Below are 57,671 nucleotides of genomic sequence, written 5' to 3'. Positions count from 1 at the left end.
CGGAGTGCTCGCTGGGCAGCTTGGGCAGCAGTTTGATAATAAAGACCAGGGTCGCCAGGGCGAAAATGCCAATCACCAGGAAGGTGATGCGCCAGCCCAGCAACTGGCCGACAATGCGGCCCAGCGGCAGTCCCAGCACCATGGCAAGGGCGGTGCCGGTGGACAGCATGCTCAGCGCCTGGGTTTTTTTACCCATCGGCGCGACGCGGATCGCAAGCGATGCCGTAATAGACCAGAATACCGCATGCGCCAGGGCGATGCCGATTCTGGATAGCACCAGTACCGTGAAGTTCCAGGCCACGAACGAGAGGATATGGCTGGCGATAAACAGGGCAAAGATCATCACCAGCAGGCCGCGCCGCTCAATATGGCTGGTCAGCAGCATAAAGGGCAGCGACATCAGCGCCACCACCCAGGCGTAGATGGTCAGCATCAGCCCGACCTGGGCGGTCTCCATCTGAAAACTCTGGGCGATATCGGTCAGCAGGCCGACCGGCACGAACTCGGACGTGTTGAAAATAAAGGCGGCAAACGCGAGGGTAATGACTCTTAGCCAGGCGGTCGAACGGGAAACATCTGGAGTATTCATTGAAATCAGCAGGCTATTTTTTACGATCGATTGGTTAACGTTCAATCAAGGTTAGACGAGGTCCGGCGGTTCTATCTGCAAGACGACGTGCTGGCGCGGTAATGATAATAAAATGAACGGCTGCCAAATGCCTAACGTTAGTTGCCGCCAGGCCGAAAAAGTCTTTTTTACGCTTTCAATTCATTAACCATTCAATTACAGAAAGTTAATCTATCCTCTTCGGCCGCGCCGCGCGCCATTTGTCCTGACGGGAGTGGATATGATCTTGCGAAAATACATCATGACCTTTTGCGCCGCCGCGCTCTGCGTCGCCGGCACGCTGATCCCGCCGGCCATCGGCGCGGATTTGCTGGCGCGCGTTAAAGCGGAAAAAGTCCTGACCGTAGCCACCGAGGCCCGCTACGCGCCTTTTGAAATGGTGCGTGACGGCAACATTATCGGCTTCGACGTGGATCTGATGCATCATATCCTGCAAAAACATTTGCCGGGCGTGCGCGTCAGACAGCTGGATTTGCCCTTTCAGGGCATCCTGCCCGGGCTGGATGCCAAAAAATTCGATTTCATGATCACGGCGATGATGGTGGACCGGCCGCGGATGGCGCGTTTCGCGTTTACCGTGCCGGTGGGCGAATCCACGGTGGCGCTGCTAAAGCGCGAAAACGACGCCGCGCTGACGACGCTTGCGGATCTGAACGGTAAGGTGGTGGGCACCGTGGCCGGCTCGAGCCACCTGCGGGTGCTGCAGGCGGTCGACCAGCGGCTGCGGGAACAGGGCATGACGGGCGTTAAAGAGATCAGGCAATACATCGCCTTTGACGAGGCCTATGCCGACCTGGCCAATCAACGTCTCGACGGCGTGGCGCAATCCCTTGCCAATCTCGGGCCGCTTATCAAGAGCCGCCCCGGCGTGTTCGCCGTCATGCGGCCGATGCTGGGGCCCACCACCTATTTCGCCTGGGCGGGACGCAAGGATGCCGACAGCGCCAGCCTGGTGAAACTGTTTAGCGACGGCATCGCCGAGGCCAACCGCGACGGTACCCTCAAGCACCTGCAGCTGAAATGGTTCGGCGTGGAAACGCCGCTGCCGCACGATAAAATGCCGGTACCCGATGTGTGACAAGGCGCGCGGCATGGACGACTTAACCGAGTTTTGCCACCTGCTCGCCTCCTGGCTGCCGATGCTTGCCGGCGGGGCGGCAACCACTGCCTCCCTCAGCGCTGCCGCCATGCTATGCGGCTTTTTCGCCGGCACCGGCATTTATTGTTTGCAGAGCGCGCGTCGGCCTGCTTGCCGCGGCCTGGCCCGCGCTTATGTCAGCGTGTTTCGCAGTACGCCGGTGCTGGTCCTGGTGCTGCTGTGCTATTACCTGCCCGGCGAACTGGGCGTTGAGGCCGGCGCCTGGGCCGCCGCCGCCGTGGCGCTCACCCTTAACAGCGCGGCCTATCAAGCGCAAATCCTGCGCGGCGGTTTTGCGGCCGTTCCCGCCGGGCAACAGGACGCCGCCCTGGCCTGCGGCCTGGGACCCTGGCAGGCGTTCTGGCATATTCGCCTGCCGCAGGCGCTGCGGCCGACGCTGCCGGCGTTTATTTCGGAGATGATTGATGTGATCAAAGCGTCGGCGGTGGTCTCGGTCATCGCCATCACCGATGTTATGCGGGTCGGGCAGCAACTGGCGTCCGCAAGCTACCGGATGCTGCCGGCCTATCTCGCCGTCGCCCTGGTCTACCTGGTGATGACCAGCCTGCTGGCCCTGGCGGGCCGCCATCTGGAACAGCGCTGGCGCAAGGAGCCTTCGTGAGCGATATCCTGCTGTACCTGCCTGATTTTGCGCAGGCCATGGCCATGACCCTGGCCCTCAGCCTGAGCGCGGCGACGGCCGGCGCCCTGGGCGGTTTTACGCTGCAGGCGCTGTGCAGCCGCTGCCGGCTGCTGTACCCGCCGTGGCGCGTTTATGTGTGGCTGATACGCGGCACGCCCTTTGTGGCCCAGCTATCGGTGATCTATTTTGGCCTGCCGGCGCTGGGGGTGATGCTCGGCGCGCTGCCCGCCGCCATTCTTTCGCTGACGCTCTACAGCGCCGCCTATTTCGGCGAAATTTTCCGTGGCGCCTGGTTAAGCATCGGCCGCGGGCAACTGGACGCCGCCCGGGCCCACGCCATCTCCCCATGGCAAAGTTTCTGGCATATCGAGACCCCGCAGGCGCTGCGTTTCAGCCTGCCGCTGCTGGGCAACCAGGTGATTTTAACCGTGAAGGAAAGCGCGGTGGCATCGATTATCACCCTGCCCGAGCTGACCATGGCCGCCGGACGCATTGCCGCCAGCACCTATAGCTATTTTTTGCCCTATGCCCTGCTTATCGCCGGTTACTGGCTGCTGGCGCAGGGGATAAGCCTGGCCGTCGGCTGGCTTGGCCGCCACTTATTTTCCGGAGGATACCCCTATGACCGGGCAACCCATCCTTGAACTGCGCGGCGTCGGCAAGTCTTTCGGCGCCCGGAGGATACTGAACGATATCACGCTGCAGGTGCACGCCGGTGAGGTGACAACCCTGATCGGGCCGTCGGGATCGGGCAAGACCACCGCGCTGCGCTGCATGAACTTCCTGGAGGCCTATGACCGGGGGGAAATTTTGATCAAAGGCCGCCTGCTGGGCTATCGCGGCCCGGGCCGGGCGGCAGGGGATCGGGACGGCGCCGCGGGTATCGCGCGGGTGCGGCGTCCGTTGGCCATGGTGTTCCAGCAATTCAACCTGTGGCCGCATATGACGGCGCTGGAGAATGTCGCCGCGCCGCTGATCCTGGGAAAAAGGCGGCCGCGCGCCGAGGCGCGCCGCGCCGCCGCCGCCGCGCTGGCACAGGTAGGCATGGCGGAGCATGCCGGCGCCTGGCCGGCCCGGCTGTCGGGCGGCCAGCAGCAGCGTGTCGGCATTGCCCGCGCGCTGGCGCTGGAACCCGAGCTGCTGCTGCTGGATGAGCCCACCTCCGCCCTGGACCCGGAACGGGTGGAGGAGGTGCTGGAGGTTATCGGCGGGCTGGCGCGCCAGGGCATCACCATGATCATGGCGACCCATGAAATGTCCTTTGCCGCCCAGGTATCCACCCGGGTGGTGTTTATGGCCGAAGGCGCCATCGTGGAAAGCGGCGAGCCGGGGCGGTTGTTCCGCCACCCGGCGACCGGGCGCCTGACATCGTTCCTGGCGCCCTGGCTGCGGCGCCCGCTGCAATTTGGCGGCCCCGACGACGCAGAACCTAGGGCGCCGCGCGGGTGACGCGGTTTTTTTTACCGCGGCCCGCTTTAGGGCGGATCAAATCACGGTAACATAGTGGCGCGGCCTGACGGCGACGCCGGATAAAAGGAGGTTTATGCGCCGCAGGAAGGTATATTGTCACGGTATGCGTGAATGATAGCGACGAGGGCTTATGGATTATCCGCTGACCAGCAACACCCAGCAACTGAAGCTGATTAACGTTGCCCATGTCATTGAAACGATGAAAGCGCTTCGGCGCGGCACCAAAGCGACCGTGGCCCAGGCGACGGGCCTGAGCTTGGCGACCTGCGGGACGATATTGAACAGCTTATGCGCCAGCGGTGAAATATTGCACGAGGCGCTTGAGGCGTCCAGCGGCGGACGACCTGCGCAGCGTTTTATCTATAATGAGCATTTTTTTTATGTGTTCAGCCTCGCGGTGGCGGGGGAGCATGGTCATTACGTCTACGGCTATACGCTGACCACGGCTATCGGCACCCTCGTCGCCGGCGGCCGTGAAACGCTGCCCAGCGCCGATACCGCCAGCGTTATCGCCTTTATCCACGGCAAAACGGCGCAATACAACGTGCGCGCCATAGGTATCGGCCTGCCCGGCGTGATAGTGGACGGGCGGGTGCTGACCTGCGATATCTCCGCCTTCGAGGACGTGGCGCTGCGCGATATCCTGGCGGCCAGGTTCGCCGCCTTTATCCGCATCGGCAACGATATGAATTTTACCGCCTACGGTTTTTATAAAAACCAGCGCCTGAGCAAAGACCAGCCCCTCGCGTACCTGATGTTTCCGGAAAAACACTGCCCCGGCTGCGGCATTATCGTCGGCGGCAAGGCGCTCGAAGGCGCCACGCAGTTTGCCGGCGAAATTGCCCATTTGCCCTGCCTCAACCGCCCCGGCGCCGGGCGGGCACTGGCGCGCACCGTGGCCGATACGGTTATTTCACTGATTTCCATTATTAACCCCGGCACCATCGCCGTGACCGGCGCGGGACTCGGGCCGCAGATGACGGCCGATATTTTTCGCCTGTGCCGGGAAACCATCCCCAGGCAGCATGTGCCGGACATCATCTACCGCGAAAGCATGGATGACGACTATCTCCGGGGCATCGCCGAAATGACCCTGGAAAGCGCCAATTACCAGCGACTGTTCGGCGCAAGCCGGCGATAGGTCATCCACCAACGCTCGATAAGGGGATAATACGGATCGTGCCGGGCGTCAGGCTGATCCGGGGCGTATTGCCAGGGTTTGTCCAAGATAAAATGCAGGTTTTTGACCTGCGGCATCCGCCACATGGCCGCGTGGTGAACCGATAGCGTTTTCAGGGCGTTATAGCCGTACGGCAGCGCCAGCCAGCGGCCCTGGAAATACGCGTTGAGCAAATCCTGCTCGGGAAAGGGATACGCGGCGAGATCGGTAATGGCGGCCACCTGGCCGGCCAGTTCGTCATAGGTTTTTTCCCCAGGCGTCAATACGATAATACCCGAATTAAAATACGGCGTAAAATCAGCGGGCAGCGCGGCGGGGTTGGCGCTGTAGGTATAATAACAGTTTGCGGGCACCCAGCTTTTGGGATAGGTGGCAATATGGTTGGGATTGCAGCGGCAGGCGTGGCAGGCGGCGATCCCGCCCGCCGGCAGGGGGATATCGAACAGCTCGTCCATGTTTTTCAGCGCCAGCATATCGGCGTCGAGCAGCACCAGCCGGCTGAACCCGGTCAGGCGCCAGGCGCACAGCTTGCTCCATACCTCGGCGAAACGGGCGTAGGCGTAGCCGCCGGCCACCCCGTCCCGCGGGCAGAGCGGGGTAACGGCGCGCACATCGCAGCCCTCGGCCGCCAGGTCGTCACGGATCTGTTGGCCAATCCCGGCGGTCACCATGACCACCAGCGGATAACGCGTATGCGTGTCCTGTAATGATTGATGCAGCGTCCTGACCCCGGCCAGGTAAGCGGGATCGGTCAATAAGGTTATCCAGGCTTTCATCGTCGTTCCTCGGGCCATATCACGCGGTCATGACGTGAAGAGATCCGCGATAAGCGCGTTAGTGAATTTTCCGTGCGGATCGAGGGCGGCTTTCACCTGGCGGAACTGTTCCCAGCGCGGATAGCGCTCGCGCCACTGATAAAGGGCGGGATGGTAATATTTTCCCCAATGCGGCCGTCCCCCTTCGTTTGCCAGCAATTTCTCCACTTCATTGAGAAAATGCACGCCGTCCCGCGACAGGGTGCCGTCCTCGGCGTAATACACCACAAAACCAAAAAAGCAGGTGGCTTCGCCATGTGCGGGACTGAGCCATGCGCTCGAGGGACCGGTACAGCGCAGGATCACCGGGTAATGCATATGGGGGTGCGTTTGCCGGTACCAGCGTTTTATCTTCTGGATCACCTCGCCCGCGCGGCGAAACGGGATGCCGATTTCAATATTGATTTGCGGTGTAGCGATACCGCGACAAAACAGCTGGTAGACATCGCCGGTAATGTCGGAAAAATCCTTGAAACGCGCCACGGTTTTAAACGGCGTGCCGTCCCGGCCGCGGATTTTGGTATCGGTACGCATATGGCCCAGCGTGCGCTCCACCGTGGCGTTCATCGATTGATCGCCGGCGGAGAGCGACAGGGTGCGGCAGCCGTTTTCCCGGTAGCGTTTTCCCTCGGCGTCATTGGCCTCGCGGGCGGACCAGACGTGGACTTTGTCCTCCTCGGGAAACCACCACGCCTTGCTGAGCGGATAGCCTTCATTCCAATCGTACAGCAGGGATTCAAGCTCGCCGGCGCCGCAGGCGCTTTTGAAACAGGTGAACAGCGTCGCCGGTATCGTGCGCAGCGTGACTTCGGTGACCACGCCCAGGGCGCCAAGCGCCAGTTGCGCGGCGCCGAAATAAGGGTGATCGCGATCAAAGCCGGCGATGCTGCCGTCGGCCAGCACCATGCGGATATGCAGCGCCTCATCGGCGATGGAGCTTTGCCCCAGTCCTTGCCCATGGGTGCCGGTGGCCATGGCGCCGGCCAGGGTTTGCAGGGCAATAACGCCGGGGGAGGAGGGCAGCATGCGGCCCATCGCCGTCAGGGTTTGATAAACCTGCTGCAGCGTGGTGGCCGCGGCGAAAGTGACCGTATCCGCGGTCGAGTGGATAAGCCCCTGCATTTGGCCGGCATCCAGCAGCATATCCTGCGGCCCGTCGGCGCGCAGCAGGCTGCCGGTGGACAGCCGGCTGCCCATGATCCTGATTTTACCGCGCGCATCGGCGACCAGCGTCTGCAGTTCCGCTTCGCTCCCCGGCCGGCGTACGTTCGCGCGCGGGCCTAGCGTGGCGTTTTGCGCCCAGTTCCAGACCTGCCGATCGCTCGCTACCGGTTGAGTGTGTCTTGGGGGAAATTGTTCTTCGGCGTAGTCCAACATTGCACTCCTTTTGCAATAAAAATCTATTTCATTATTCAGTGTAGCCCAGACCCTCTGGCCCGGCTTGCGCCGGCGTTATTCCAGGCGGATCAGCGGCGCGCCGAACTGGATGCTGCGCTCGGTGGGCAGTCCGTCGAATTTAATGGAATAGGCGCTTTCATACCCGTCCACCGCGATAACAGTGCCGCAGCCAAAGACGCCATGGGACACCCGATCACCCGCCCGAAAGCGGGACGCGCCGGCGGCGGGCAACGCCGCGTCCGCGGTCATCACATTGTGTCCGCCGCTCATCAGCGCCTGATCCAGCGGAACATCAAACGCCACGTTCTCGCTGCCGGCATCAAAGATAAACCGCGACGGATATTTGAAAATACCGTCATTGGCCACCCCTTCCGAGTCGCTCAGATACAGCCCGTCCATGGCGCGGGTCATGGCGACATAGGCCAGGCGGCGCTCCTCCTCCATCTCTTGCGCGGAGCTTATCTTGCGCCCGGGAAATACCCCTTCGTTCAGGCCGCAGACAAACACATACGGGAATTCCATACCCTTGGCGCCGTGAATGGTCATCAGCTTTACCGTGTCGGTCTTGCTTTCATTATCCAGACTGGTAAATAGCGCAATCCGCGCCAGGAAGTCCTCGAGCGTCGCCTCTTCGTCTTCGCCTGCGGCCTGCACCGCGCGTTTAAGCTCCGCCACGTTATCCAGCCGCTCCTGATCGCCCTGCAGGCGCAGGAAAGCCTCATAGCCGCTCAGATCCAGCAGCGTCTGCAGGGTATTGCCCAGCGACCACCCCGCGCGCTGCGCCCGTACCTGTTCGATGGCGGCCACATATTGCCTGACCCCGGTGCCCGTCAACAGCGCCGCGTCCAGGTTTTCCTTCAGCGCCTGGTACAGGGACAGGCTGCGGGCCTCGGCATAGGCGGCCAGCGTTTCCAGTCGTTTTTTACCGAATTTGCGCGCCGGCACGTTTACGGTGCGCAGAAAGGCCACGTCGTCGCCGGCGGTCACCATGCGCAGATAACAGATCACATCCTTGATTTCACGCCGGCCATAAAACTCGATACCGCTGAATATTTTGTAGGGCAGGCCGCGGTCGATAAACCGTTCCTCCAGGGCGCGCGTCAGGTAATGGGCGCGGTACAGGACGGCGATATGATTTGGCGGTACGCCGGTATTGCGCAGCCGGGTAATTTCGCCGGCTATCCATTCCGCTTCGAGCTTATCGCTTTTGGCGTGAAAATACCGCGGCCGCCAGCCGCCGGGTTTCACCGCGTGCAGCGTCTTGGGAAACCTGACCTCATTCTTTTCAATCAGGCAGTTGGAGGCGGCGAGTATTTCCGGGGTGGAGCGATAATTGGTGCCGAGCGCGATGGTTTCCGCCCCCGGGTAGGCCTTGTCGAAATCCAGGAACAGGCGCAGATGGGAACCGCGCCAGGAATAGATGGTCTGGTCGGGATCGCCGACGATAAACAGGTTGCCGTGCCTGCCCGCCAGCAGCCTGGCCAGCTTGTACTGCCGTTTGCTGACGTCCTGGAACTCGTCCACCATGACGTACTGCATCCGGTTTTGCCATTTTTGCCGCACGGCGGGAAATGTCTCCAGGATCCAGGTGGCGAAATTAATCAGATCGTTAAAATCGCAGCCAAAGCATTTCTTCTGCTCATACAGGTAGCGCAGGAAGATTTCCTCGTCGCGATCCCGGGCATCGGCAAAGCGCGCCTTCAGCTGTTCGTTGTTGAGCTGATAGATATCGTCGATATAGGTGGTGGCGTACAGTTTTTTGGCTTCCAGCACCTCGTCCAGGGTGCGTTTCACGGTGGTGTCGCGCAGCGTCAGTCCCATATCGGCGAAAATCTTCAGCAGGATCTGCTTCAGGTCTTCCATGTCGAGGATAATAAAGTTGCGCGGATAGTTGAGCAGATGGATATCTTCTTTCAGCAGCTGTACGCAGAAGGCGTGGAAGGTGCAGATAGTGCCGAGATCCCGATCGCCCAGCACGGCGCGCACCCGCCGCTTCATCTCATTGGCCGCCCGGTTGGTGAAGGTCACGCACATGATATTCCTGGGCGCGATGCCAAGCGTCGAGACCAGGTAGCAGTAACGTTCCGTCAGGGTGCGGGTTTTGCCGGTGCCGGCGCCGGCGATGACCCGCAACGCGCCTTCGGTGGTGACCACCGCCTGGCGCTGTTCTGGATTCAGGGTAGCGAGGGCGCCGGCGTCAGAGTTTGGAGACAAAATCACGGCGTTCCTCACCGGTATAGACCTGGCGTGGCCGGCAGGTTTTCAGCGGTTGGCTGTGCATTTCATTCCAATGGGCAATCCAGCCGGTGGTGCGTCCTACGGCGGTAATCACCGTAAACATGGACGACGGCAGCCCCATGGCCTTGAGGATCAGGGCGGTGTAGAAATCCGCGCTGGGGTAAAGTTTGTTTTCCAGGAAAAAGGCATCGGTCAGCGCGATGTGCTCCAGCTCCATGGCTACCTGCAGCAGGTTGTCCTCCATGCCCAGCGCGTTGAGCACTTCATGGCAGGTTTTGCGCAGGATGGCGGCCCGGGGATCGAAATGGTGATAGATGGAATTGCCGAAGCCCATCAGGCGAAAGGAGTCGTGGCGATCTTTCGCCCGGTTGACAAACGCCGGGATGCGGTCGACGGTGCTTATCTCCTCGAGCATGCGCATACAGGCTTCGTTCGCGCCGCCGTGCAGCGGTCCCCACATGGACGCCAGGGCCGCGGCGATGCAGGCGAAAGGATTGGCGCCGGAGGATCCCGCCGTCCTGACCGTGGTGGTGGACGGGCACTGGCCATGGTCGGCATGCAAAATCAGGATGCGGTTCATGGCCCGCTCAAGCACGGGATTCACCTCGTACTTTTCCGCCGGGATGGCGAACAGCATATGCAGGAAGTTACCGGTGTACGACAGCGCGTTGCGCGGATAGACCGACGGCTGCTCGATGGAATATTTATAACACATGGCCGCCACGGTGGGCATTTTCGACAGCAGCCGCAGCGCCGCCAGTTCCCGGTCCTCGGGCTTGCCCACATCCAGCGCATCGTGATAGAACGCCGCCAGCGCGCCCACCACCGCGCACATCAGCGCCATGGGATGCGAATCGCGGCGAAAGCCGCTCAGCATACGGGTCATCTGCTGATGAATCATGGTATGGCGCGTGATGGACTCGGTAAAGCGGTCATATTCGTCCCTGGACGGCGCCTGGCCGTGCAGCAGGATATAACAGACCTCGGGAAACGTGCAGTGCTCAGCCAACTGGTCGACCGGAAAACCCCGGTGCAGCAGGATGCTGTTGCGCGCATCGATATAGGTGATGGCCGACTCGCAGCCGGCGGTATTCACGAAACCCGGGTCGTAGGTGTAGAGATCTTCCTGGCGAAACGGGCTGATATCCAGGGCCGCGGGGCCATACGAACCGGCATTGAAATCCAGTTCGATGGAACGTTGCGCGTCAAGCGCGAGGGTGGCTTTGTTCTCGGTCATGTTTAAATCTCCAGCCTGGATCTAATGGAAAAAAATAAATGCGATGCGCGCCCGTATACCAGCAGGGTCTAATGATTTCACATTACTCGCGTGGCGCGGACTTGACCAGAGCGGAGATAAGCGTAGCTGAATTAACGCATGGCGTCGCGTGAATGAGAAGGACGGCGCAAACCGGCGCCGACATGTTTTTATGCCGGCATAAGCCGGCATCGTGTTCAGGCGGATCCCCGTCGCTGACATGGCGGAAGATTGCCGGCCGTCAGTTGAGCCAAATCTTCTGGTCGTCTTATTGCTCCGGCACTTGCGCCTCCAGCTCCTCAATCCAAATTCGGGCGTTGCCGTCCGATGGCGCGCGCCAGTCGCCGCGCGGCGACAGGCTGCCCCCGGCGGTGACTTTCGGTCCGTTGGACGAGGCCGAGCGCTTAAACTGGCTCAGGGTGAAAAAGCGCACCAGGAATACTTTCAGCCAGCGCCGTATTTCCGCCAGCGGATAGGCGCGGCGTTTCTCCTGCGGGAAACCCGGCGGCCAATCGCCGGCGGCGGCATCCCCCCAGGCGTGCAGCGCCAGAAAGGCGATTTTTGACGGCCGGAAGCCGTAGCGCAGGGTATAAAACAGGCTGAAATCCTGCAGATCGTAAGGGCCGATAAGGGATTCAGTGCTTTGCAACCCGCCGGCGTCGTCGGCGGGCACCAGCTCCGGCGAGATTTCCGTCGCCAGAATGGCCTCAAGCGTGGCCATGACCGGCGCCTCGAACTGGCCGGACGCGATCACCCAGCGAATCAGATGCTGGATCAAAGTTTTCGGCACGCCAGCGTTGACATGGTAATGGGACATCTGGTCGCCGACGCCGTAGGTGCACCAGCCGAGCGCCATTTCGGACAGGTCGCCGGTGCCCACCACCATGCCGTTTTCGTGATTGGCCAGGCGGAACAGGTAATCGGTGCGCAAACCCGCCTGTACGTTCTCAAATGTCACATCATAGACCTTTTCGCCCCGGGCAAAGGGATGGCCCAGATCCTCAAGCATGCGCTGCGCGGCGGGGCGGATATCGATTTCACGGTGGGTGACGCCGAGCGCGTTGATAAGGCTTGCGGCGTTGTTATGCGTGCCGGCGCTGGTACCGAAGCCGGGCAGGGCGCAGGCGATGATATTTTCGCGCGGCAGCCCCAGCCGGTCCGCCGCCCTGGCGATCACAATCAGCGCCTGGGTGGAATCCAGGCCGCCGGAGACGCCGATCACCAGCCGTTTAATGCCGGTGGCGGTGATGCGCTGCGCCAGGGCGGCGACCTGGATGTTATAGGCCTCGTAACAGTCCTGGGCCAGCCGTTCCCGATCGGCGGGCACGAAGGGAAAACGCTCCACCCGCCGCTCGAAGCCGATATCGCGGGCGACGGGCGCCAGGTCGAATGAAATCCGCCGGAACGCGCCGACCCGCGCTTCGTGGGTACGGCGGTTATCGTCAAAGGTGCCCATGCGCATCCGTTCCTGGCGCAGCAAATCCAGATCGATATCCGCCACCGCGCTCTGCCCTGCCACGGCGAAGCGTTCGGTTTCCGCCAGCAGGCTGCCGTTTTCATAGATCACGCACTGGCCGTCCCACGCCACTTCGGTGGTGGATTCGCCGGTGCCCGCCGCGGCATACAAATAGGCGGCGAGACAGCGCATGGATTGTGAACGGCACAGCTGGCGGCGGGTATCCGCGCGCCCGATGGTGATCGGGCTGCCGGACAGATTGGCCAGCACGGTGGCGCCGGCCAGCGCCGCTTCGGCGCTCGGCGGGATCGGCACCCAGAAATCCTCGCAAATCTCCACGTGCAGCACGAAGCCGGGCACATCCCGCGCGCTGAATAGCAAATCGGGACCGAAAGGCACCTCCTGGCCGGCCAATGACAGGGTGCCGCGCGCCATATCCCCCGGCGCGCACTGCCGCCGTTCATAAAATTCCCGGTAGGTGGGCAGGTAGGATTTAGGCACCACCCCCAGCAGGCGGCCGCGGTGCAGCACCAGCGCGGTGTTATAGACGCGCCCGGCGTGGCGCAGCGGCGCGCCCACCACCAGCACCGGCGTCAGGCCGGCGGTAGCCGCGAGCAGTTCCGCCACCGCACGCTCCACCGCGTCCAGCAACACATCCTGCAACAGCAGGTCTTCAATGGAATAACCGCACAGTGATAATTCGGGGAAAATGGCCAGCGCCACGCCCCGGGCGTCAAGCCCATTGGCGGTCTCGGCTATGGCGCGGGCGTTGACCGACGGCTCGGTAAGGGCGCAGGGCAGGGTGCAGGCCGCCACGCGGGCAAAACCATGCTGGTAGAGGGAATGGAAGTTGTTTGACATAAGCGGCTCTTCTCACGTTGGACTGACGGTCATCGCAGAATAAACCCACTATAGCAGAAGGAGACGCCGGTTCGGCAACACCCGGCTGATTGCCCCGGCGCGCCAATTATTGTCGTCATGCGGTATCAAGGCGTCCGTCCCGTAAAGAACAGACACCCCGCGCGCGGCGCTAAAGCAACACGCGGGACGGGAGGCGTTTTAGCCGGCGGGGAATAAAAACGGATTAATGCCGCTGCGGCTAAAGCCTTTTTCTTCCAGTTTGGCATCCAGGATAACCGAGGCCAGATCGTCGGCCAGGCTTTCGGCGCAGGCCTCCTTATCCTGGCGGATCACTTTCAGGTAGCTGCGGCAATGACCGCAGCTTTCCGCGGTTACCGCCGCCTGGGTAGCGTCCAGCGACCAGTAGGCCAGGTCGTCGGTCTGCTCGCAGCTGCTGCACACCGCCCGCACCAGATGCCATTCGCTTTCGCACAATGCGCAGTGCAGGTAGCGCAGGCCGGGTACGCCGCCTTTGCCATGGATGACGCTTGCCGCCGGTGCGGTGCCGCAGAGCGGGCAATATTGCCGCCGGCCGCCGTCGGCCACGGCCTGGCCGCCGATCCGCCCGGCCAGCTGCGCCCAGTACAGCGACAGGGCCGCCCATACGAATGGCGCGCGGGCGCTGTCCGCCCGGGCAAAATCCCCGCTCAGCAGTGCCTGCGCCTCGGCCTCCAGCATACTGTCGGGCAGCGACGACAGAGTGTCCAGCGCCTGGCGCACGGCGGGCGCGGCGTCGGGCAGCAGCAGCGCGATGAGCGCCCGCAGCATGTCGCGCCACTGCGGCGTGCGCGCAAACGTCGCCGCATCCAGCGCAAGCGCGCCTTCAGCCGCAGCGGGCGGATTAACCCCGTCCGCCAGCGGCCGGGTCTCGAGCACCCGAAGCTGCGCCCGCGCCACGCCGGCGGCAAAACGCAGGTAATCACCGAACGGGTGATCCGCCGCCAACTGCAGCAGCCGATCGGCGCGCTGTTGATACAGACGCGGCAGGTCGGCCGCCAGCAGCGGCCTGATCGCCGATGTGGCGGCTATCTGGCGGGCGGATAAGCGGTGTTCGGGCACGATATGGATTGCCATCAGCGCCCCTCCTTGCGGCTGGCCGCCGCCAGGGCGTTTTTTTCCTGCAGCTCGCGATACCAGCGCGGATGGTGTTTTTTCGCCCAGGCCGCCGGCACCCAGCCCTCCACCATAGCGGTAATGGTGCCCTTGACCCACAGGGCGGCATAGATATGCACCATAATCACCATAATCAATCCCACCGCCGCCAGCGAATGCACCAGCAGGGCGGCGCGGATAAGCGGGATGGGGAAATACCCGGCAAACCAGGGCCGCCAGATCATCACGCCGCTTACCAGCAACAGCGCCAGGCTGATAATCGCCGCCCAAAACACGCATTTCTGGCCGAAATTATACCGCCCGGTGTCGCCGACTTCCTGGTTAAGGGCGATTTTATGAATGTTCTTTGCCCAGTAGATATCATCGCGATTGATCAGGTTATGCCGCCAGTAACGCAGGAACATCAGCATAAAGGCGCAAAACATCACCACCCCGGCAAACGGATGCAGGATCCTGGCCAACTGCGGCGTGCCGAAGATATTCATCAGCCAATGGAACGAGGGGAAAAAAAAGCCCAGGCCGCTGAGCGAGACCAGGACAAAGCAGAACGCCACGATCCAGTGATTGATCCGCTCCGGCGCGCTGTAGCGCACAATCCGCTGTTGCTGTTTCATTTTCGTGGCTCCTGTTCGTGATCAGGTTCGTCATGCTGATGGTTATCGTCATCTTCGGCGCGGTTCGGCCCCACCCCGACATAATGGAATACCGTGGCGGCGAAAATGGCGGCGAAGCCGACGGCGGCCAGCGGTTTCCATACCCCTTTCCAGAAGGTGACCGCGGGACTGATGGCCGGGTTGTCCGGCAGGCCGTGGTAAAGCTGCGGCCGGTCCGCGTGATGCAGCACATACATGACGTGGGTGCCGCCGACCCCGGCCGGATCATACAGGCCGGCATGATGAAAACCGCGGGTATTCAGCTCGGCCACCCGTTCCGCCGCCAGGGTGGTCATATCCTCTTTGCTGCCGAAATGGATGGCGCCGGTGGGGCAGGTCTTGACGCAGGCCGGCTCCTGGCCCACCGCCACGCGGTCAACGCACAGCGTGCATTTGTAGGCGCGGTTGTCCTGCTGATTGATACGCGGCACGTTGAACGGACAGCCGGCGATACAGTAGCCGCAGCCGATGCAGTGCTCGGACTGGAAATCCACGATGCCGTTGGCGTACTGGATGATAGCCCCTTCCGCCGGGCAGGCCTTCAGGCAGCCCGGGTCGGCGCAGTGCATGCAGCCGTCCTTGCGGATCAGCCATTCCAGCCGGCCGTCCTGTTCCACCTCGGAAAAGCGCATCACCGTCCAGGATTTTGCGCTCAGGTCGAGGGGATTGTCGTAGACGCCGACGTTGATGCCCACCTCGTCGCGCAGATCGTTCCATTCCGAACAGGCCACCTGGCAGGCTTTGCAGCCGATGCAGGTGGTGACGTCGATAAGCTTGGCCACCGGATCCTGGAAATCCCGCGCGCGCGGCGCGGGGGTTAAGCCGTTGGTGGCGGATTTACGGATAATATCCTGTGATTGCATTGCCATGTCCTATCCCCTATACCTTTTCCACATTGACCAGAAAGGCCTTATATTCCGGCGTCTGCGAATTGGCTTCGCCGACGTGGGGCGTTAGGGTATTGGCAAGGAATCCCTTTTTGGTGGTGCCCTCATAGCCCCAGTGACAGGGGATGCCGATGGTATCGATTTCCCGGCCGTCCACCAGCAGGGTGCGGATCCGTTTGGTCACCACCGCTTTGGCCTTGATAAAGCCGCGCTTGGAGGTAATCTTGACGCTGTCGCCGGCCTTGATGCCCTTGCTGGCCGCCAGCTTCTCGCCGATTTCGATAAATTGCTCCGGCTGGACGATGGCGTTGAGGCGCGCATGCTTGGTCCAGTGGCGGAACAGCTCGGTAATGGAATAGGTGGTGGCGACATACGGAAAATCGGCGGCCACGCCCAGGCGCAGGCGATCGGCGGCGAACAGGCGCGCCGCCGGGTTCATTATCACCGCGGCGTGCAGCGGATTGGTGCCGATGGGCGATTCCGCCGGTTCATAGTGTTCCGGGAAGGGGCCGTCCACCAGCTTATCGATGGCGTACAAACGGCCCATGCCCTCGGCCTGCATGATAAAAGGACCCACGCCGCTGCCCGGCGCGGCGTTGCCGTAGTCGGGAATATCAATCCCGGTCCAGCGGGCGCCGTCCCAGTGGATCAGTTCCCGTTTCGGATCCCACGGCTTGCCCTGGGCATCGGCCGAGGCGCGGTTATACAAAATGCGGCGATTTTGCGGCCATGCCCAGGCCCAGCCGGGCGTGCAGCCCAGCCCCGACGGATCGCTGTTATCGCGCCGCGCCATCTGGTTGCCCTGCTCGGTCCAGCTGCCGGCGAAAATCCAGCAGAAACTGGCGGTGGATCCGTCATCGCGCAGCTGCGAGAAATCGGCCAGCTGCTGGCCTTTTTTCAGGATAACCGTACCCTGGTCGTCCTTCAGATCCGCCAGCGCGCGGCCGTTGCTTTCGCGGGCCAGTTCCTCCGGCGTCGGGTCAGCGGGATCGTGATAATCCCAGGCCATATTCATCAGCGGCGCCGGATTGGCTCCGCCCTCGCGGGCGTACATCGCGCGCAGGCGCAGGAAAATCCCCGCCAGGATCACCCCGTCGTTACGGGCTTCTCCCGGCGGCTCGGCGCCTTTGAAATGCCATTGCAGCCAGCGCCCGGAGTTGACGATGGTGCCGTTCTCCTCGGCAAAACAGCTGGAGGGAAGCCGGAACACCTCGGTCTGGATGGCGGCCGGATCGACGTCGTTAAATTCGCCGTGGTGCTGCCAGAAACTGGAGGTTTCCGTCGCCAGGGGATCGATGATGACCAGGTATTTCAGTTTCGACAGCGCGCCGGAGGCTTTATTTTTATCGGCAAACGCCGCCACCGGATTAAAGCCCTGGGCGATATAACCGTTGACCTTGCCCTCGCTCATCATCTGCGTAAAGTTAAGGGCGTCGTAGCTTTGATCCCATTTCGGCAGCCAGTCGAAACCCCAGTCGTTGTCTTTGGTGGCGTTGGCGCCGTAAAAGCTTTTCATCAGGCTGACAAAAAACTTCGGCGTGTTTTTCCAGTAATTCACCTGATCCGGCAGCAGGGCCTTGGGCGTCGCCTGCGCCAGGTAGTCGGCGAGGGTGGTCTGTTTTTCCGAGGGCAGGTCCATATAACCGGGCAGGCGCAGGGACAGCAGGCCGAGATCGGTATACCCCTGGATATTGGAATGGCCGCGCAGCGCGTTGACGCCGCCGCCGGCCATGCCGATATTGCCCAGCAGCAGTTGAATCATGCCGGCGGTGCGGATAATCTGCGCGCCGGTGGTGTGTTGGGTCCAGCCCAGCGCGTACAGGATGGTGGCGGTTTTGTCCGGCGCGCTGGTTTCACCCAGGATGTGGCAAATCTTCAGGAAATCCGCCTGCGGAGTGCCGCAGATGCGCGCTACCATTGCGGGGGTGTAGCGGCTGACGTGCTCTTTAAGCATATTCCAGACGCAACGCGGATCGGTTAAGGTGGCGTCGCGCCGGGCAAAGCCGTTGTCATCCAGCTGGTACTGCCAGGAGGATTTATCATAGCGGTGCTTGTCGGCGTCGTAGCCGCTGAACAGGCCGTCGTCAAAACGGTACGCTTCGCCCACCAGCAGGCTGGCGTTGGTATAGGCTTTCACATACTCCATCTGCACTTTATTATTGCTCAGCAGATAGTTGATTACCCCCAGCAGGAAGGCGATATCGGCGCCGGCGCGGATGGGCGCGTAAAAATCGGCCACCGAGGCGGTGCGGTTAAAGCGCGGATCGACCACAACCACCTGGGCATGGTTCTTGGTTTTGGCTTCCATCACCCATTTAAAGCCGACCGGATGGGCCTCGGCCGGGTTGCCGCCCATCACCAGCACCACGTCGGCGTTTTTAATATCCACCCAGTTATTGGTCATGGCCCCCCGGCCGAAGGTCGGCGACAGGGCGGAGACGGTAGGGGCATGGCACAGCCGGGCCTGGGTATCAATGGCCAGCATGCCGAGCGCGCGGGTGATGCGCTGGTCAAGCATGCCGGTTTCATTGCTGGCGGCGGACGAGCACAGCATGCCGGTGGTCACCCAGCGGTTCACCGTCACCCCGGCGGCGTTTTTCTCGACGAAGTTGGCGTCCCGATCGGCCTTCATCAGGCGGGCGATGCGCTCGTAGGCGTCCTCCCAGCTGATGCGCTGCCAGGTATTCGAACCGGGCGCGCGGTATTCGGGATATTTCAGCCGCTGGTCGCTGTGGATAAAATCCACCAGGCCGGCGCCCTTGGGGCACAGCGATCCCCGGCTCACGGGATGGTCCGGGTCGCCCTCGATATGGAAAATCGCGGCTTTGGCGTTTTTGGCGCCGTCGCCCAGGCTATACATTAATATACCGCAGCCCACGGAACAGTAGGTGCAGTTATTCCGGGTCTCGTGCGCGCGCAATAACTTATATTGACGGGTCTCCGCCAGCGCGATATCCGGCGCAAAACCCAATGCGGCGGCGGCGGTGCCCGCCATTCCGCCCGCGCAGATTTTAAAGAATTGCCGTCTGCTGAATTGCATGAACGCTCCTGAATACGACATGTATCACATTATAATTCCGTGAAACAAAACCCGGATTTACAGTGACGGGCCGGGTTATGCGCTGCGCTTAGAGAGAGTGCTTTACGCCTTATTTTTTGTGTGGGTATTATCATTCAAATTAACGGGGTTGCAAATGCTTTTCACGGTTGTTAAAGGAAATATTAAATTGTTATTGGCGGGAAAATAACCACCGCGCCGGTCCTCCCGCCGGACGTCCCGCCATGACCGTCGCGGCGCCGCCGTTTTTGCCGATAAGCGCTAACCTTGGTAAAGTTATGCTAAATCGCAGACAAAAGGATCGTTAACATGAACACGCTTCCCGTCGTTGCCGTGCTCGGCCTGGGCGCCATGGGCCATGCTTTTGCGGCCAATCTGGTTAAGAAAAACTTTACCGTCCGCGGCTGGAACCGCACCCCCGGGCGCGGCGAGGATCTGGCGGCAGCGGGCATGACGCTGTGCGATTCCGCGCGGGAGGCGGCCGGGAACGCCGACGTGGTTATCGTGATGCTCACGGACGCGGCGGCCACCGAAGCGGTGATCACCGGCGGGGACGGGATACTCGCCACTCTGAAAGCGGGCGCGGTACTGGCGCAGATGGGCACCATCGGCGTCGAGTCCACCGACCAGCTTTACCGGGCCGTCACCGCGGCGCGTCCGGACGTGGTGTTTATCGACGCGCCGGTATCCGGCACCAAGGCCCCGGCCGAAAACGCGCAGATCACCGTGCTGGCCGGCGGCGATCGCGCGCGCGCCGCCGCCGTCGAGCCGGTATTCGCCGCCATCGCCAGGGGCACGCAATGGCTGGGGGCCGCCGGCGCCGGCGCGCGCATGAAACTGGTGGTCAACGCCTGGCTGATTGCCATGATGCAGGGCGTGGCGGAGAGCGTCGATCTGGCGCAGGCGCTGGGATTTTCACCGGATAATTTCTGGGATGCGCTGGAAGGCGGCCCGCTGGCGGCCCCCTATGTTAAAAACAAACTCGCGATGATCAAGGCCGACGACTATACGCCGCAAATGCAGCTGTCGCTGGCGCTCAAGGACGCCAATCTGGCCCTTGACGCCGCGGGGAACCGCGCCATGCCAGGCCTGCGCACTATCGCCGGCGTATGGCGCCAGGCGGTGGACGCGGGTCTTGGCGCCCAGGATATCGCGGTGGTGTACCGTTATCTGGGCACGAAAAAATAGCCCTTGCCGTCCTGCCGCCGGCAGGCGCCGGGACAAGGGCGCGCCGGTGGACGCGGGCGCAATCAGCTGTTTGCGGGGCACGACGGCCGCGGCATGATCCGGCTGCGCCGCCGGATGGCCAGCGCCAGCGCCATCGCCGCCAGCGATAAGGCGATGATGACCGTCCCGTAAATATTGGCCGTCGCCAGCAGGCCGGCGCGGCGCACCAGGAAGCCGGCGGCAATGGCCGGCAGGCTGTTGGCGAGATAGCATTCCACATAAAACGCGGCCATCAGTCCGGCCCGCTCGGCGGGGGCGGCCTGCGCCATCACCGTGCGCAGCGCGCCGAGAAAACCCGCGCCGAACCCCACGCCGGCGATAACCGATCCGGCCAGCAGCACCGATGCCATGCCATGGTTGGCCCCCAGCAGGATCGCCAGCACGCCCGCCACCAGCATCACGGCGCCCGCCAGCAACGAGGCGAAAGGGGTACGGCCACGGGTCGCCATAATCGCCGCGGCGCCGCTGAGCGTCAGCGCCGCCACCGCCAGTCCGCCCAACCAGACCGACGTAGAGTGGGTAACCTTGGCGATCAGAGACGGCATCAGCGACAGATAAAAACCGCCCAGCATCCAGATGGCGACATTGACCGGCGTTACCGCCAGCAGGGCGCCGCGCGCCTGCGCGGGAATAACCACGCTGGGCCACAGCGAGGCCCAGGCCCCATGACGGCGCACGGCGGTTTCAGGCGTGCCCCAGGTCAGCGCCGCTTCGGCCGCGAAGACCAGCAGCAGCAGGGCATAGACCAGATGCAGCGGCGCGGGCGCGAACTGCAGCAGCGCGCAGGCGCCCAGCGCCCCCAGGGCCATGCCGGTCATCGGCGCAATGCTATTGGTCAACGCGCCGCGCTCATGATGCAGGTCCAGCAGCGCCGCGCCCAGGGCCGCCGACGCCAGTCCGGTGGCCAATCCCTGCAACGCCCGCGCGACGATAAGCCAGACGGGGCCGGCGGCGCCGAGGAACACCCCCATGGCCGACAGCTCCAGCAGCAGCGCCAGGCTGATGACCGGACGCCGGCCGATATAGTCGGACAGGGCGCCGGCGCTCAGCAGCGACGCCAGCAGGGCCAGGGCATAGGCGCTGTAGATAGTGGTCAGCAGCATCGGCGAGAATGCCCACGAGGCCTGGTAAAGCCGGTAGAGCGGGGTAGGGGCGCTGGACGCGGCGTAAAAGGTTATCAGCGTGGCGGTATGTACCGCCGCGGCTAAATCAGGCTGGAAACGGCCCGGGACGGTGTGGTTTGACGCGGTAACGGTTGATTTGGGCATGGCGGTGCTCGTATAATAAACGCAAATTATTAGCTTTTATACATCCTAGAGGATACCCGGCACTAACGCAAATATTTTGCGTTAGTGCCGGGCGGCAGTACCCTGCGGCGCGCCTGGGACGCCGGCGGTCATCCTCTGGCAGGAACAGGAGTCATCAGCCATGGCTGACAAAAGCGGTGTCCGTCCCGGCGGCCGCAGCGCCCGCATACAGGCGGCGGTGCACCGGGCGGTACGGGAATTACAGCAACAGGAAGGGCCAGGCGAACTGACGGTGCCGGCCATCGCCGCCCGCGCCGGCGTGACGCCGTCCACCCTCTACCGGCGTTGGGGCGATCTGGCGCAATTATTATCCGATGTCGCGCTGGCGCGGGTGCGTCCCGATGGCGAGCCGCGTGATACGGGGTCGTATCGGGGAGATCTGCGCGCGTGGCTGGAACAATACATCGATGAATTGGCCTCCGAGACCGGCCGGGCCATGATGCGCGATATCCTCGGCTGCGCCGCGCCGGGCAACGCCGGGAAATGCGCGGAATTTATCCGCCAGCAGCTCGATGTTATCCGCGACCGCGCCCTGGCGCGCGGCGAGGCGATTGTGGATAGCGATACCTTGATTGACCTGGTGGTGGCGCCGGTGGTTTATCGCCTGCTGTTTTCGCTATCAGCGCCTTCCGTTGAACATGCCCTGGCGCTGCTGGACCATACGCTGGGCGCCGCCCCCAGGCGCGTCGGGTGACTTTTCGCCGGCTCCGGGCGACCGCGCCGGGGGCTAAGCCCGACCGTTCGCCGGGCTATTTAACCGTTCGCCCGCGTATATGACCGCTTAATAATAATTTGCCTCTTTTTTCATCCATTCTGGCCTAGAGTACGCGCACATGTACCCTATAACAGAAGACCGCATCAAGATGAAAAATAATATCCTCAAGCATATCCCCTGGCTTATCATCGGCATTATCGGGGCCTGCTGCCTGGCCGTCGTGGCGTTGCGCCGGGGCGAGCATGTCAGCGCCCTGTGGATCGTGGTGTCGTCCGTGGCCGTTTATCTGGTGGCTTACCGCTACTACAGCCTGTATATCGCCACCCGGGTGATGGGGCTGGATCCCACCCGTTCGACGCCGGCGGTGGTCAATAACGACGGCCTGAACTACGTGCCGACCAACAGGAACGTCCTGTTCGGCCATCATTTCGCCGCCATTGCCGGCGCCGGTCCGCTGGTCGGACCGGTACTGGCCGCCCAGGTGGGCTACCTGCCGGGCACCATGTGGCTGCTGGCCGGGGTGGTTATCGCCGGCGCCGTGCAGGACTTTATGGTGCTGTTTATGTCCTCGCGCCGCAACGGCGTGTCGCTGGGCGAGATGATCAAGGAGGAAATGGGCCCGGTCCCCGGCACCATCGCCCTGTTCGGCTGTTTCCTGATTATGATTATTATCCTGGCGGTGCTGGCCCTGATCGTGGTGAAAGCGCTGGCCGAAAGCCCGTGGGGCGTGTTTACCGTCTGCTCGACGGTGCCCATCGCCCTGTTCATGGGCATTTATATGCGCTTCCTGCGCCCCGGACGGGTGGGCGAAGTGTCGGTTATCGGCGTGGTGGGGCTGCTGCTGGCCATTTGGTTTGGCGGCGTGATTGCCCACGACCCGTACTGGGGACCGGCGCTGACCTTTAAAGACACCACCATTACCTACACTCTGATTGGCTATGCCTTTGTTTCCGCCCTGCTGCCGGTATGGCTTATCCTGGCGCCGCGCGACTACCTGGCCACCTTCCTGAAAATCGGCGTGATTATCGGCCTGGCGGTGGGGATTGTCATCATCAATCCCGACCTGAAGATGCCGGCGATGACCCAGTTTATCGACGGCACCGGCCCGGTATGGAAAGGCGCGCTGTTCCCCTTCCTGTTTATTACCATCGCCTGCGGCGCCGTATCCGGTTTCCATGCCCTGATCGCCTCCGGTACCACGCCCAAGCTGCTGGCCAGCGAAAGCGATACCCGTTTTATCGGCTATGGCGCGATGTTGATGGAATCATTTGTCGCCATCATGGCGCTGGTGGCCGCGTCGATTATCGAACCCGGCCTGTACTTCGCCATGAACACCCCGCCGGCGGCGCTGGGCATCACCATGCCCGACCTGCATCGCCTCGGCACCTCGGACGCGCCGCTGATCCTGTCCTCGCTGCGCGATGTAACCACCCATGCGGCCGCCACCGTCAGCTCCTGGGGTTTTGTTATCTCCCCAGAGCAAATCATGCAAACCGCGCAGGATATCGGCGAGCCTTCGGTGCTTAACCGCGCAGGCGGCGCCCCGACGCTGGCGGTGGGCATTGCCCATGTCTTTAATAAGATCATCCCGGGCGCCGATATGGGCTTCTGGTATCATTTCGGCATTCTGTTCGAGGCCCTGTTTATCCTGACGGCGCTGGATGCCGGCACGCGTTCCGGCCGCTTTATGCTGCAGGACCTGCTGGGCAATTTTGTCCCGTTCCTGAAAAAAACCGACTCGCTGCTGGCCGGCATGGTGGGCACCGCGGGCTGCGTGGGCCTGTGGGGCTATCTGCTGTACCAGGGCGTGGTCGATCCGCTGGGCGGGGTAAAAAGCCTGTGGCCGCTGTTCGGCATCTCCAACCAGATGCTGGCCGCCGTCGCGCTGGTATTGGGCACCGTGGTGCTTATCAAGATGAAACGCACCCGCTATATCTGGGTAACGGTGGTGCCGGCGGTTTGGTTGCTGATCTGCACCACCTGGGCGCTGGGGCTTAAGCTGTTCAGCCAGAATCCGCAGCTCGAAGGGTTCCTGTACCAGGCCAGCCTGTACAAGCGCCGCATCGCCGAGCAGGGCGCCGGGCTAACGGAACAACAGATTAGCAACATGCATCACATAGTCGTCAATAACTACACCAATGCCGGCTTAAGCGTCCTGTTCCTGATTGTTGTCTACAGCATAATCTTCTATGGTATTAAAACGGCGCTGAAAGCCCGCGGCAACGCCGCGCGCACGGATAAGGAAACGGCGTATGTCGCCGTGCCGGAAGGGGGTATCATCACCTCAAGCAGCCACTGATACGGCATCATAAGCCCTGTCCCGCATAACCGGTGGTTATGCGGGCGTTTTTACACTGGAGATACCGCATGTTTGGAAATTTGGGTCAGGCAGGTAAGTATTTGGGACAGGCTGCCCGGATGTTGGTCGGTATTCCGGATTATGATTATTATGTCCAGCATATGAAGACCAATCATCCCGATCAGCCGGTCATGGACTACGAAGCGTTTTTCCGCGATCGTCAGGAAGCGCGCTACGGCGGTAACGGCAAGGGCGGTTTTCGCTGCTGTTGACACACGAGGATTCGAGCATGGACCAGCCGCTGCCGGCAACCATACTGACCGGCTTTTTCGGCGCGGGGAAAACCACCCTGCTGCGCCATATACTGCATGCCGACCATGGCGAAAAGATCGCCGTGATAGAAAATGAATTCGGCGAAGTCCCCATCGACAATACCCTCCTGGGCGATCGCGCCACCCGCATTACCACCTTAAGCAACGGCTGTATTTGCTGCTCCAGCGCCAACGAGCTGGCGGATGCCCTGCTGGATTTACTGGCGGGCATCGATCGCGGCGAGGTCGATTTTACCCGCCTGGTGATTGAATGTACCGGCATGGCCGACCCAGGACCGGTGATCCAGACCTTTTTTTCCCATCCGGTTATCAGCGAGCGTTTCCTGCTTGACGGCGTGATCGCCCTGGTGGACGCGGTGCATGCCGACGGACAGCTGAACGAGTTCGCCCTGGCCCAGGCCCAGGTGGGATTTGCCGATCGCATCCTGCTCACCAAAACCGATATCGCCGGCGAGAGCGGCAATTTGATTGCGCGCCTGCAGCATATCAACGCCCGCGCGCCCGTGTACCGGGTGGTCAACGGCGAGATAGGGCTGGACCGGCTGTTTAACGTCGAGGGTTTTATCCTGAATGATAACCTGACCGTGGCCCGGCCGCGTTACCGGCCGCTTATCGAGCCGCAAAACGCCATCCGCTCCATCGTGGTGAACCTGGCGCGGCCGCTGGCGCTGCAGACGGTATCGGACATTATGGAAGGCCTGCTGGCGACTTATGCCGATAATCTATTACGCTATAAAGGCATTTTAGCCATCGAAGGCGACTCCCGGCGCCTGCTGTTCCAGGGGGTGCAACGCCTGTATAACGCCGATTGGGACCGGGAATGGCGCGATGACGAGCAGCCGGCCAGCGTGCTGGTGTTTATCGGCGTCGGACTGCCGGAGTCCGAGATCCGGGACGCTTTCGCCGCGTTCAGGTAAGCCGGCGTTTAACGTGCAGGGTAAGAGTATTGCCGCCTGGCCATCGCCTCAGGCCCGCCCGTGAACCGGGCGGGCCTGATTGTTATAAGGGCCAGGCCAGAACAGCCGGAGCGCCCCACGGCAGGGGGATAAAAGGCGCTGTTCAGGCTGATGCGAAGATTCACACATTGTTGTGAAAAGCGGATAAATGATTAAATATACTATTATCAAATAGTTAATTCCAATTAAGCGCTAAAATCCCGTTACGTTTTTGTGATGTCCATCATCTCAATGTGAAGCCAATACGTACAAAATTTCACACATGTTCACAACAACCCGGATGACAGGAAATGACGTTATCGTTAGGCGTTATTGCTGATGATTTTACCGGCGCCACCGACATCGCGAGTTTTATCGCGCTAGCCGGCTGGCGCGTGGTCCAGCTTAACGGTATCCCGCAGCAGCCGCTGCCGCTGGAAGACGTTGACGCGGTGGTGATTTCCCTGAAGACCCGCTCCTGCCCGGCGCCGGAAGCCATAAGCCAGTCGCTGGCGGCGTGCCGGTGGTTGCGGGTACAGGATTGCCGGAAGATCTACTTTAAATATTGCTCCACCTTTGATTCCACGCCGCACGGCAATATCGGTCCGGTTACCGATTCCCTGCTGGCCGAGACCGGGGCTGCGCTTGCCATCCTGTGCCCGGCGCTGCCGGTCAACGGCCGCACCGTGATCCACGGCTATCTGTTCGTCAACGGCCGGCTGCTGAACGAATCCGGCATGCAAAACCATCCCCTCACGCCGATGACCGACGCCAATCTGTTAAGGGTGATGGACGCCCAGGCCGCGGGTAAAACCGGGCTGCTCCCGCTCGCGACGCTGCGCCGGGGGACCCGGGCCGTGCGGGAGCGCCTGGAGGAACTGCGGCGCGAGGGGCGGCGCTATCTCGTTGCCGATGTGCTCGACGACGCTGATTTAACGCTTCTGGCGCAAAGCCTGCCGGACGACCTGCTGCTGACCGGTGGTTCGGGCCTGGCCGGCGCATTGGCCGCGCTTTCGCCCCGCGACCGCGACAGCGCGGCGGCGCAGGCCGTGCCGCCGGCCACGGGACGCGCCGTGGTGCTGTCGGGCAGTTGCTCGCGCATGACCAATGCGCAGGTTGAGCACTATCGCCGTCAGGCGCCCGCCCGGGCGATCGACGTCACACGCTGCCTGGAGAACGGCGCGCTGTATGCGCGGGAGCTGGCGCAATGGGTGATGGATCAACCCCCCCGGCCGGCGCCCATGCTGTTCGCCACCCAGGCCGCCGACGTGGTCAGGGCGGTACAGGCCCGCTACGGCGTCGCCGCCACCGGCGCCGCCATCGAACGATTATTTGCCGATATCGCGCTGTCCCTGTTTCAGCAGGGTTTTAGTAAATTTATTATTGCCGGCGGCGAGACCTCCAGCCTTATCACGCAACGGCTCGGCGTGAGCGGCTTTGCCATTGGCCGGACTATCGCCCCCGGCGTGCCCTGGGTCAGGGATATCGAGCGGCCTTTATGGCTGGCGCTGAAGTCCGGCAATTTTGGCGAGACAGATTTTTTTAACCAGGCACAGGAGCTTTATCAATGACGGAAGCCGAATTACGCGCACAAATGGCGACGCTGGCCCATTCCATGTTTATGCGCGGCTACAGTAGCGGCGGGGCGGGAAATCTCAGCTGCCGCCTGCCCGACGGCGGTTTCCTGGTGACGCCCACCAACTCCAGCTTCGGCGCCCTGGACCCGGCGACGCTCAGCAAACTCAACGCCGCGGGAGAACATATCGCGGGCGCCAGGCCGTCCAAGGAATCGGTAATGCACCTGAATTTCTACCGGCGACGCCCCGATATCGGCGGCGTGGTGCATCTGCATTCGCCCGCGCTGACCGCGCTGTCCTGTATGCCCGGCCTGAACGCCGAGAACTGCCTGCCGCCGATAACGCCCTATTACGTCATGCGCGTCGGCAAGCTGCCGCTGGTGCCGTATTTCCGCCCCGGGCATCCCGGCCTTGCCGAGGCGATTGGCGATCTCGCCCCGACGCATAACGCCATGCTGCTGGCTAACCACGGGCCGGTAATCGGCGGCGCCGGCCTGCTGGAAGCGGTGTTCAACGCGGAAGAACTTGAGGACACGGCGCGTCTGTATATTACACTGCTACCTTATGGCATGGTGACATTAACAGGTGAACAAGTTGCAGAGCTGGAACGGACCTTTAAAAAAGCCTAACGCGGGGCGTCGCGATGTTGCCCGATGAACGCCGTAATTTTATCTACAGCCACCTGCATCAATATGCCAGGGTGACCATCGGCGATCTGGCCAAATTGCTGGATGTGTCCCATATGACCATTCGCCGCGACGTGCAGTTTATGGAGAACGAGGGCAAGGTTACGGTGATAAGCGGCGGAGTTAAACTCAACGAGGCGCTGAAACAGGAACTGCCCTATGTGGAAAAAGCGTTATTGCATCACCGCAGCAAACGCCATATTGGCGCGGTGGCGGAAATACTGGTTGAGTCGGGGCAGGTTATATATCTGGACGCGGGTACCACCACCTTTGAAATTGCCCGCTGTATCGCGGCGAAATTAAAAAAGATAACCATTATTACTAATGATTTCACAATTAGTGATTTTTTAATGAAAATGCCGCACGTCAATTTATTTCATACCGGCGGCCAGGTGGATATGCGCAATCGATCCTGCGTCGGCAATAGCGCCGCGCAGTTTATTCGCGGCCTGAATATCGATATTGCGTTTATCAGCACCAGTTCCTGGGATATTGAACACGGCCTGTCCACGCCCGACGAAGGCAAAGCCCAGGTCAAGCAGGCGGTGCTGGCCTCCGCCAGGCGCAATATCCTGGTGACCGACAGCAGTAAATACGGCAAATATGGCATGTTCCATATATGCCCACTGGCGCAGCTGACCGATATTATTTATGACGATCAGCTGCCCGATGACATTGAAAACCGATTACGGCAGCTGCCGATCCGGTTACATAAAGCCATTAGTTAGGAGCATGCCGGAAAGCCTATGGGAAAACTAATACCTCGTTAAGCCAATAATTTATAACATACCGCGCCAATCATTCTTGGGCGATTAAAAAATAATAATGATCTGTACTCTATCTGTCCGGAGGGGATATGCAATTCGATATTTCGCAATTTTTTGCTTTAATCAGCGCCATTGCCTTGTTAATTGTCCTTATTACCTATTTTAAATTTCATCCTTTTTTAGCCCTGATAATCACCGCCGGATTTTTAGGACTGGCGGCGGGCCTTAGCCCGACGGCCACGATCAAAAGCTTCGAAAAAGGCTTCGGCGGCGTATTGGGATCCACCGGGCTGGTGGTCGGGCTCGGCACCATGCTGGGCGGATTATTGCTGGAATCGGGCGGGGCGGACAAAATCGCCAATACCTTTATCCGCCTGGGGCCGGTGCGCGCCATACCGGCCACTATCTGCGTCGCGGCGTTAATCATCGGCCTGCCTCATCTGTTCGACGTCAGTTTCGTGATGCTGGTGCCGCTGGTGTACGCCATTGCCCGTCGCACCCATAGCCAGCTGCTGCGCATCGGCATTCCCATGGCCGCCGGTTTGTACGTGGCGCACGGTCTGTTGTTGCCGCACCCGGCGCCGACGCTGGCCATGACCACCTATCATGCCGATGCGGGCATGGCGATGTTTTTCGGCCTGATTATCGCGGTGCCCATGGCGGCCTTGTCCGGCCCGGTATTCACCCATTTCGCCATGAAATACTTTCCGGAGCTGGGGCGCCAGAGCTTCGGCGCCGGGGACGCGCAGGAAGAGGTGCAGGCCGACAAAACCACCCGCAGCCCGTCGTTCTGGCTGGCGATGCTGACCATTCTGTTGCCGCCGCTGTTAATGATGACGCGCTCGCTGTGCCTTGGGTTTATCAGCAAGGAGAATCCGCTGTATGAAGCGGTTAACGCTATCGGCGACCCGATTGTTTCGCTGTTGATCGCGGTGCTGTTCGCCCTCTACGCCCTGGGGATACGCAGCGGTTTCACCATGGCGCAGTTGCAGAAGATGCTCGGCAAGTGCCTCGGCCCCTGCGCGGTGATTATCCTTATCCTGGGCGCCGGCGGCGGCCTGAAAGAGATGCTGCTGGCCACCCATGTCAGCACCCTGATCGCCGATTGGGCGGTACACTGGAATATTTCGCCGCTGATCCTGGCCTGGCTGGTGGCGGCGCTCATCCGCATCGCCATCGGCTCCGCGACGGTTGCGGTGGTCACCACCGCCGGGATTATCGCGCCGCTGGCCGCCAACAGCGGCGTCAACCTGGAACTGCTGGTCTTGGCCACCAGCACCGGCGGCCTGATGCTGTCGCACGTTAACGACTCCGGTTTCTGGCTGTTCAAAGAATATTTTCATCTCACCGTGGGCGAGACGCTAAAAAGCTGGACGTTGCTGGTTTCCTTCCAATCGGCGCTGGGACTGGCGTTTGTCCTGCTGCTTAACCTGATTGTCGGCTAACGCCGCCCTACATTTAATCCGAGGTAAGCGTAATGAACTACGAACTGTTATTTGACGAACTGAAAGGGCGCCGTATCCGGCTGGCCATTACCGGCGCCTGCGGCGGTTTCGGCCGCTCGCTGCTGGTCCAGTGCCGCAATATTCCGGCCATCGATATCGTGGCGCTGTGCGATATCAATACCCAGGGCACGCGGGATCTGCTCGGCGATCTGCGCTACCGCCATGATAAAAACCGGCTGTGCGGCACGCCGGCGGAAGTCGCGGCGGCCCAGGCCGCCGGGGAAACCGCCATTATCAGCGACTTCGCGCTGCTGGACGCCCTGGATCTGGATATGGTGGTCGAATCCACCGGTAAACCGGATATCAGCGTCAGCATCGCCGTCAGCGCGTTAAAACGCGGCGTCCACGTGGGTATGGTCAGCAAGGAAACCGATTCGGTCGCCGGCCCCTGGCTTAATCAACTGGCGCTTAAACACCACGCGGTCTATACCACGGTGGACGGCGATCAGCCCAGCAACCTGATTGGCCTGGTCACCTGGGCCAGGGTGCTGGGGCTTGAGATTATCGCCGCCGGCAAGTCCAGCGAATATGACTATATCTACCATCCGGCCACCGGCAGGCTGGATTATACCAGCACCCAGGTGGACGCCGCCGCGCTGGCCGATCTGTGGCAGCTGGATGAACAGGATATCAAAGGCACGCTGCGCCGGCGGGCCGAGGCCTTGGCGATGCTGCCGCAAAGCGCCACCCCCGACTATTGCGAAATGAACGTGGTGGCCAATTCCATCGGGTTCGTGCCCGCTACGCCGGCGCTGAATTATCCCCTTTGCCATATCGGCGAGCTGGCCGATATCTTTATCCCCGAGGAAGACGGCGGTATTTTGACCCGGACCGGCGTGGTGGATGTATTCAACTGTCTGCGGCGTGATGACGAGGTCAGCTTTGGCGGCGGGGTGTTTATCATCGTGCGCTGCCAGGACCCGGAGACCTGGCGCATGCTGGCGGATAAAGGTCATGTGGTCAGCAAGAATCTGAAATACGCCTGTATTTACCTGCCGTACCATATTATGGGACTGGAGTCGCCGCACAGCCTGTTTTCGGCCGTTCTGCACCGCCGGGCGTCCGGCGGCGTTAACCAGCAGGTCCATGCGGTGATGGCGGGTTTCGCCGAGCGGCCGCTGAAAAAAGGCGAAACCCTGAGCATGGGCGGCCACCATCACTCCATTGAGCATGTCAGCGCCCGCCTGCTGGCCAGGGCGGATGCCAAAGGCGTCGCGCCGTTCTACCTGCTGGCCAATAAAACCCTGACGGCGGATGTGGCCCAGGGGGAGCTTATCCCGCTGTCCGCGCTGCCGGCGGATGATTCGCTGCTATACCAGGCCTGGCAGCAAACCGGCCTGTGATTCAGCGGCCGGCAGACAAGCATGCACGCCCGGGAAACCGGGCTTTTTTGGTTATGGCGTACACCCGCCCCGGCGGCCGTCAGGGGTATAACATATCCGGACGGAACAGCCCGCGCCGGCTGATAACCTTGCCGGCCACCATAAACACGCCGTCGCCGGTATAGTGCAAGGTTTGCGGGTGCTTTGGCGTCGCCGCGGCGTGCGCCTTGACTATCTCGAAAATAAAAAAATGATACCGGTCCACCATGGCGTCGTCATGCAGGCGGCATTCAAAATGCGCGTGGCATTCGCGGATAAGCGGCGCCTTCACCCGGCGCGCGGGCGCCGCCGTCAGGCCGAAATGGCTGAATTTATCCATATCCGCCCCGCTGGTATTGCCGATGCCCACGACGGTATCGGTCAGGGCGGTGGTGGGCAGGTTGATCACGCACTCGCCGCTTTGGCGGATCAGGTCAAAGCTATGATTGCCGCCGGAAATCATGCAGCCGACCAGCGAGGGGGAGAATTCCAGCACCACGTGCCAGCCCAGGGTCATGATATTGGTTTTGCCCTGCCAGGCGGAGGTAATCAGGACAATGGGCCCTGGTTCCAGATAATATCGCGCCCGGCTGACCGGGAAATCGCTTTTACGGGGAAATGCGGTCATGTCAGCTCCTGTAGCAGTTTTGTTTGCGCCTGCTCTAAGGGTAACAGCTGATGGGCGGGAGGAAGAGATACTGTACCGCCGCTCACGGGACAGGGCATAAAAGGAGGCGATCCGGCGTGCCGATGTGATACCCTTTTATCCATTACATCGCAGGTACCGTTATGAAACTCACGCGTTATACCGATTATGCCGTCAGGGTGATTATTTATCTTGGCGCCCATCAGGGCCAATTGTCGTCCATTGCCGAAATTTCGCGCCAATACGCGATTTCGCATAATAACCTGATGAAAGTGGTGCAGGATCTGGCCCGGCTGGGTTATATCGACACCCTGCGCGGGCGCAACGGCGGCATCCGGCTGGGCCGCGCGCCGCAGGATATCAATATCGGCGCGCTGATCCGCCACACGGAGAAAGGCGACGCCCTTATCGACTGCGCCAACTGCGTTGTCGCGCCGGCTTGCGGCCTGCCGGGGGTGCTGGCCCGGGCCACCAATGCCTTTTACGCCGTGCTGGACGGCTATACCCTGGCGGACTTATTAAGCCGGCGGGGGCAAATCGAAGAACTGTTCACCCTGATCGATATCGAAGGCTAAACACGCTGCCATAATCTTATTTACCGTTAAAACAAGCGGTTGCTTCATCCCTGCGCCGTATCGTCTTTTTCCCGCGCCGCCAAATATTGCGTTATATCAAACAAGTGGTGGATAGCGGCAAAAGCCCTGTCATTCCCGTCCCTCCGCGTTTAACCTTAAACATGCATTTAAAATGAATAATATAAGGAAGCGATCATGTTTTGTGTGCAATGTGAACAAACCATCCGTACCCCGGCCGGCAACGGCTGCTCCTATAGCCAGGGTATGTGCGGCAAAACGGCGGAAACCTCGGATCTGCAGGATCTGCTGGTGGCCGCGCTGCAGGGCCTGTCCGCCTGGGCGGTCGCCGCGCGCGGGCTGGGGATTATCGACCATCGCATAGACAGTTTTGCGCCGCGCGCCTTTTTTTCCACGCTGACCAATGTCAATTTCGACTCGCCGCGCATCGTGGCCTATATCCAGCAAACCCTGGCGCTGCGTGATGAGCTGAAAGCCCGCTGCCTGCGGGTTGAACCGACGGTTAACCCCGGGCATCCGCTGGCGGAACTGCAATGCCCCTCGCTGACGCTTGCCGATTTGCAGGCGCAGGCGCAGCGTTTCGCCCTGAATACGGATAAGGACGCGGTAGGCGAGGATATTCACGGCCTGCGTTTGCTGTGCCTCTACGGGCTGAAAGGCGCGGCGGCCTATATGGAACATGCCCATGTGCTGGGCCAGTACGATGAGGATATTTACCGCCAGTATCATGACATCATGGCGTGGCTGGGTACCCGGCCGGCCGATATGGGCGAGCTGCTGGCGCAATCGATGCAGATCGGCAAAATGAACTTTGCCGTAATGGCCATTCTCGATCGCGGCGAGACGCAGGCCTACGGCAACCCCGTACCCACCCGCGTTAACGTGCGGCCTGTGGCGGGTAAAGCCATCCTGATTTCAGGCCATGATCTGAAGGATTTGCGCCTGCTGCTGGAGCAAACCGCGGGGCAGGGCATCAATATTTACACCCACGGGGAAATGCTGCCCGCCCACGGCTACCCGGAACTGAAAAAGTTCGCCCACCTGGCCGGCAATTACGGCAGCGGGTGGCAAAACCAGCAAACGGAATTCGCCCGTTTCCCGGGGCCGGTGGTGATGACGTCCAATTGTATTATCGATCCGAGCGTCGGCCACTATAACGACCGCATCTGGACGCGCAGCATTGTCGGCTGGCCGGGCGTTAAACATCTGGACGGCGAGGATTTCGCCCCGGTGATCGCCCAGGCCCAACAGATGGCCGGCTTTCCCTATGATGAAATCGAACACCTGATTACCGTCGGCTTTGGCCGCCAGACGCTGCTGGATGCGGCCGATACCGTTATCGACCTGGTGGCACGCAAAAAACTGCGTCATGTGTTCCTGGTCGGCGGATGCGACGGTAGCCGCGATGAGCGCAGCTACTATACCGATTTTGCGCGCGACGTTCCCGATGACTGCCTGATCATGACGCTGGCCTGCGGCAAGTATCGCTTCAATAAACTGGATTTCGGCACCCTTGAGGGCCTGCCGCGTCTGCTGGACGTCGGCCAGTGCAACGACGCCTACGCCGCCATTATGCTGGCGGTAAAACTGGCGGAAAAACTGGGCTGCGGAGTGAACGATCTGCCGCTGAGCCTGGTGCTGTCCTGGTTCGAGCAAAAGGCGATCGTTATCCTGCTGACCCTGCTTTCGCTGGGCGTCAAGAATATCTATACCGGACCGACGGCGCCCGGTTTCCTGACGGAAAACCTGATGGCGGTGCTTAACGAGCAGTTCGGCATGCGCTCGATTACCACCGCGACCCAGGATCTGCACACTATCCTGGCCGCCTGAACCGGACATAAGGAGAGGCTTTCATGACGACGCCGTCATCGCTGTGCCCGTACCGCATGCAGGTACATCATATCATCCAGGAAACGCCCGATGTCTGGACGCTGGCGCTGATAAACCATGATTTTTATCCCTACCAGCCGGGGCAGTACGCCCTGGTCGCCATCAACGATAGCGAGGACGTGCGCGCCTATACGCTGTCCTCCGCGCCCGGCGCCAGCCGGTTTATCACCCTGACCGTGCGCCGGCTGGCGGACGGCGCGGGTTCAGGCTGGCTGACGCAGGACGTCAAGCCCGGCGATAACCTGTGGCTGTCGGCGGCGCAGGGCGATTTCAGCTGCCTGCGGCATGTCGATAACCGCTACCTGTTCCTGGCGGCGGGCTGTGGCGTCACCCCAATCCTATCCATGTGCCGCTGGCTGGCGGCCAATCGCCCGCAAGCGGATGTGCGGGTTATCTACTGCGTCCGTTCGCCGCGGGATATCATCGCCGCGTCCACCTGGACGGCGTTAGGGAAATGGCTGCGGCTGACGGTGTTCGCCGAGCAGGGCGCCGCCGGAGATATCCTGCCCGGCCGGCTGGCGCGCGACGCGCTGCGCGAACTGGCGCCGGATATCGCCGCACGCACGGTAATGGCCTGCGGCCCCGCGCCCTGGATGGCGCAGCAGGAGGCGGACGCGCTGGCGCTGGGCGCAGGCCGCTTCCTGCAGGAGCGTTTTCATACGTCGCCTGCCGACGCAGGCGCGGGCGGTGGAGCCCGGCTGAAGATCACCCATCCCCGCCCCCTGCAAACGGTGGACGCGCCGGTGGGCGTGTCGCTGCTGGCGGCGCTGGAGTCCAACGGCATTAGGGTAAACGCCGCCTGCCGCGCCGGGGTGTGCGGCTGCTGCAAAACCCATATCGCGCAGGGAGACTACCGTACCACCAGCACCATGACGCTCAGCGAACAGGACATCGCCGCAGGCTATGTCCTGGCGTGCAGCTGTTATCCGCAGGGCGATATCGTCATTGCCTGAGTAACCGTCTTGCCGGGCCACGGTTTTGTCCGGTCATGGCCCCATTATTTTTGTTTTAGGGCTGCGGCGCGGGCAGCATGCCATGGAACAAATGGCCAGGCATTGACTCCCGCATTTACATGTAAAGCGGCTGACTTGGCGGGGGGCGCCGGCGGCTTGCGTGGGGCTTATATTGTCGTGGGGATGGTTTCGCTCGCGGCTTGCGGGGAGGCTTATGTTGCCTCGGGGAAGGTTTCGCTTGCCATGCGTGAGGTGTTCATAGGTATTGCCGGGCGCCGGCAAGCGACAATGAGGCCGTACCGCGACGGCCTCCTTGACCTCCGCGCGTCCGGCAGATCGTGCGCCGCTGCGCGGTTCCCGGCATCACCCATCCCGGCTTTTGGACCGCACGGGACGCGCTCCCGGCGCGGCCCTTAGCTTTCGCCGCTCCCGGCGGCTCATCCAGCCAAGATGCGCGCCGCCGGCGCACTCTATGCCGGCATCACGTCAACACCATCGCCTGTGAGCAAAACAGCGGTGTAAGGTACTTAGCGGTATGCACTCACCGGGAAAAACAGCGCTATTAATTTGGCCAATTTGGGATAAGTCCCGCAGCCTGCCAGCTATTGCTCACTGCCGCACGTTTATGCCTCACGCCTCTCTACAGGGTGGTATGACTATAATTGCCGGCAGCATGAATTGCCGGCAGCATGAAATACCGACTTCCTGACTTCCTGACTGCTGGCTGTGCGAATGCCGTCTGCATTGCATTACCATATGAATGCTGACGGCATGTAAAATGGTATGTATGACTTGCCTGTTGCTGTGCCTTTTGCATCCCGCGAAGATTAGCCGCTTCTTTGTCTACTATACCTTCGTCACTTTCGTCCTCCACTTAGCCCACAGCGGCGCCGATGCCCTATACATCACATCGCTGACCGCGACCTATGTCCCGGCATAAAGCGCGCTGACGGCGCCTGTGCCCCCGGCATGAGCCGCCGGGAGCGGCGAAAGGCCCGGTTGCGCCGGGAGCGCTAACCGGGCCGGTGCATTACGGGGGCATTGGCGGCGGAAGGCATCGCGCAGCGACGCGCGACCTGCCGGGCGCGCGGAGGTCAAGGAGGCCGTCGCGGTACGGCCTCTTTGTCGCTTGCCGGCACCCGGCAATACATATGAACACCTCACGCACGGCAAGCGAAACCTTCACCGTGACAACATAAACCCTATCCCAAGCCAAAGCACGGCAAGCGAAACCTTCACCGTGGCAACATAAACCCTATCCCAAGCCAAAGCACGGCAAGCGAAACCTTCACCGTGGCAACATAAACCCTATCCCAAGCCAAAGCACGGCAAGCGAAACCTTCACCGTGGCAACATAAACCCTATCCCAAGCCAAAGCACGGCAAGCGAAACCTTCACCGTGGTAACATAAACCCTACCCCAAGCCAAAGCACGGCAAGCGAAACCTTCACCGTGGCAGCATAAACCCTACCACAAGCCAAAGCCCTCAAGCGAAACCTTCACCGTGGCAACATAAACCCTAACACAAGCCAAAGCCCTGCAAGCGAAACCTTCACCGTGGCAACATAAACCCTACCACAAGCCAAAGCCCTCAAGCGAAACCTTCCCCGAGGCAACATAAGCCACCCCGCAAACCGCAAACGACACCCCCGCCGCGGCAATGTCGCCCGCCCCCGGAACCACCATTCCCCTTTACGGCATGGCATCGCGCCATGATGGTTAAAATTACCGGCCCGGATGGGCAGGGGCGCGCCGGCGATCGTAAACGGTTTTGTTGCCATCATGTTGCGGAAAGTTATCAGTTTGCGAGGCACATCGCCTAACCGACCGGCTTCAGCGGCTATGCTTAGGTGAAAATTCGCTATGGATTGACAACCGCAACGGAACAGAACATGAAAATAATCGCCCTGGGAGAATTGCTGTGGGATTGTTTTCCCGGCGGCCGCGAAATCGGCGGCGCCGCGGGAAACTTTGTCTATCACGCCACACAGGCAGGCGCCGACGCCCGGCTGATTTCCGCCGTGGGGCGGGACAAGGCGGGCGATGCGCTGGTGAGCGAACTGGCGGCGCGCGGCGTTCCCGGCCATATACAGCGCAGCGCCCGTTATCCCACCGGCACGGTGGAGGTGACGCTGGACAGGCGCGGCGTGCCGCACTACGACATTATCGGCCCGGTGGCCTGGGACGATATCCAATCGGACGTCACGCTCTTCAACCATCTGCGCACCGCGGATGTATTGTATTTCGGCAGCCTGGTGCAGCGCTACGGCCCCAACCAGCGGCTGCTGCGCCAGTTGCTGGGGCTGCTGTCGCCACAGGCGAAAATCCTGGTGGACATCAACCTGCGCGCCGGCCATTACCAGCCGCCCACCCTCGGTTTTTGCCTGCGTCACGCCCACCTGCTAAAACTTAATGACGAGGAACTGCCGGTCATTGCCGCCTTGTTCGGCCTGCCGCGCGACCCCGAGGGGTTCTATCAGCATTTGCGGCGCCATGAACAGCTCGAGATGCTGATATATACCCGCGGCGATAAGGGCAGCCTGCTGCTGCGCGGCGATGACAGCCACCGTCATCCCGGCCTGAAAGTCACGCCGGTGGACACGGTCGGCGCCGGCGATGCCTTTACCGCCGTTGCCGCCGTCATGGCGCTGCGCGGCGCGCCGCTGGCGGACATTAACCAGGCGGCCAACACAGTGGCGGCATATGTCTGCACCAGACCGGGCGCCATGCCGACGATGCCCGCCCATTCCGGCGGGTAGGGCGCGCGCCTGCCGCAGTGTTATGGCGGTTATGCGCATGAAAAGCCGGGATCCCGTCGGAATGAGTTAAAATAGCAGCGTAGTTAAGGACGTGCAGGCTATTGGCTTGGGCGAAATAAGCCGCCGGCGCTATTGTAAGGATTCCAAACCATGATAAATAAAATTCACCTGTTGCAAGGCGATATCACCACAATCCCCGCGGACGCCATTGTTAACGCCGCCAATTCTTCCCTGCTCGGCGGTGGCGGCGTGGATGGCGCCATACACCGCGCCGGCGGGCCCGCGATCCTGGACGAATGTCGTGACATCAGAAACCGGCAGGGCGGTTGTAAGACCGGCTGCGCCGTGATTACCGGCGCGGGTAATCTGCCGGCAACCTATGTGATCCACGCGGTTGGCCCACACTGGAGCGATGGTAAACACCAGGAAGCGGAATTATTGAAACATACCTACCTGAGCTGTTTTGCACTTATCGAACAATACCCGATCAAAACCGTTTCATTCCCCAATATCAGCACCGGCGTCTATCACTTCCCCAAGCGGTTAGCCGCTGAGATTTCGTTAGAGGCTATCGCCGCCTGGTTAGATACTTATCCGGTGATCGAAGCTATTCATCTCGTGTGTTTTGACCCGGAAAATTTCACCCTCTACAGTGATTTACTAAAAAATAAATATACTGATAATTAATCATTTTATAAGCGGCTGGTTGTCCTTGGCGCTGCTCATGTCCAGCCTCTCGTCGACCGCGGACGGTAGCGCAACGCCGGATTTTTTAACGGCGTAATATGACCCGCAATCATGGCGGTTACCGTTGCGCCAGTTGCTGCACCTCAGCCCATACGCTGTCATCCGCGGGGATGCCGTTGGCGGTGAAATACGCCCGGTTTTTCATCGACGTTTCCCCTGGAAAGAACACCTCACGCTGATTTTCCGCCGGTTCCGACGTCTTGACATACTGGGCGACGCTTGCAGCCATATTTTCGCTGAATTCTTTGCCGCCGAAATGGGTGGGATCAAATACCATAAAGACCTGGCTCGCGCCGGTGCAACTCCCTTGCTGAATGTTATCGATCTCATTGGTTGGCGCGCCCGCCGTCAGGAAAGCCGCCATCGTGTCCAGCAGCACCGCCATGCCGGAGCCTTTCCAGTAACCGGTGGGCAGAATACGCATCGACTCTTCCACCGGCCCCGGTTCATCGGTGAGATTGCCGTCTTTATCAAATCCCCCCGGAAAAGGCAGTTTTTCCCCTTTCAGGCGCGTCACCTGCAGCTTGCCATAGGAATACTGCGACATCGCCATATCAAGGACCAGGGCGCCTTCTTTCATCGGCACCGCCATGACGAAGGGATTATTGCCGAGACGTGGTTTTTTCGCCCCCCACGCGGGCATGCAGGATTCGGTATTGGTCCAGCACATTGCCGCATACCCATTCTCAGCGGCTTTCCAGCCATAGGTGCCGCCGCGCATCCAGTGCGTCGTGTTGCGTAGGCCCACAATGCCGGCGCCATGCTCGGCGGCCAGCGCCATCGCTCGTTCAACCGCAAACAGGGCGTTGGTGATGCCGATACCGCGCTGTCCGTCGTAAATTTCGATACTGCCGAGGGATTTGACTTTTTCAGGCGCGGCGTGGATATCAACCCACCCCTTGTTGACATAATCGATAAAACGCGCGACGCGGTTAAGGCCATGCGAAAAAATACCGTCACAGCTGGCTTGCGTATGAACCTGAGCGCAGGTATCCGCCTGTACTTCATTTAAACCGGCATTCAGGAACGCCTGTTTAACGGTGTGTTTCATTTCGTCAAATGTCACCAGTGGCATAGCATCTCCTGTTAACAATGAATCGGTTTCCAAGGCATGGCCTGACAGTTGCCTGTAAAGCTTAAATTACGTGCGCCAGCACTACCATACAAGTATGCGAAAGTGAAAATCAGCATGGCATCACAAAATTAATCGTCTCTTGCATGGATTGCAGACGTGACCGGCTACCGGGGATTAATAGCCTTATTCCTCATAACGTCTGCAGCGGAAACAACAGGACGGCCCACCAGGCAGCAAGCGCCGGCGATGTCGATAGGCGACAAACACGGCGGCCTGCTTTATCATTTCAGCTCAGCGTCAGGGCCAGCAAGGGCTACGGGGACTGGAATCTGCCGGGCCGGAACGGCGCCAGCATAGGGTGCAATTCACCGGTGGCGATTTCCCGGCCGAGCAGTTCGCCGATAATCAATGCCAGCGTGGCGCCTGAATGGGTAAAGGCGACATAGCACCCCGGGGCTTGCTCAAGCTCGCCGAGTACCGGGAAACCATCGGCGGGAACAGGTTTCCAGCCGGCTTTATAACCGGCAAGCTTAAGCGGTGAATCGGTATTCAGCACGTGATCACCCTCGGCTAACAGCTGTTGCAGGACATCGTCCGGCACGGTGCAAACCCCATGCTCATCTTCTTTGATATCATCGGTACACCAGCCGTGTTCCACCGCCAGCGTATTGCCGGGATTGGGCCGCATGGCCACCCTGGGGGTATTCAGCACCACGGCGGGGCGACTGTCCGCAGGCTGGGTAATGGCAAGCATCGATAACACCGACCCATCCGGCAGAGAGATGCCCATACCGGCCAACACCTGGACGGTGGCGGGGCCGCAGGCCAGCAAGACTTTGTCGCACGCATAGTCGCCTTTGCGCGCTGAGGTGACGCCGTTTGCCACCCCCCGCGCATCGATCAGCGGCACGGTTTTGCCCGCATCTTCGATAATGGCGCCACCACGTTCGCTAAATTCCGCCGCCATATGGGCAATCAGATCGGGCAGGCTGACCCAGCCTTCCCCGGCATTATAAATGCCATGGGTTTTGACCGCGCCGGGGACGATGGCGGCATCGAGCCGGTTAAGATCATCAGCCTGAATAAGCACGGAATCATAGCCGCGCCGTTGCTCAATCGCATGCCATGCCAGCACTTCATCTTCATCAGACCAGAATATCCCGCCATCGAATTTTAGCCAGTCTACCGCGGGATTGCTGCGGTACAGGGTGCGGTAGCGATCGATGCCCGCCATCCTGAGCCGGTAATAATGGTCAGGCCAGGGGCCCGCGGCGTTTAACCAGGAAAGTGAACGGCCCGAAGCGCCGGAAGCCAGCTTTTTTTCCGTCAATAAGCTGACCTGCATCCCGGCGCGCGCCAGGTGCAGCGCGCATGACATCCCGATCACTCCGCCACCGATAACGGCTATTTTCATTCTTACCTCCCTCCGGATGAGCCACTATGCATTCCCCTTAACCATAGCCGTAAAAAACCGCGCGCCGGTAATAACCTAAACTTATCCCGGAGGCAACGCTGGGAAAAATGACGGGTTAAATTCACGGAATAGTTTATTTTGAAAAGAATGATAACGGTGTCGCCAAGGGATGTTTTTAAAATGGCTGATTTATATGAATATAATAATTATATTGCTTATTTGACTGTTCTCACAAAATAAAAATATCACATAAATTACAATTTTTGTAAAGTTTTCCGGCTGTGCCTTCCTCCAGCGCAGCGCGGCCGCGAACATCGTTTTAACCCAGAGGCGAAAAATGAAAATAGCGATTGGCTGTGATCACGTCGGGCTGATTCTCAAGCCGGATATCATTGAATTCCTGCAATCGGCATCGATTGAAGTGATTGATAAAGGAACGCATTCCTCCGATCGCACCGATTACCCCTTATATGCCGAACGGGTCGCCGGCGCCGTGCTGTCAAACGAGGCGGACCTGGGCATCCTGATCTGCGGCACGGGCATCGGCATTTCCATCGCGGCGAATAAAATCGACGGCATCCGCGCGGTGGCATGCAGCGAACCGTATTCCGCCAAACTGTCGCGTGAACATAACAATACCAATATCCTGGCTTTCGGCTCGCGTGTCGTTGGCAGCGAGCTGGCGAAGATGATCGTCGGGCAATGGCTGGCGGCGGAATTTGAGGGCGGGCGCCATCAACGGCGGATTGATTTGATTAAGAGCCTGGAGCGGGGCGCATCGCTGGATAAAAATGACCGCCACGACGGTTAGGAAAAACAGCGGCGCTTAATCACTCACGGCAGGGTCGTCTATCCTTAACAGTTCAGCGGCACATTCTGAACGCGAGGATTATGATGACCCAGTTAACCAGCGATTTTTTTGTCGAACGCCTGCAGGCATGGGGCGTGACGCGTATTTATGGCTACCCTGGCGACGGTATCAACGGTGTGCTCGGCGCATTGCAGCGCGCCGGGAAAAACGGCCGGGGCATCGAATTTATCCAGGTGCGCCATGAGGAGATGGCCGCCTTTATGGCCTGCGCCCATGCCAAGTTTACCGGAGAGCTTGGCGTCTGCCTGTCCACCGGCGGCCCCGGCGCCACCCATCTGCTTACCGGGCTGTACGACGCCAAAATGGATCATATGCCGGTGCTGGCCATTTCCGGCCAGGCGGAAGCCACCGCCCGGGGTGCAAATTATCAGCAGGAGCTGAACCTCGATCGTGTTTTTGCCGATGTGGGCAATTTTGTGCAGGAAGCCGCGACTCCCGCGCAGCTGCGCCACCTGGTCGATCGCGGCGTACGCATCGCCGTGGCCCAGAGTGGTGTTACGGTGCTGATTTTACCGAAAGACGTGCAGGACGAACCCTGGCAGGAGCCGCGGCAGGCGCACGGTTTTACCCGTTCCGGCCCCGGCTACCAGCGCCCGCGCGTCGTGCCTTATCCGGCTGATTTACAGCGCGCGGCCGACGTGCTGAACGCGGGCAAAAAAGTGGCGATCCTGATTGGCGCCGGCGCGCGCGCCGCCGCCGTGGAGGTGGTACAGGCCGCTAATCTTCTGGGCGCCGGGGTGGCGAAAGCCCTGCTCGGCAAGGACGTGCTGCCGGACGATGCGCCCTTCGTCACCGGCGCGATTGGGCTGCTTGGCACCAAACCGTCATGGGATATGATGCAGCAGTGCGATACGCTGCTGATGATAGGCACCGGTTTCCCCTGGGCGGAGTTCCTGCCCGGTGACGGCCAGGCGCGCGCGGTGCAAATTGATATCGACCCGTCCATGCTTGGGCTGCGTTATCCCGTGGAGGTAAACCTGCACGGCGATGCGGTGGAAACGTTGCACGCCCTGCTGCCGCTATTGACGCACAAAGCGGATCGCGGCTGGCAGGAAGATATTGCCCGTAATATCAAACAATGGTGGCAGACCCTGGAAGAACGCGCCATGGCCAAGGCTAACCCCGTCAATCCCCAGCGCGTGGTGTGGGAAATGTCGCCTTTATTACCCGATAACGCCATCGTCACCTCCGACTCGGGCTCCTGCGCCAACTGGTATGCCCGCGATTATCGGGTCAAGCAGGGACAGCGCTCCTCGCTGTCCGGGGGCCTTGCCTGCATGGGCGCCGCGGTGCCTTATGCCATCGCGGCGAAATTCGCCCATCCGGCGCGACCGGTGGTGGCCCTGATCGGGGATGGCGCGATGCAGATGAACAATATGGCCGAGCTGATTACCATCCAGAAATATTGGCAGGGCTGGCAGGATCCCCGGCTGGTGATTTGCGTCTTCAATAATGAGGATTTAAACCAGGTGACCTGGGAACAACGGGTGATGGAGGGCAATCCACGCTATCCGGCCACGCAGTCGGTGCCCAACGTCGGTTATGCGCAGTTCGCCGAGTCGCTGGGACTGAAAGGCCTGTATGTCGACGATCCCGACGCCCTGGCGCCGGCCTGGGCGGCGGCACTGGCCGCCGACCGGCCGGTGGTGCTGGAAGTGAAAACCGACCCCGAGGTGGCGCCGCTGCCGCCGCATATCACCTGGCAGCAGGCCAAGGCCTTTATGTCCTCGCTGGCAAAGGGCGATCGCGGCGCGGGGCAGGTGATTGCCGATACGGCGCATCAAATCTTCGACGGCATCCTGCCGGGTAAAAAAGCCTAGCGCCGGTGGCGTGGCGCTGCGGCAACGCCGCCGTCAAGGGTCCGGCAGGCAGCGTTGCCGCTAGGTGCCGGCGCCCGGCGCGGCCGCTCCGCTTTTACGCAGCCGGGCGGCCAGTCCTTTTAGGAAATAGCGCAGGAACTGGTCGCCGCACAAACGGAAATTTTTATGATCCGGCGCGCGCAGCATGGCGGTCAGCTCCGGCTGGGAGACCTTGAAATCCTGTGACTGCAGGATATCCCGGATATCGTCGGTCTTCAGCGCAAAGGCGACGCGCAGCTTTTTCAGGATAATATTATTATTGATTTTACGTTCAATTTTCGGCGCCGGCCGGCTGTCGTCCTTGCCGCGTTTATGGATAATCAGGCCATGGAGAAAATACCCCATCACCACATCCGGACAGGGCAGGTAGCCCGGTTCGTCTTCTTTTTTCACAAACGCCGCGATTTCCTGCGGCGTAATCACTGTGTCCGCCAGGGCCAGAATGGCCAATAAGTGGTCATTATGCAGGTTCAGCATATAGCGCACGCTGCGCAGCACATCGTTGTTCATCATTACCGGATTTTTCCCGCGCTCCAAGGTGTATGGCCGGCAGTATAAAGGTATCCGCCGGCGAACGCGAAATTGTTGCGTCCGGCATGCCGGACGCCGGAAAAGCGCCCACCGCGGCGTGTGTGACAATGTCACTTAAGCGGCGGGCGAGGTGGGGCGCTCGGCGGGGTGATTGTTACACCGTCACTACTAGCGAAACGGCGGTTCGTTAAAGGTGCGCAGCTTGCGTGAGTGCAGGCGATCGCCCTCGGCGCGCAGCTGTTCGATGGCGCAAATGCCGATTTGCAGATGCTCGGATATGGCGCCCTCATAGAAGCGGTTCGCCTGCCCCGGCAGCTTGATTTCGCCGTGCAGGGGTTTGTCGGACACGCACAGTAAGGTGCCGTAGGGCACCCGGAAGCGATAGCCCTGGGCGGCGATGGTGGCGCTTTCCATATCCACCGCGACCGCCCGGCTGAGATTAAAGCGCAGCGCCGAGGCGGAATAGCGCAGTTCCCAGTTGCGGTCATCGGTAGTCACCACCGTGCCGGTGCGCAAACGCTGCTTCACTTCTTCGCCCGGCATGCCGCTGACCATCTTGGTGGCGTCGTAGAGCGCGCGCTGCACTTCGGCGATGCTGGGGATGGGAATATCGGGGGGCAGCACCGCGTCCAGCACATGATCGTCGCGCAGGTACGCGTGGGCCAAGACGTAATCGCCGATGGTCTGGCTTTCGCGCAGGCCGCCGCAGTGGCCGATCATCAGCCAGGCATGCGGGCGTAGCACCGCCAGGTGATCGCAGATGGTTTTGGCGTTGGACGGGCCGACGCCGATATTGACAAGCGTAATCCCCCGGCCCTGGCGCGAGATCAGATGATACGCCGGCATTTGATGGTTTTTCCAGGCCAGGTCCGATACCGCCTGCTCGGGGTTGGCCGTATCGGCGGTGACAAAGGTGCCGCCGGCGCAGGACAGCGCCTCGTAGGGGCTGTCCGGATCGGCAATCTGGCTGCAGCCCCAGCGCACGAACTCATCGACATAACGCGTGTAATTGGTAAACAGCACAAAGGGCTGGAAATGCTCCACCGGCGTGCCGGTATAGTGCCGCAGGCGCGCCAGGGAAAAATCGGTGCGCAGCGCGTCGAAGTGGGACAGCGGATAGACATTGCCGGAGGTGAACAGCCCATCGGCGGTTTCATCGCCGATTTGCGCCAGCTCGGTGGTGGGGAAATGCTGCGCTATTCCGGCGCTCATCGAGCGGTCCAGGGCCAGGTCCGATCCGTCGATAACATACGGAAAGGGAATTTCCAGCCGCGACGGCACCACATCGATGGTGGCGGCATATTCCCCCGCCAGCAGCGCCAGTTGCTCCGCCAGATAGCGACGAAACAGCGCGGGACGGGTAATGGTGGTGCTGTAGCAGCCGGGATGGGTAAAGCGGCCGAAGGCCCGGGCCTTAGGATTGCCGGGCGTCACGCCGTCCCAGGTGACGCGCAGTTCGGGATAGCTGAACGCCCCCCCGGCGCGCGCCTGGGCGTCGGGTAATCGGCCCTGGGCGATATAGGCCTTGATGGCCTCGCGCAGCGCCGTCACCGCGCCGTCATACAGTTCATCGAGTTTATCAAGCGCCTGGGAGGCAGTGAGGTTTTTTCCTGCATCGTTATTGTTCACCATGACTCCTTTAGTTTCCAAATGCCCGCTCGGGAGCAATATTGTCCATCATAGCATCGCATGGCATTATTGCAGACCGTCGCGGCAGGAAGAAAAACGTAACGGAAAACGCATTTGCCCCTTTCATACGCCCGGGATTATTTTTCTGTTTGTTCGCGCCAGGCAATGGCTTACCATAGACACCAACTTAATTAGCGTGGTTTATGGATCTCCGATGCGTTACCTGGCGACACTGCTTCCCCTGCTCGCTTTACTTTCCGCCTGTAGCAGCAAGCCGAAGCCGGCGGAAAATCTTCCTATCGGCAGCCCCGCCCAAGGCGGATTCCTGCTGCGGCCGGAGCATACCGGCCCGCTCCTGGCCGGGGATTTTGCGTCTAACCCGGCCACCGAGGCTTTTATCGATAAAATGGTGCGCGAGCACGGCTTCGCTCGCCAGCAGTTGCATGATGTCCTGGCTCAGACCCAGCGCCTTGACTGGGTGCTGCGGCTGATGGATCGCCAGGCGCCGGTCGGCCTGCCGCCGTCGGGCCCGAACGGCGCCTGGCTGCGCTACCGCAGTAAGTTCATTACCCCCGACAATGTGCAAAACGGCGTGGCGTTCTGGAACCAGTATAGCGATGCCCTGGAGCGTGCCCGCCAGGTCTACGGCGTGCCGCCGGAAATTATCGTCGGCATCATCGGCGTGGAGACCCGCTGGGGCCGGGTCATGGGCAAGACGCGCATTATCGACGCCCTGGCCACCCTGGCCTTTGCCTATCCGCGCCGCGCCGATTATTTTGCCTCCGAGCTGGAAACGTTTCTGCTGATGTCCCGCAGCGAAGGGGACGACCCGCTGGCGCTGCGCGGGTCCTATGCGGGCGCCATGGGCTACGGGCAGTTTATGCCCTCGTCGTTTAAAAGCTATGCGGTTGATTTTGACGGCGACGGCCATATCAACCTGTGGGATCCCGTGGACGCCATCGGCAGCGTCGCCAACTATTTCAAGGCCCACGGCTGGGTCGAGGGCGGCGCGGTGGCGGTGCCCGCCAGCGGCCAGGCGCCGTTCCTCGACCAGGGTTTCCAGACCCGTTATCCGGTAGCCACCCTGGCGGCCACCGGCCTGAGCCCGCAGGGATCCCTCGGCGGTTATCAGGAAGCCAGCCTGCTGCGCCTGGATTTCGGTACCCAATATCAATACTGGTATGGACTGCCCAATTTTTACACCATTACCCGCTACAACCACAGCACCCATTACGCCATGGCGGTATGGCAACTGGGCGAGGCGGTCGGGCGGGCGCGCCAGGGCGGCGCGGGCCCTCTGGTCACCCTGTCGTCCAGATAACCACCGCGTTGGCCAGGGGATGCGCTAGCCGTCCGTCGACCGCGTCACGTTTTCCCAGTCGTCGATCTGCGCCGCATAATCCTTAAGCTTGGCGCGCACCAGGGCCAGCGCGTCGCTGCCCAGCAGCAGATGCGCCGGCGGCCTGGCGCTGGCGATCAGCGCCAGGATGGCATCGGCCGCTTTCAGCGGGTCCCCCAACTGGCGCCCGCTTTTCTCTTCCCGCGCCTTGCGCATGGGATCGAACAGCCCATCGTAATCGGCAATGCTCCTGGGCGAACGCACCATGGAGCGGCCGGCCCAATCGGTACGGAACGAACCGGGCGCCACGGCGGTGACCGCGATGGAAAACGGCGCCAGTTCTTTGCCGAGCGTCTCTGAAATCCCTTCCAGCGCAAACTTGCTGCCGCAATAGTAGGCAATGCCCGGCATGGTGATAAAACCGCCCATGGAGGTGATATTGATAAGGTGCCCGGCGCGCCGTTTACGCATATACGGCAGCACCGCCTTGATCATGGCGACGGCGCCGAACACGTTTACGTCGAACTGGCGGCGCATTTCCTCCAGCGGCGATTCCTCCAAGATGCCTTCATGGCCGTAACCCGCGTTGTTGACCAGCACGTCGATGGGGCCGACGGCGGATTCAATGTCATCCACCACGCGGTTAACCGCGGCAACATCCGTGACATCCAGGATGCGGCCCACGGCATGCGCCGGATCCCGCGCGATAAATTCCCGCCTGGCCGCGTCACCGCGCACGGTCCCGACGACGCGATGACCCGCCGCCATGGCCCGCCCGGCCAAGGCATGACCGAAGCCGCTGCTGACGCCGGTAATAAAAATTGTTTTTACATCACTCATAGCCTGCTCCCCTGATTGGATATTCAATCCGGCCGGCGCGGCAAGGATCATCGTCCCGAACCGGGAGAGGTCTTAACCGGCGCCGCCGGTGATTTGCATAGTAATAGGATTGGCAGCGAATGGAGATGCCCTTTAGTCGGCATATGTTGCCTGAAACTATAAATATGCTATTTTCTCAGGCTAGGGTATTCAATCAGCGCAGAGCGGACGGCGCCCATGACAATTGACCATTTTGCCGCGAATGACCGCCAGGATCGCATCGTGGCGTTACTGGCTAAACTTGCGCCCGCGGAGGGCTATACGCAGTCGCCGTTGCCGGATGTGCGCTTCCTGCGTTCCGACCGGCCGCTTAGCCGGGTGCCGGTGCTGTACGATCCGGGTATTGTTATCGTCTGCCAGGGCAGAAAGCGGGGATACCTTGGCGACAGGATCTACTGCTATGACGCCCGGCACTACCTGGCGGTGGCGGTGCCGGTGCCGTTTACCATGGAAACGGACGCCAGCGCGCAGGAGCCGCTGCTGGCCATCTATATGCACCTGAATTTTACCGTCGCCGCCGACCTGATGCTGCAGATTGACCAGCTGAAGACGGACGCCGGACCCCCGGCCAAACCGGAAAGCCTGATGTCGACGCCGATGGACGGCAAACTGCGCGACGCCGTGCTGCGCCTGCTGGAAGCCATGGATGATCGGATGGAGGCGGAAATCCTCGGTCCGGCGCTGATGCGGGAAATCTATTTCCGGGTGTTGAGCGGGCCGCAGGGCGGGGCGCTGCGATCGGCGCTGGCGATGCGCGGACAGTTCGGCAAGATTGCCCGGGCGATCCGCCGCATTCACGCCACCTTTAACCGGCAGTTAACGGTTGAGCAGTTGGCGAATGAAGCGGGCATGAGCGTGCCGGGGTTTTTTTCCCACTTCAGGGCGGTGACCCATACCTCGCCGAAGCAATACCAGAAATCCTTGCGCCTCCATCAGGCCCGCCTGCTGATGGTGCGCAACAATATGACCGCGGCGGCGGCATGTGTCGAGGTAGGCTACGAAAGCGCATCGCAGTTCAGCCGGGAATTCAAACGGCTGTTCGGCCTGAGTCCGGTGGACGAGGTCCGGCGCATGAAAACGCATTTTGCCGTGCCGCCGGCGCAGCCCGCCGGACTCTATATCTCGTCCCATTAATAGTAAGGGCTGACATCCTGCCGGCGGCGCAGGATTTTTCCCCACGGCGTTACTTGATCAACCCCAGATAATGGTGGGGTTGGCGCATCGCCACCAGGTCCTTGCGGCGCGTGACGTTGGTGGGATAAGCGCCGCCGGCGGCCGACGCGGTATCGATGGTTTGCGTCGCCGTTCCCTGTTCCCGCCACATCACGCGCTCCTGCCTGGGAAAGACGAAGGTTTCGGGTTGGAATACGCCGCTGAAGCCTCCCGCGTCGCCAGCTTCGTTAATGCTGTTGGCAAACGCGAGATAGACATTATTTTCACCGGCGCGGGTGCGCAGCAGATGCCAGTGGAGCGGATCTGCGCCGGTGGGGATCGGGTAATTTTGCCGTACCCGGCTGCCGGGATGCGCGCCGGTAAAGCCGTCTTTCAGCGCGGCCGAGCAGGCGAGGATATCACAGCCCATCAGCGCCAGGATCCTGCCCGGCTCCGGCAGCAGCGCATCATTGCCCAACATCAGGCCGATACGGCCCAGGGGGGTGTCGAACGCCCGCCAGTCATCGCCGGCGTTGGCCCATGCGCGGTCCTCGGCGGACAGATGCATCTGGCGATAGCTGCCCACCATGCCCGCGGGACCGAGCAGAAGCTGGGTGTTGTAGCAGCCGTTATCGTCCCGCTCCGCCATGCCGATCACCAGATGTACCCGCAGGGTCATCGCCAGGCGGATCAGCGCGCCGACCGCCGCATCGTCAAGCGGCAGCGCGCCGGCGCCGCCCGCGAGCGGCCCGGTCAGCGCACGCTGCGGGAAGACCACCAGTTCGCTGCCATGCCGCTCCGCCGCCTCCCGCGCCATGGCGCTGATGCAAGCCAGGTTGTCGGCCACCCGGGCGCCCGGTGAGAACTGGGCCACGCTGATGCGGCTGGTCTTACCGGCAGGCAGGGGACGGTGGCCGTACAGGCCGAAAAAATCCTGCGGATTCCACAGGAAGCTGTCGCTGAGCAATTGATGATAACAATCGGGGCGGCGCTGGCTGAACACCGGCTCGCCCAGCACCCGGCGCTCACGGCTGCGCGCCAGGTCTATTTCCCCCAGCGCGATGCCGTCGCCGTAATCCACCACCGCCGCAATGCGCCCGTCCGGTTCGATAAGGCAGCTGCCGCCGCTGAACTGCACGCCGCGCTCCAGTCCCCAGCGGTTGCTCTCCAGCAGATAGCAGCTGTTTTCCATGGCGCGGCTGATCCAGTAAGGGGCCGGTGCGCGCTCCGCCAGCCAGTTGCTGATATGGCAGATAATATCGGCGCCGTCCAGGGCCAGCAGGCGCGCGGTTTCGGGAAAATGAATATCCATGCACACCAGCATGCCGATGCGGCCAATAGGCGTATCGAAGACCTGATGCCCGCGATCGCCCGCCGCCGCCCACTTGGGTTCGGAAATATAGGGATGGCTTTTACGGTGGGTGCCGACGATCCCGTCCGGGCCGATAAGCACCGCGCTGTTGTAATAAAGCGTGGTTTCCTCATCCTCCTCCGGCATGCCCAGCACGATATAACACCGGTAACGCGCCGCCAGCGCGGCGAACCGCGCCGTCGTGGCGCCTGGTACGGATTCCACCAGCGGCGCTATCTCCCGCCGGTCATACCAGCAGTAGCCGGTCGTGGCCATTTCCGGCGTGGTAATCAGCCGGGCGCCCCGTTGCGCGGCCTCTTCCACCAGTGCGAGCAGGCGTTGGATATTGTCTTCTTTGCACGCAAGCGTCGGCTCAAACTGAACGGCGGCGGCAAGATAAGGGTGTGCAGGCATGGTTATCCTCTTCATCAGTCAGTGTGTCGCCGTCATGACGGCGTGTTATTTCCGGCCGCCGGGCGTGCCGGGCGTCGTCCAGGAAAAGATATCGTTGGCCTGGATCAGGGCGCGGGCCATCTCTTCCACGGTGATGCGTTTATCCATGGCCTGGTGGCGCAGGATCTCATACGCCTGCTCCTCGCCGATGCCGTGCATGCGCATCAAAATGGCCTTGGCCTCGCCGACCTGGCGCAGGCCCAGCACTTTTTTCTCCAGGCGCTCGATACGGTCGGACATCTGCCGCCGCCGGTGGGCGTGATGCAGCGCGAACACCATGGCCGAGAGCAGGCCGGTGGCGCGCACCGGCGTGGTGAGCGTGGTGCCGGCGCCCAGCCGCAGCGCGGTATCGATAAACGTGGGGTTTTCGTACTCGATCACTGAAATCAGCGCGTGTTTGCCCAGGTCCAGCCACGGCACTTCCGGCTCCGGCAGATCGGATCGCAGCGCCAGGAAAATCAGATCGGTATCCGCGGGCAGGTGTTCCGGCACCGGCCAGAAGGCGCGCACCTTGAAACCCATGCGGCGCAGGTGATTGGTCAGGGTTTCGCCGTCCTCGTTATCCGGATGCAGCACCGTACAGCGGATGCCGCGGCTTAATAACAAGGCGTCCGCGCTGGTGCGCGACGTATTAAGGCGCATTGGGCGGCTCCATTTTCGTCTGTTTGGTGATCCAGTCGCCCTGGATCTGATGCGTCATATACGGGTCGGGCGCCACCCGGCGACGCGACTCCTGGAGAATGGTGAACTGGCCGGCCGCGTTCGCCTGGCCGATACGCGGGTAAAGGCTGGTGTGCTGGTTGAGCGGATCGATGCGCACGCGTCCCTGGGGCGCGTCGTATTCGCAGCCACGCAGCGCCGGCATCAGGCGCGACAGCCGATCGCTGCGGCATTCCCTGGCCGCGCGCGCGAAAAGATGGACCTGGCTGTAGGACGCTTCCCAGTTCATATCGGTGGGAATATCCTCTCCGAACTTGGCGTGGAAACGGCGCAGCGCCGCGGTATTCGCCGCGCTCTCCACGCTTTGGAAATAGGTGGCCGAGGTAAAATGGCCGACGCCGAGCGCCGCGCCCATGATGGCGATTTCAGTTTCAGAGGTGTTCAGGCTGCCGATGGGCATGCGTTCGGGGTCGATGCCCGCGGCATGATAAGCCTGGTAAAGAAAAGGCACCGTCTGGCCGACCACGGTACTGAAGATAAAATCCGGCCGCTTGTGTTTTATCTCCGCCATGATGGGCGGAAAGGCGTCGTAACTGGCGTCCATCGGCAGATAGCGCTCGCCCACCACCGCGCCGTCCGGCCGCTGCAATATCAGCTCCTGCATATTGCGGTTGCATTCGTAGGGGTAGACATAACGCGAGCCAATCATATAAACCCGCGCGCCAAAACGGCTGGCCAGGTAGTCCGCCAGCTGCACGCAGTTCTGGTTGGGGGCGGCCCCGCCGTAAATGATATTCTCGGAAAATTCGAACCCCTCATAGAACTGCGGATAGAACAGCAGACGCTGGTATTTCTCCACGACCGGCGACATGGCTTTACGGCTGCTGGATGTGTAGCCGCCGAAAATCACGTTGACGTTGTGTTCGACAATCAGCTGCTCGGCCAACTGGCGGAACCGGCTGTCCTGCGAGTGGGGATCGAGATGGATGGCATTCAGCATCCGGCCGTGGATCCCCCCCTGCTGGTTGACTTCTTCGATGGCAAGCGTGGCGCCGCGCATTTGCGACTGCTCCTGCGCCGCCGTCACCCCGAGGGTGGAGTAGAGTAAGCCAATATTAATCGGTGTTGCTGAACCCATGTGCACCTGCTTGTTGGCCGGGACGGAACCCGGTGGAAAGGGTCGGAAGCCGTATCCCGGCACGCGCCCGCGCCGGGACGTAAAGAAACTACGCCAGCAGATGTTTATCGAGCATGGCGCCCACGGTGTATTTCGGATCCACCATATTGCCGAGGCGGACTTTGCCGCACTGGCTGAGCAGCATATAGGCGTCCCACTGCTCGAAGCCGAAATCTTCCACCAGCCAATAGATAAGGTCGCGATAGGCGATGCGGGTGGCGTCTTCCAGCGGGCGGGCGCTGCCGATGCTCATGATCGAGGTGGCATTTTCCATGCGCGGCCACGCCAGCCGCCAGCCTTTGATAAGATCGACCCGGATGGTGGTTACCGAGGCGTATTCCACCGCGGTGCCGCAGATTTCGCCGTCGCCCTGACAGGCGTGGGCATCGCCGATAAACAGGCGTCCGCCCGGCGAGCGTACCGGCAGATAGGTAATGCTGCCCGGACCGATATCCGGCACATCCATATTGCCGCCATGATTATCCGGCGTCAGCGAGTTGATGGAGTCGATTTCAGGCGAAACGCTCAGCGTGCCGATATGCGGTTTATAGGGCAGGGTGTGGCGTTGGCTCCAGTAGACTTTTTCCCCGTCGAGCTTAATCATGCGCACTTTTTCCGGCAGGGGATCGTTGAGCATGGCGGTAAGATCGGTGCCGGTCAGCCCGCCGAAATGCGGGATCATGGCGCAGATGCCATACGGGTTGGCGCCGCGCGGCAGCATGGATTCGATATGCACCGCCAGCACATCGCCTTTCTCCGCCCCGCTGACCATGATCGGGCCGTTTTGCGGATTCAGAAACGGCATCTTCAGCAGCTGGCTGGGGATATCCTGCTCCGAGCTGATGGCGCCCTCAAAGGCATCGCGCGTATCGACAATCACACGATCGCCCGGTTCTATGGTCAGCACCGGCGTGGAATAAGGTCCGATAGTGTAGTGAAATTCTTTCTGCATCTCTTCCGTCAGATGATGCGTGACGGGCGTGCGGCCGGAACCGACGCCGCGTTGGTACATAATTGAATCGTCAAGCCATTTCATCAGGTCGTCCTCTTCTCAATCATAATGGGCCCGGCGCGGGCCGTCGGGGTTAAAGCGCCAGGTGGCGCCGCATGATCTGGTCATCGCAGAGCTGGGCTTTATCCAGCGTGTCGACCACCCGGCCTTTATCCATCACGCAACAGCGCCGGGCCGCCCGCTGGATCATGGCGATATCCTGTTCCACCAGGATCACCGCCACCCGCAGCTCCTGCGCGATGCGCAGCAGCGTGTCGGCGATGATATGGACAATCGAGGGCTGTACGCCCTCGGAAGGCTCGTCGAGCAGCAGCACTTTCGGCGCGCCGACCAGGGCGCGCGCAATCGCCAACTGCTGCTGCTCGCCGCCGCTCATGGTGCCCGCTTTCTGCCGCAGCCGCTGGCGCAGGATCGGAAAGTAATCCAGCACCTGCTCCAGCAGGCCATCGGCCAGCTCGCGGTGCTCGCGCACGAACTGCATGCCGACGCGCAAATTTTCCGCCACCGTCAGGCCGGCGAAAACCTCGCGCCCCTGCGGCACATAGCCGATGCCCAGCCTGGCCCGACGCTGGGGGGCGGCGGCGGTGATATCCGTTTCCCCCAGGAATATGCTGCCCTGGCTGAGCGGCATCAGCCCTATCAGCGCGCGCATCAGCGTCGTTTTACCCACGCCATTGCGCCCGATAATGCCCAGCACCTCCGCCGGGTAAAGCGATAAACTCGCACCGTTCAACACCAGGCTGCCGCCGTAGCCGCCGCTGACCTGGTTGACTTGCAAAAGGACGTCATTCATCCGGCTTTCCCCAAATAGATATCCGCGACATCGTCGCGCGCCAGCACCGCCGCGGCGTCGCCGTCGGCGAACACCCTGCCGCCGTGCAGCACGGTCACCCGCGAGGCAATCTGGCGCACAAAGGTCATATCATGTTCCACCACCATCAGCGTCAGCCCGTCCCGCTGCATCTGCTTGATCAGTTCGCCGGTAAGATAGGTCTCCTCGATCGAGAGACCGGCCACCGGTTCATCCAGCATCAGCAGGCGCGGTTGCAGCGACACCGCCATGGCGATTTCCAGCCACTGCTTTTTGCCGTGGGAAAGATTACCCGCCGTCTGGCGGACTTCGGCGGTCAGCTTGAACCGCTCCAGCAGTTCGTCAACGCCGGCGGCATTCGGGCGCGCCTCCGGGCGCAGATGGCTTAGCGACAATTGCAGATGCTGCGCCACGGTAAGGTCGGCGAAGATGCCGGGAATCTGGAACTTAATACTCATTCCCATGCGTATGCGCTGGAAGGGGGCCAGCTTATCCAGGCGCCGCCGGAGAAAATGAATCTCGCCGTCGCTTGGGGCGTGCTCGCCGGTCAGCAGTTTAAAAAAGGTGCTTTTACCGGCGCCGTTCGGCCCGATAACACAGCGCACCTCGCCCTGGCGGATTTGCATATCCACGCCGTCGATGACCCGGATGCCGCCGAAGCGTTTGCTTAATCCCCGGCTTTCCAGGATGGGTTCCCGATCCGTTTGGTCCGCCCTATCAAGACTCATCATGCGTCTCCTTATCTCTGCCGGCGGCGCGCGTGATTTTCCCGCCCAGCCAGGGCAGCAGGCCGTTTGGCGCCGCCAGGACCACAAACAGCAGAATGGCGCCCAGCAAAATCATCGCGTATTCGCTGCCGTAGATGGCCAGCCATTGGGACAGCCATACCAACAGGGCGGTTATCACCACGGTGCCGAAAATATTCCTGCGCCCGGCGGTCGCCACCCAGATAACCGGCATGGCGGCCGCGGTCAGACCCATCGAAGAGGGGGTGATATACGACCCCCACAAGGTATAAAGCGCGCCGGACAGCCCCGACAACACGCCGCCCAGCACAAACACCAGCAGCTGATAGCGGCGGATGTCTATCCCCAGCATTTCCGCCCGCCGCGGATTCTCGCGGATCGACGCCAGCGTCAGGCCGAAGTTTGAGCGCAGCAGCCCGCGCACCGCGGCATACACCGCGGCCAGCAACAGGACCACCAGATAATAAAAGGCATTGTCCTCCAGCGGGAACGACGCGCCGTCAAACCACGGCAGCGCCAGCGGCGGCATGCCGGACATGCCGTTGAAGCCGTTGAGCCGCGCGGTGCCGATAGCCCATTGCGGCCCCGCGGTCTGCGACATAAAGGTTTCCATGACCAGCGTAAACGACAGGGTGACGATGCCGATAAAAATGCCGGTCACGCCGCCGTAAAACATCAGGTAGCCCAGCGCCGCCGCGACGGCGGCGGCCACCGCCAGCGCCACCGCCAGCCCCGCCCAGGTGGAGAGGGCGCCGTCGCCGAAATTTAGCGTCATGACGCCGTAGGTATAGCCGGCCAGTCCGAAGAACGCCGTCTGGCCGAAGGAGAGGATGCCCGCGTGGCCCCACATGGCGGCAAGGCCAATGGCGCAGAATGTCCACAGCAGGAAATAGGAAAAGTCACCGACGGTGGCGCCGTCGACCACCAGCGGCAGCGCTAATGCCGCCGCCAGCACCAGCAGGGCAATCGTTGCGCGCCGGCCGCAAGCCGGTCTTGTCGCGGCGTCGGCCGCGGGGGAGCGGGATAATAAGGTCAAGGTCAGCTCCTATCGGTTGCGGGTAAACAGGCTGCCGACGCCGTTGGGCAGCAGGCGGATAACCAGTACGGCGGTAACCAGCAGGCCGATTTGCCCGGCGAGCTGCCCGTACCATGAATTCAGGCCGGTTTGAATGGCCCCCAGCGCCACCGCTGCAGGAATGGTGCCAACCAGCACATTGGCCCCGCCCACCACCACCGACACGAACGCCTGCACGATAAAACTGCTGCCCATGGTCGGGACGGCGGTCAGCGTCGGCGCGTAAATCGCCCCGGCCAGACCGGCCAGCCCCGCGCCCAGGGCAAAGGTCAGCGTATAGATGCGGTCGGTTTCCAGTCCCAGGCAGGAGGCCATGCGGGCATTCTGGATCGTGGCCCGGGCGCAGACGCCGTAATTGGTATGGAAGAACAGGGCATAAAGCAACAGCAGCACCGCGATGGCGATCAGCGGCAAAATGGCGCGGTAGGTGGCAAAGGAATAGTCGCCGAGCGTAAAGGAGCCGAGCGGGGTGGACAGCCCCTCGAGGGACGGGCCGGCGATCAGCA

General features: G+C 61.3%; 49 protein-coding genes (2 of these 49 running past the window's edge). 24 read left to right on the top strand and 25 right to left on the bottom strand.

Annotation, left to right across the window (positions count from 1 at the left end):
• On the bottom strand, positions 1 to 589 hold the beginning of the coding sequence (locus tag ABUK12_RS07430) for a sugar transporter (protein WP_410015681.1). The gene continues 596 nt to the left of window position 1, outside the view; only the first 589 of its 1,185 coding nucleotides appear in the window; the start codon lies at positions 587 to 589; its stop codon lies beyond the left edge, outside the window.
• A 259-nt stretch (positions 590 to 848) separates the two neighbouring features.
• Here ABUK12_RS07430 and ABUK12_RS07425 point away from each other — a divergent pair, with 259 nt between their 5' ends.
• From ABUK12_RS07425 to ABUK12_RS07405, 5 genes are all read left to right on the top strand, one after another.
• Positions 849 to 1,706: a transporter substrate-binding domain-containing protein gene (locus ABUK12_RS07425; protein ID WP_410015680.1), complete on the top strand. Its 858-nt coding sequence runs from the start codon at positions 849 to 851 to the stop codon at positions 1,704 to 1,706.
• Between the two features lie 13 nt (positions 1,707 to 1,719).
• Positions 1,720 to 2,388, top strand: coding sequence for an amino acid ABC transporter permease (locus tag ABUK12_RS07420; RefSeq protein ID WP_410015679.1), 669 nt, complete (start codon positions 1,720 to 1,722; stop codon positions 2,386 to 2,388).
• Positions 2,385 to 3,053 (top strand): amino acid ABC transporter permease, encoded by a 669-nt coding sequence (locus ABUK12_RS07415; protein ID WP_410015678.1) that lies wholly within the window; start codon positions 2,385 to 2,387, stop codon positions 3,051 to 3,053. Before ABUK12_RS07420 ends, ABUK12_RS07415 begins: the two co-directional genes overlap by 4 nt.
• Complete coding sequence (locus ABUK12_RS07410) at positions 3,031 to 3,858, top strand: amino acid ABC transporter ATP-binding protein (RefSeq protein ID WP_410015677.1); 828 nt, start codon at positions 3,031 to 3,033, stop codon at positions 3,856 to 3,858. Before ABUK12_RS07415 ends, ABUK12_RS07410 begins: the two co-directional genes overlap by 23 nt.
• Before the next feature lie 151 nt (positions 3,859 to 4,009).
• On the top strand, positions 4,010 to 5,020 hold the full coding sequence (locus ABUK12_RS07405; protein WP_410015676.1) for an ROK family protein: 1,011 nt from the start codon (positions 4,010 to 4,012) through the stop codon (positions 5,018 to 5,020).
• Here ABUK12_RS07405 and ABUK12_RS07400 read toward each other — a convergent pair.
• The 9 genes from ABUK12_RS07400 to fdnG form a co-directional block, all read right to left on the bottom strand.
• Positions 4,987 to 5,835, bottom strand: a complete 849-nt coding sequence (locus ABUK12_RS07400; protein ID WP_410015675.1) for a glycosyltransferase family 8 protein — start codon at positions 5,833 to 5,835, stop codon at positions 4,987 to 4,989. The genes ABUK12_RS07405 and ABUK12_RS07400 overlap by 34 nt on opposite strands.
• A gap of 27 nt (positions 5,836 to 5,862) precedes the next feature.
• On the bottom strand, positions 5,863 to 7,251 hold the full coding sequence (locus tag ABUK12_RS07395) for a D-arabinono-1,4-lactone oxidase (protein ID WP_410015674.1): 1,389 nt from the start codon (positions 7,249 to 7,251) through the stop codon (positions 5,863 to 5,865).
• Between the two features lie 75 nt (positions 7,252 to 7,326).
• The gene (locus ABUK12_RS07390) at positions 7,327 to 9,486 is read right to left on the bottom strand and encodes an ATP-dependent helicase (RefSeq protein WP_410015673.1); all 2,160 of its coding nucleotides are present in this window, start codon (positions 9,484 to 9,486) and stop codon (positions 7,327 to 7,329) included.
• Complete coding sequence (locus tag ABUK12_RS07385) at positions 9,470 to 10,747, bottom strand: citrate synthase (RefSeq protein ID WP_410015672.1); 1,278 nt, start codon at positions 10,745 to 10,747, stop codon at positions 9,470 to 9,472. The genes ABUK12_RS07390 and ABUK12_RS07385 overlap by 17 nt, the downstream gene beginning before the upstream one ends.
• A gap of 286 nt (positions 10,748 to 11,033) precedes the next feature.
• On the bottom strand, positions 11,034 to 13,082 hold the full coding sequence (locus tag ABUK12_RS07380; RefSeq protein ID WP_410015671.1) for an NAD(+) synthase: 2,049 nt from the start codon (positions 13,080 to 13,082) through the stop codon (positions 11,034 to 11,036).
• Between the two features lie 198 nt (positions 13,083 to 13,280).
• Positions 13,281 to 14,195 (bottom strand): formate dehydrogenase accessory protein FdhE, encoded by a 915-nt coding sequence (gene fdhE / locus ABUK12_RS07375; protein WP_410015670.1) that lies wholly within the window; start codon positions 14,193 to 14,195, stop codon positions 13,281 to 13,283.
• Positions 14,195 to 14,848: a formate dehydrogenase cytochrome b556 subunit gene (gene fdoI, locus ABUK12_RS07370; protein WP_410015669.1), complete on the bottom strand. Its 654-nt coding sequence runs from the start codon at positions 14,846 to 14,848 to the stop codon at positions 14,195 to 14,197. Before fdoI ends, fdhE begins: the two co-directional genes overlap by 1 nt.
• Positions 14,845 to 15,756: a formate dehydrogenase subunit beta gene (gene fdxH / locus ABUK12_RS07365; protein WP_410015668.1), complete on the bottom strand. Its 912-nt coding sequence runs from the start codon at positions 15,754 to 15,756 to the stop codon at positions 14,845 to 14,847. The genes fdoI and fdxH overlap by 4 nt, the downstream gene beginning before the upstream one ends.
• A gap of 10 nt (positions 15,757 to 15,766) precedes the next feature.
• Positions 15,767 to 18,814, bottom strand: a complete 3,048-nt coding sequence (fdnG, locus tag ABUK12_RS07360; RefSeq protein ID WP_410015667.1) for a formate dehydrogenase-N subunit alpha — start codon at positions 18,812 to 18,814, stop codon at positions 15,767 to 15,769.
• Between the two features lie 327 nt (positions 18,815 to 19,141).
• On the opposite strand from fdnG, the gene ABUK12_RS07355 reads away from it, so the two are divergent.
• Complete coding sequence (locus ABUK12_RS07355) at positions 19,142 to 20,020, top strand: NAD(P)-dependent oxidoreductase (protein WP_410015666.1); 879 nt, start codon at positions 19,142 to 19,144, stop codon at positions 20,018 to 20,020.
• 62 nt (positions 20,021 to 20,082) lie between these two features.
• Here ABUK12_RS07355 and ABUK12_RS07350 read toward each other — a convergent pair whose 3' ends face one another.
• Complete coding sequence (locus ABUK12_RS07350) at positions 20,083 to 21,327, bottom strand: MFS transporter (protein WP_410015665.1); 1,245 nt, start codon at positions 21,325 to 21,327, stop codon at positions 20,083 to 20,085.
• A gap of 160 nt (positions 21,328 to 21,487) precedes the next feature.
• On the opposite strand from ABUK12_RS07350, the gene ABUK12_RS07345 reads away from it, so the two are divergent.
• From ABUK12_RS07345 to ABUK12_RS07305, 9 genes are all read left to right on the top strand, one after another.
• On the top strand, positions 21,488 to 22,060 hold the full coding sequence (locus tag ABUK12_RS07345; RefSeq protein WP_410015664.1) for a TetR/AcrR family transcriptional regulator: 573 nt from the start codon (positions 21,488 to 21,490) through the stop codon (positions 22,058 to 22,060).
• A gap of 169 nt (positions 22,061 to 22,229) precedes the next feature.
• Positions 22,230 to 24,380 carry a carbon starvation CstA family protein gene (locus ABUK12_RS07340; RefSeq protein ID WP_410015663.1) on the top strand — a complete coding sequence of 717 codons (2,151 nt, stop codon included), beginning with the start codon at positions 22,230 to 22,232 and terminating at the stop codon, positions 24,378 to 24,380.
• A 68-nt stretch (positions 24,381 to 24,448) separates the two neighbouring features.
• On the top strand, positions 24,449 to 24,652 hold the full coding sequence (locus tag ABUK12_RS07335; protein WP_331120216.1) for a YbdD/YjiX family protein: 204 nt from the start codon (positions 24,449 to 24,451) through the stop codon (positions 24,650 to 24,652).
• A 17-nt stretch (positions 24,653 to 24,669) separates the two neighbouring features.
• Positions 24,670 to 25,629, top strand: a complete 960-nt coding sequence (yjiA, locus tag ABUK12_RS07330; RefSeq protein WP_410015662.1) for a GTPase — start codon at positions 24,670 to 24,672, stop codon at positions 25,627 to 25,629.
• A 329-nt stretch (positions 25,630 to 25,958) separates the two neighbouring features.
• On the top strand, positions 25,959 to 27,218 hold the full coding sequence (otnK, locus tag ABUK12_RS07325) for a 3-oxo-tetronate kinase (RefSeq protein WP_410015661.1): 1,260 nt from the start codon (positions 25,959 to 25,961) through the stop codon (positions 27,216 to 27,218).
• Positions 27,215 to 27,853 carry an aldolase gene (locus ABUK12_RS07320; protein WP_410015660.1) on the top strand — a complete coding sequence of 213 codons (639 nt, stop codon included), beginning with the start codon at positions 27,215 to 27,217 and terminating at the stop codon, positions 27,851 to 27,853. The genes otnK and ABUK12_RS07320 overlap by 4 nt, the downstream gene beginning before the upstream one ends.
• A gap of 14 nt (positions 27,854 to 27,867) precedes the next feature.
• Complete coding sequence (locus ABUK12_RS07315) at positions 27,868 to 28,638, top strand: DeoR/GlpR family DNA-binding transcription regulator (protein WP_410015659.1); 771 nt, start codon at positions 27,868 to 27,870, stop codon at positions 28,636 to 28,638.
• Between the two features lie 128 nt (positions 28,639 to 28,766).
• Complete coding sequence (locus tag ABUK12_RS07310; protein WP_410015658.1) at positions 28,767 to 30,122, top strand: gluconate:H+ symporter; 1,356 nt, start codon at positions 28,767 to 28,769, stop codon at positions 30,120 to 30,122.
• Positions 30,123 to 30,154: 32 nt separating this feature from the next.
• Entirely contained in the window at positions 30,155 to 31,525 is a 1,371-nt protein-coding gene (locus tag ABUK12_RS07305) for a hypothetical protein (RefSeq protein WP_410015657.1), read from the top strand.
• A gap of 79 nt (positions 31,526 to 31,604) precedes the next feature.
• Here the strand turns inward: ABUK12_RS07305 and ABUK12_RS07300 are convergent, their stop codons facing one another.
• Complete coding sequence (locus ABUK12_RS07300) at positions 31,605 to 32,171, bottom strand: flavin reductase family protein (RefSeq protein ID WP_410015656.1); 567 nt, start codon at positions 32,169 to 32,171, stop codon at positions 31,605 to 31,607.
• Between the two features lie 161 nt (positions 32,172 to 32,332).
• On the opposite strand from ABUK12_RS07300, the gene ABUK12_RS07295 reads away from it, so the two are divergent.
• From ABUK12_RS07295 to ABUK12_RS07275, 5 genes are all read left to right on the top strand, one after another.
• Positions 32,333 to 32,764, top strand: a complete 432-nt coding sequence (locus tag ABUK12_RS07295; protein WP_410015655.1) for an Rrf2 family transcriptional regulator — start codon at positions 32,333 to 32,335, stop codon at positions 32,762 to 32,764.
• A gap of 195 nt (positions 32,765 to 32,959) precedes the next feature.
• Entirely contained in the window at positions 32,960 to 34,612 is a 1,653-nt protein-coding gene (gene hcp / locus ABUK12_RS07290) for a hydroxylamine reductase (RefSeq protein ID WP_410015654.1), read from the top strand.
• Positions 34,613 to 34,635: 23 nt separating this feature from the next.
• Entirely contained in the window at positions 34,636 to 35,625 is a 990-nt protein-coding gene (hcr, locus tag ABUK12_RS07285; protein WP_410015653.1) for an NADH oxidoreductase, read from the top strand.
• Between the two features lie 1,892 nt (positions 35,626 to 37,517).
• Positions 37,518 to 38,384 (top strand): carbohydrate kinase family protein, encoded by an 867-nt coding sequence (locus tag ABUK12_RS07280; RefSeq protein WP_410015652.1) that lies wholly within the window; start codon positions 37,518 to 37,520, stop codon positions 38,382 to 38,384.
• A gap of 150 nt (positions 38,385 to 38,534) precedes the next feature.
• Entirely contained in the window at positions 38,535 to 39,071 is a 537-nt protein-coding gene (locus tag ABUK12_RS07275) for a macro domain-containing protein (protein WP_410015651.1), read from the top strand.
• A gap of 118 nt (positions 39,072 to 39,189) precedes the next feature.
• On the opposite strand, the gene yiaK is transcribed toward ABUK12_RS07275, so the two are convergent.
• Complete coding sequence (gene yiaK / locus ABUK12_RS07270) at positions 39,190 to 40,206, bottom strand: 3-dehydro-L-gulonate 2-dehydrogenase (protein WP_410015650.1); 1,017 nt, start codon at positions 40,204 to 40,206, stop codon at positions 39,190 to 39,192.
• A gap of 313 nt (positions 40,207 to 40,519) precedes the next feature.
• On the bottom strand, positions 40,520 to 41,620 hold the full coding sequence (locus ABUK12_RS07265) for an NAD(P)/FAD-dependent oxidoreductase (RefSeq protein WP_410015649.1): 1,101 nt from the start codon (positions 41,618 to 41,620) through the stop codon (positions 40,520 to 40,522).
• 337 nt (positions 41,621 to 41,957) lie between these two features.
• Between ABUK12_RS07265 and rpiB the strand changes: the two genes are divergently transcribed.
• On the top strand, positions 41,958 to 42,431 hold the full coding sequence (gene rpiB, locus ABUK12_RS07260; RefSeq protein WP_410015648.1) for a ribose 5-phosphate isomerase B: 474 nt from the start codon (positions 41,958 to 41,960) through the stop codon (positions 42,429 to 42,431).
• A gap of 83 nt (positions 42,432 to 42,514) precedes the next feature.
• Entirely contained in the window at positions 42,515 to 44,311 is a 1,797-nt protein-coding gene (locus ABUK12_RS07255; protein WP_410016576.1) for a thiamine pyrophosphate-requiring protein, read from the top strand.
• A 60-nt stretch (positions 44,312 to 44,371) separates the two neighbouring features.
• Here the strand turns inward: ABUK12_RS07255 and ABUK12_RS07250 are convergent, their stop codons facing one another.
• Together ABUK12_RS07250 and ABUK12_RS07245 are read right to left on the bottom strand one after the other, a co-directional pair.
• The gene (locus tag ABUK12_RS07250) at positions 44,372 to 44,863 is read right to left on the bottom strand and encodes a DUF1456 family protein (RefSeq protein ID WP_410015647.1); all 492 of its coding nucleotides are present in this window, start codon (positions 44,861 to 44,863) and stop codon (positions 44,372 to 44,374) included.
• Between the two features lie 186 nt (positions 44,864 to 45,049).
• A complete protein-coding gene (locus ABUK12_RS07245) occupies positions 45,050 to 46,513 on the bottom strand; it encodes an AMP nucleosidase (RefSeq protein ID WP_410015646.1) in 1,464 nt (487 codons plus the stop codon).
• Positions 46,514 to 46,724: 211 nt separating this feature from the next.
• On the opposite strand from ABUK12_RS07245, the gene mltB reads away from it, so the two are divergent.
• Positions 46,725 to 47,831 carry a lytic murein transglycosylase B gene (gene mltB / locus ABUK12_RS07240; protein WP_410015645.1) on the top strand — a complete coding sequence of 369 codons (1,107 nt, stop codon included), beginning with the start codon at positions 46,725 to 46,727 and terminating at the stop codon, positions 47,829 to 47,831.
• Positions 47,832 to 47,855: 24 nt separating this feature from the next.
• On the opposite strand, the gene ABUK12_RS07235 is transcribed toward mltB, so the two are convergent.
• Positions 47,856 to 48,689: an oxidoreductase gene (locus ABUK12_RS07235; protein WP_410015644.1), complete on the bottom strand. Its 834-nt coding sequence runs from the start codon at positions 48,687 to 48,689 to the stop codon at positions 47,856 to 47,858.
• Between the two features lie 216 nt (positions 48,690 to 48,905).
• Between ABUK12_RS07235 and ABUK12_RS07230 the strand changes: the two genes are divergently transcribed.
• On the top strand, positions 48,906 to 49,862 hold the full coding sequence (locus tag ABUK12_RS07230; RefSeq protein WP_410015643.1) for an AraC family transcriptional regulator N-terminal domain-containing protein: 957 nt from the start codon (positions 48,906 to 48,908) through the stop codon (positions 49,860 to 49,862).
• Between the two features lie 49 nt (positions 49,863 to 49,911).
• Here the strand turns inward: ABUK12_RS07230 and ABUK12_RS07225 are convergent, their stop codons facing one another.
• The 8 genes from ABUK12_RS07225 to ABUK12_RS07190 all read right to left on the bottom strand — a co-directional run.
• Entirely contained in the window at positions 49,912 to 51,645 is a 1,734-nt protein-coding gene (locus ABUK12_RS07225) for a nitrilase-related carbon-nitrogen hydrolase (RefSeq protein WP_410015642.1), read from the bottom strand.
• Positions 51,646 to 51,690: 45 nt separating this feature from the next.
• Positions 51,691 to 52,326, bottom strand: a complete 636-nt coding sequence (locus ABUK12_RS07220) for an ANTAR domain-containing response regulator (RefSeq protein ID WP_410015641.1) — start codon at positions 52,324 to 52,326, stop codon at positions 51,691 to 51,693.
• Positions 52,316 to 53,482 (bottom strand): transporter substrate-binding domain-containing protein, encoded by a 1,167-nt coding sequence (locus ABUK12_RS07215; RefSeq protein ID WP_410015640.1) that lies wholly within the window; start codon positions 53,480 to 53,482, stop codon positions 52,316 to 52,318. The genes ABUK12_RS07220 and ABUK12_RS07215 overlap by 11 nt, the downstream gene beginning before the upstream one ends.
• Before the next feature lie 88 nt (positions 53,483 to 53,570).
• On the bottom strand, positions 53,571 to 54,557 hold the full coding sequence (locus ABUK12_RS07210; RefSeq protein ID WP_410015639.1) for an acetamidase/formamidase family protein: 987 nt from the start codon (positions 54,555 to 54,557) through the stop codon (positions 53,571 to 53,573).
• Between the two features lie 49 nt (positions 54,558 to 54,606).
• Positions 54,607 to 55,326, bottom strand: a complete 720-nt coding sequence (locus tag ABUK12_RS07205; RefSeq protein WP_410015638.1) for an ABC transporter ATP-binding protein — start codon at positions 55,324 to 55,326, stop codon at positions 54,607 to 54,609.
• Positions 55,323 to 56,072: an ABC transporter ATP-binding protein gene (locus tag ABUK12_RS07200; protein ID WP_410016575.1), complete on the bottom strand. Its 750-nt coding sequence runs from the start codon at positions 56,070 to 56,072 to the stop codon at positions 55,323 to 55,325. Before ABUK12_RS07200 ends, ABUK12_RS07205 begins: the two co-directional genes overlap by 4 nt.
• Entirely contained in the window at positions 56,062 to 57,057 is a 996-nt protein-coding gene (locus tag ABUK12_RS07195) for an ABC transporter permease subunit (protein ID WP_410016574.1), read from the bottom strand. The genes ABUK12_RS07200 and ABUK12_RS07195 overlap by 11 nt, the downstream gene beginning before the upstream one ends.
• A gap of 78 nt (positions 57,058 to 57,135) precedes the next feature.
• A protein-coding gene (locus ABUK12_RS07190) for an ABC transporter permease subunit (protein ID WP_410015637.1) crosses the window boundary here: on the bottom strand, positions 57,136 to 57,671 show its 3' portion. Its footprint extends 334 nt past the window's final position; only the last 536 of its 870 coding nucleotides appear in the window; its start codon lies off the right edge, out of view; the stop codon is at positions 57,136 to 57,138.

Origin of the sequence: Sodalis sp. C49, from assembly GCF_046352915.1 — a bacterium.
Lineage (GTDB): Bacteria > Pseudomonadota > Gammaproteobacteria > Enterobacterales > Enterobacteriaceae > Acerihabitans.
This window is presented reverse-complemented; position numbering and strand designations above follow the sequence as displayed.

What these genes read in the sequence shown, in the direction of transcription:
- ABUK12_RS07425 (WP_410015680.1), top strand. Translation starts at nt 849, where the DNA reads ATGATCTTGCGAAAATACATCATGACCTTTTGCGCCGCCGCGCTCTGC.
- ABUK12_RS07420 (WP_410015679.1), top strand. Translation starts at nt 1,720, where the DNA reads ATGGACGACTTAACCGAGTTTTGCCACCTGCTCGCCTCCTGGCTGCCG.
- ABUK12_RS07410 (WP_410015677.1), top strand. Translation starts at nt 3,031, where the DNA reads ATGACCGGGCAACCCATCCTTGAACTGCGCGGCGTCGGCAAGTCTTTC.
- ABUK12_RS07405 (WP_410015676.1), top strand. Translation starts at nt 4,010, where the DNA reads ATGGATTATCCGCTGACCAGCAACACCCAGCAACTGAAGCTGATTAAC.
- ABUK12_RS07400 (WP_410015675.1), bottom strand. Translation starts at nt 5,835, where the DNA reads ATGAAAGCCTGGATAACCTTATTGACCGATCCCGCTTACCTGGCCGGG.
- ABUK12_RS07395 (WP_410015674.1), bottom strand. Translation starts at nt 7,251, where the DNA reads ATGTTGGACTACGCCGAAGAACAATTTCCCCCAAGACACACTCAACCG.
- ABUK12_RS07385 (WP_410015672.1), bottom strand. Translation starts at nt 10,747, where the DNA reads ATGACCGAGAACAAAGCCACCCTCGCGCTTGACGCGCAACGTTCCATC.
- ABUK12_RS07380 (WP_410015671.1), bottom strand. Translation starts at nt 13,082, where the DNA reads ATGTCAAACAACTTCCATTCCCTCTACCAGCATGGTTTTGCCCGCGTG.
- fdhE (WP_410015670.1), bottom strand. Translation starts at nt 14,195, where the DNA reads ATGGCAATCCATATCGTGCCCGAACACCGCTTATCCGCCCGCCAGATA.
- fdoI (WP_410015669.1), bottom strand. Translation starts at nt 14,848, where the DNA reads ATGAAACAGCAACAGCGGATTGTGCGCTACAGCGCGCCGGAGCGGATC.
- fdxH (WP_410015668.1), bottom strand. Translation starts at nt 15,756, where the DNA reads ATGGCAATGCAATCACAGGATATTATCCGTAAATCCGCCACCAACGGC.
- fdnG (WP_410015667.1), bottom strand. Translation starts at nt 18,814, where the DNA reads ATGCAATTCAGCAGACGGCAATTCTTTAAAATCTGCGCGGGCGGAATG.
- ABUK12_RS07355 (WP_410015666.1), top strand. Translation starts at nt 19,142, where the DNA reads ATGAACACGCTTCCCGTCGTTGCCGTGCTCGGCCTGGGCGCCATGGGC.
- ABUK12_RS07350 (WP_410015665.1), bottom strand. Translation starts at nt 21,327, where the DNA reads ATGCCCAAATCAACCGTTACCGCGTCAAACCACACCGTCCCGGGCCGT.
- ABUK12_RS07345 (WP_410015664.1), top strand. Translation starts at nt 21,488, where the DNA reads ATGGCTGACAAAAGCGGTGTCCGTCCCGGCGGCCGCAGCGCCCGCATA.
- ABUK12_RS07340 (WP_410015663.1), top strand. Translation starts at nt 22,230, where the DNA reads ATGAAAAATAATATCCTCAAGCATATCCCCTGGCTTATCATCGGCATT.
- ABUK12_RS07335 (WP_331120216.1), top strand. Translation starts at nt 24,449, where the DNA reads ATGTTTGGAAATTTGGGTCAGGCAGGTAAGTATTTGGGACAGGCTGCC.
- yjiA (WP_410015662.1), top strand. Translation starts at nt 24,670, where the DNA reads ATGGACCAGCCGCTGCCGGCAACCATACTGACCGGCTTTTTCGGCGCG.
- otnK (WP_410015661.1), top strand. Translation starts at nt 25,959, where the DNA reads ATGACGTTATCGTTAGGCGTTATTGCTGATGATTTTACCGGCGCCACC.
- ABUK12_RS07320 (WP_410015660.1), top strand. Translation starts at nt 27,215, where the DNA reads ATGACGGAAGCCGAATTACGCGCACAAATGGCGACGCTGGCCCATTCC.
- ABUK12_RS07315 (WP_410015659.1), top strand. Translation starts at nt 27,868, where the DNA reads ATGTTGCCCGATGAACGCCGTAATTTTATCTACAGCCACCTGCATCAA.
- ABUK12_RS07310 (WP_410015658.1), top strand. Translation starts at nt 28,767, where the DNA reads ATGCAATTCGATATTTCGCAATTTTTTGCTTTAATCAGCGCCATTGCC.
- ABUK12_RS07305 (WP_410015657.1), top strand. Translation starts at nt 30,155, where the DNA reads ATGAACTACGAACTGTTATTTGACGAACTGAAAGGGCGCCGTATCCGG.
- ABUK12_RS07300 (WP_410015656.1), bottom strand. Translation starts at nt 32,171, where the DNA reads ATGACCGCATTTCCCCGTAAAAGCGATTTCCCGGTCAGCCGGGCGCGA.
- ABUK12_RS07295 (WP_410015655.1), top strand. Translation starts at nt 32,333, where the DNA reads ATGAAACTCACGCGTTATACCGATTATGCCGTCAGGGTGATTATTTAT.
- hcp (WP_410015654.1), top strand. Translation starts at nt 32,960, where the DNA reads ATGTTTTGTGTGCAATGTGAACAAACCATCCGTACCCCGGCCGGCAAC.
- hcr (WP_410015653.1), top strand. Translation starts at nt 34,636, where the DNA reads ATGACGACGCCGTCATCGCTGTGCCCGTACCGCATGCAGGTACATCAT.
- ABUK12_RS07280 (WP_410015652.1), top strand. Translation starts at nt 37,518, where the DNA reads ATGAAAATAATCGCCCTGGGAGAATTGCTGTGGGATTGTTTTCCCGGC.
- ABUK12_RS07275 (WP_410015651.1), top strand. Translation starts at nt 38,535, where the DNA reads ATGATAAATAAAATTCACCTGTTGCAAGGCGATATCACCACAATCCCC.
- yiaK (WP_410015650.1), bottom strand. Translation starts at nt 40,206, where the DNA reads ATGCCACTGGTGACATTTGACGAAATGAAACACACCGTTAAACAGGCG.
- ABUK12_RS07265 (WP_410015649.1), bottom strand. Translation starts at nt 41,620, where the DNA reads ATGAAAATAGCCGTTATCGGTGGCGGAGTGATCGGGATGTCATGCGCG.
- rpiB (WP_410015648.1), top strand. Translation starts at nt 41,958, where the DNA reads ATGAAAATAGCGATTGGCTGTGATCACGTCGGGCTGATTCTCAAGCCG.
- ABUK12_RS07255 (WP_410016576.1), top strand. Translation starts at nt 42,515, where the DNA reads ATGACCCAGTTAACCAGCGATTTTTTTGTCGAACGCCTGCAGGCATGG.
- ABUK12_RS07250 (WP_410015647.1), bottom strand. Translation starts at nt 44,863, where the DNA reads ATGATGAACAACGATGTGCTGCGCAGCGTGCGCTATATGCTGAACCTG.
- ABUK12_RS07245 (WP_410015646.1), bottom strand. Translation starts at nt 46,513, where the DNA reads ATGGTGAACAATAACGATGCAGGAAAAAACCTCACTGCCTCCCAGGCG.
- mltB (WP_410015645.1), top strand. Translation starts at nt 46,725, where the DNA reads ATGCGTTACCTGGCGACACTGCTTCCCCTGCTCGCTTTACTTTCCGCC.
- ABUK12_RS07235 (WP_410015644.1), bottom strand. Translation starts at nt 48,689, where the DNA reads ATGAGTGATGTAAAAACAATTTTTATTACCGGCGTCAGCAGCGGCTTC.
- ABUK12_RS07230 (WP_410015643.1), top strand. Translation starts at nt 48,906, where the DNA reads ATGACAATTGACCATTTTGCCGCGAATGACCGCCAGGATCGCATCGTG.
- ABUK12_RS07225 (WP_410015642.1), bottom strand. Translation starts at nt 51,645, where the DNA reads ATGCCTGCACACCCTTATCTTGCCGCCGCCGTTCAGTTTGAGCCGACG.
- ABUK12_RS07220 (WP_410015641.1), bottom strand. Translation starts at nt 52,326, where the DNA reads ATGCGCCTTAATACGTCGCGCACCAGCGCGGACGCCTTGTTATTAAGC.
- ABUK12_RS07215 (WP_410015640.1), bottom strand. Translation starts at nt 53,482, where the DNA reads ATGGGTTCAGCAACACCGATTAATATTGGCTTACTCTACTCCACCCTC.
- ABUK12_RS07210 (WP_410015639.1), bottom strand. Translation starts at nt 54,557, where the DNA reads ATGAAATGGCTTGACGATTCAATTATGTACCAACGCGGCGTCGGTTCC.
- ABUK12_RS07205 (WP_410015638.1), bottom strand. Translation starts at nt 55,326, where the DNA reads ATGAATGACGTCCTTTTGCAAGTCAACCAGGTCAGCGGCGGCTACGGC.
- ABUK12_RS07200 (WP_410016575.1), bottom strand. Translation starts at nt 56,072, where the DNA reads ATGAGTCTTGATAGGGCGGACCAAACGGATCGGGAACCCATCCTGGAA.